Raw genomic sequence first — 56,358 nt, 5'->3', positions numbered from 1 at the left:
CGGATCACCTCGTACCCGTGGCGCGGCGCCTCGTCGAGCAGCTTGAGGAGGTAGAGACGGAGGCGGCCGTGGGCGAAGACGGGGGGCATGTCAGAGCACCTTCTTGGTCGAGCCGGCCGAGCCGGACTGGTCGTCGGCGGGAGAGGACGCGTCCGCAGGGCCCGACCCCTCGGGCGCAGCGCCCTCAGGCGCAGAAGCATCCAGCGCGGAGGCATCCGGCCCCGAGGTGTCGGGTCCCGAGGCATCCGGCCCCGAGGCCCGCGGCCCCGGAGCCGCGTCCTCGAACGGCGGCTCTTCGTCCGCCGGCCTGCGCAGGAGCGCTATCGACCCGGAGACCGTCGTCGCCCTGAGCGTGCCGTTGCCCGCCCCCAGCGTGCCGGTGATCTTCTTCGCGCCCCACTGCCCGCTGATCCGCAGGTCCTCGAAGGCGCTGGAGACGGCCCCGCTCGCGGTGTTCGCCTCGACGTGCGCGTCGGCCGGGTGCGGCAGTCGGATGGCGACCTCGCCGGACACCGTGGTCAGCCGGATGTCGGTGGCCTTCACGCCCGGGTCGAGATCGAGCAGCATGTCGCCGCTGACCGACTCCGCCGCCACACGGCCCCCGGCCCCCTCGATGACCGTCAGATCGCCGGAGACCGACTTGAAGCGGAGCTCGCCGGTGACCGCCTGGGCCTCCAGGTTGCCGGTGACGCTCTCCGCGCGGACCGGCCCCGCGAGCTTGACGAGAGTGGTGTCACCGCTGACGCCGCGCACCTCCGTACGCCCCCGGATCCCGGAGACCACGGAGCCCGCGCCGATCATGCCGACCTCGACGTCCGCGTCGGCCGGTACCGCGAGCGAGACCACCGCGCTGCGGTTCCAGCCCTTGCGGTCGAGCCACTTGAACAAGCCGCGCCAGGGCAGGTCCTCGTAGGCGACGGTGAGCGTGGACCCGTTCCGCGTCACGATCAGCGGTGGCCCATCGACGGACGAGATCTCCAGGCGGGCGGAACTTTCCTCGGTGCCCACGACGTTCACCGTTCCGTTGACGATGCGCACCTGGAGCTTCGTCACCGGCCCGTCGGCCTCGTCGAAGGTGAGCTTCCGCGAGTCTGGGACGGCCCACGTGGACTCGGACATGTGCTGACCTCCTGGGCGCTGCGAGTGGGTCGTGCGAGTGGGTCCTGCGAGTCGGCACTGCCAAAGGTGCCTACCCGCGAAGGGTGCGTATTCCAAGACGCAACATATCGCGTCTCTCGTTAGACACGATATATCGCGGTTGGGGAAAGTCAAGGGGTGGCCCCAGCGGTTCGATATGGCTCCCTGCCGTGCGTATATGGATGGATACGGTGAAATCGGGCCAAGCATGCCCTAGCGTATGGATCATGCGCGTCGCCCCTCCCGCCGCCCCCGGAGCCCTGCTCCTCTGCCGCGCCGAACCCCCGGCGGTCCGCCCGGTCGCCCATCTGCTGCGCGAGCGGATGCTCCTCGCCCCGGCGGGCGACGGCTGGAGCGTGCTCGTCCCCGCGGCCAAACCCTGGCTGACCGGCACCGACCCCGTCGACCAGGTGCTCGCGGGCTGGGCGGGCGCGCTCACGGTCGGCGCGGGCTGGCCCGCGATCGCGCTGTGGTGGGACGACGCCCGGGCGGGATACACCCTGGCCTCGGGCTTCCGCCGTACGGTCGGCTACGTCTGGCTCACCGACGGCACCCCGGTCGGCGAGGGCGAGGCGATGCGCACGTTCGCGGCACGCCTGGGGCTCGACCCCGTACTCGACGTGGAGGCGCTCGACGGTCTGACCCGGCCCGATTCGGCCGCCGACGCCCGGGCCCGGCTCCTCGGCCTGATCGCGATCCTGGCCCGCACGGGCGTTGCCCTGCCCGCCGGACTCACCCCGGGCGAACCGACCGACCGCCTGCGTTCGGTGGCCGCCGCGCAGGGCGCCGAGACGATCGAGTGGTCCGGCTGGCGCGACGCGGTACGCGCCGAACTCGACGCGGTCGAGGAAAGCCCGCTCGGCCCGTGGGTCCGCGGCCCCAAGGCCCGCCTCCTGGGTGCCGCCCAACTCGCCGCCGGCATCCCGCTCACGGTCTGGGGCCTCAAGCGCCACAGCGGCGGGTGGACGACAGCGGGCTCGATCCTCATCGCCCACGGGGTGCTGAGCCTCGCGTACGACCGGATGCGCGCCCGGCCCGGCTGTTGACGCGTATTACGCGTTGCGGCTCATCCGTCGAACTCCGGCGCCGCTCGGCTCACTCGTCCTCGTCCTCGTCGTCCAGCCGCGCCAGCCACGTGGCGAGCCGCTCGACCGGAACCTCGAAGTCCGGGTTCAGGTCGACGAAGGTACGCAACTGCTCGGCGAGCCACTCGAAGGTGACCTCCTCCTCGCCGCGCCGCTTCTCCAGCTCCTCGATGCCGCGGTCGGTGAAGTACACAACTTGCTCCTGGGACGTACCGGATGTTCGCCCTTCAGCGTATCCGGCGGCCGCCGGGCCCTGCTCCCGGTCCTTTGCGACCGCCTTGAAGCCTCATGGGTCGAGCATCGGCTCGCCGCTGGTGGCTTCCGATCGTTTTGCGTTCCAGGGAGGGGGATTCGGTGAAGATTCAGCTGTTCAAAATGCGGCACATGGTGCTGGTCAGTACCGGTGCCGTCGCACTTCTCGGCTGGACCGGCGTCCACGAGTCCGCGAAAGCCGATGACGCAGGCCCGGTCGGCTCCTTTGTGATGTACGCGATTCTCGCGATCGCCGCCGTCTTCGTGGTGCAGCGCTGTCTGCTGCTGCCCTCGAAGGTGTGGGTGCGCTTCGACGACGGCTCGCTGTCGTGGCGGACCCACAAGTCGCTGATCGCGCAGGAGGTCTCGCCGTCCGGGACGGTGGCCCTCGACGACGTCGTATCCGCGGCCGTGATCGTGCAGCACCCCACCTCGCGGGTGCTGTGGAACCGGCGCCAGGTCGAAATGCGGTCGGTCCGGCTGGAGTTGAGGGACGGCGAGCACGTCGTGCTGCCGATCCGGGGACGGCGTCATGCTCCCGGCCCGGGCCACCGCCGCCAACGTGAGCGCCGATTCCCCGCTCCAGCGGCTCGTCGCCGAACTGCGGCGCCAGCACCCCGAGCTTGCGTCCGGGCTCGCCGTGCCGACCATGTGAGCCGCCCCCAGGATTCCCCGGACGGATACGGCAGCCGTGATCGGGATCTGACAGGCGCCGCACAGCGTTGTGTGAGTACGGGACGGCTGACGGAGGAGGCTTCGGATGTTCGGTGGGCTCGACGAGCTCTTTGCGCCCGCGCGACGGCACACGGAAGAGGAGCGCCGACGGCAGGAGATCACGCTCGACGAGGTCGGTGACTCCGACCCCGGGCGCGGTCCGATAGACCTGGCCAGCGGCAGCGTGGTCATACGCGTGCCCCCGACCGGGGGCGCCGATCACGAGGACGAGGGCGAAGAAGAGGATTAGGGGGTGTCCGATGGGTCAGGGCCGCGACCCCGGCCATGACCCATCGGACACCCCCTAGGCGCGCCGAAGGGCCCGGCATCCCCACCAACTCGGGATGCCGGGCCCTTCACATGCGTACGACGAGAGCTGCGTACGGCACGAGGTGCGGGCCGGGCCTCGGAAGGCCTGGCCCGCTCGGAGGCCTAGGCCTCGAAGACCTCGTTCACCAGCTGCTCCTGCTCCTGCTCGTGGCGCTTCTTCGAGCCCACCGCCGGGGACGAGCCGTGCGGGCGCGAGATGCGGCGCAGGCGCTCGCCGTGCGGCACGTCCGCGCCGACGGCCAGGTCCAGGTGGTCGATCAGGTTGAGCGCGATGAACGGCCAGGCACCCTGGTTCGCCGGCTCCTCCTGGGCCCACAGGTACTTTTCGGCGTTCGGGAACTTGGCGATCTCCGCCTGGAGCTCGGCACCCGGCAGCGGGTACAGGCGCTCGATGCGGATGATCGCCGTGTCGTTCGCGCCGCGCTTCTCGCGCTCGGCGGCCAGGTCGTAGTAGACCTTGCCCGCGCAGAAGACGACCTTGCGGACGGCGGCCGGGTCCACGTGCTCGTCGCCGATCACCGGGCGGAAGCCGCCGTTGGTGAACTCCTCGGCCTTCGACGCCGCCGCCTTCAGACGCAGCATCGACTTCGGGGTGAAGACGATGAGCGGCTTGTGGTGCGGGTTGTGGACCTGCCAGCGCAGCAGGTGGAAGTAGTTCGACGGCAGCGTCGGCATGGCGACCGTCATGTTGTTCTGCGCGCACATCTGGAGGAAGCGCTCCGGGCGGGCGGACGAGTGGTCCGGGCCCTGGCCCTCGTAGCCGTGCGGGAGCAGCAGGGTGACGCCGGAGGTCTGGCCCCACTTCTGCTCCGCCGACGAGATGAACTCGTCGACCACCGTCTGGGCGCCGTTGACGAAGTCGCCGAACTGCGCCTCCCACATCACCAGGGACTCGGGACGGGCCAGCGAGTAGCCGTACTCGAAGCCCATCGCCGCGTACTCGGAGAGCAGCGAGTCGTAGACGTTGTAGCGCGCCTGGTCCTCGGAGAGGTACATCAGCGGCGTGTAGTCCTCGCCGGTGACCTGGTCGACCAGGACCGCGTGGCGCTGGCCGAAGGTGCCGCGGCGGGTGTCCTGGCCGGAAAGACGGACCGGGACGCCCTCCATGAGCAGCGAGCCGATGGCCAGGGTCTCGCCCATGCCCCAGTCGATCGTGCCGTCCTCGACGGAGGCGGCGCGGCGCTGCATCTGCGGCATCAGACGCGGGTGGACGGTGATCCGCTCCGGGATGTTCACCTGCGACTCGGCGATGCGCTTGACGATCTCCTGGGAGACCGCCGTGGTGACCGCGACCGGGAACTGGGCCTGCGGGTCGGTCGAGTGGATCTCGCCCGGCGCCGAGGTGGTGGCCTCGCGGACCTCCGCGAACACCTTCTCCAGCTGGCCCTGGAAGTCCTGCAGGGCCTGCTCGGCCTCTTCCAGGGTGATGTCGCCGCGACCGATGAGCGACTCGGTGTAGAGCTTGCGCACCGAGCGCTTCTTGTCGATCAGGTTGTACATCTGCGGGTTGGTGAACTGCGGGTTGTCGCCCTCGTTGTGACCGCGGCGGCGGTAGCAGATGAGGTCGATCACGACGTCCTTGTTGAACGTCTGGCGGAACTCGAAGGCGAGCCGCGCGACGCGGACCACGGCCTCCGGGTCGTCGCCGTTCACGTGGATGATCGGCGCCTCGATCATGCGGGCCACGTCGGTGGCGTACATGGACGAGCGCGACGACTCCGGGGCGGCGGTGAAGCCGACCTGGTTGTTGATCACGATGTGGACCGTGCCGCCGGTGCGGTAGCCGCGCAGCTGCGACATGTTCAGGGTCTCGGCGACGACACCCTGGCCGGCGAAGGCCGCGTCACCGTGCAGGGCGACCGGCAGGACCGTGAAGTCCGTGCCGCCCTTGTTGATGACGTCCTGCTTGGCGCGGGCGACACCTTCGAGGACCGGGTCGACGGCCTCCAGGTGCGAGGGGTTCGCGACGAGCGAGACCTTGATCTGCTCGCCGTCCAGACCGGTGAAGGTGCCCGAGGCGCCCAGGTGGTACTTCACGTCGCCGGAGCCGTGCATCGACTTCGGGTCGAGGTTGCCCTCGAACTCGCGGAAGATCTGCGCGTACGACTTGCCGACGATGTTGGCGAGCACGTTCAGGCGGCCGCGGTGGGCCATGCCGATGACGACCTCGTCCAGGCGCGACTCGGCGGCGCTGTCGATGACGGCGTCGAGCAGCGGGATGACCGATTCGCCGCCCTCGAGGGAGAAGCGCTTCTGGCCGACGTACTTGGTCTGCAGGAACGTCTCGAACGCCTCGGCCGCGTTCAGGCGGCGCAGGATGCGCAGCTGCTCCTCGCGCTCCGGCTTGGAGTGCGAGCGCTCGACGCGGTCCTGGATCCACTTGCGCTGCTTGGGGTCCTGGATGTGCATGAACTCGATGCCGGTGGTGCGGCAGTACGAGTCGCGCAGCACGCCGAGGACGTCGCGCAGCTTCATCAGGGACTTGCCGGCGAACCCGCCGACCGCGAACTCACGCTCCAGGTCCCACAGGGTGAGGCCGTGCTCGGTGATGTCCAGGTCGGGGTGCTTGCGCTGGCGGTACTCCAGCGGGTCGGTGTCGGCCATGACGTGGCCGCGGACCCGGTAGGAGTGGATCAGCTCGAAGACGCGGGCGGCCTTCGTGACGTCGTCGTCGTGCGAGGCGTCGATGTCCTTGAGCCAGCGGACCGGCTCGTAGGGGATGCGCAGCGCCTCGAAGATGTCGTCGTAGAAGCCGCTGTCGCCGAGCAGCAGGTTGGCGACGATGCGCAGGAACTCGCCGGAGGCGGCACCCTGGATGACGCGGTGGTCGTACGTCGAGGTGAGGGTCATCACCTTCGAGATGCCCAGCTTGTTCAGGGTGTCCTGCGAGGTGCCCTGGAACTCGGCCGGGTAGTCCATCGAGCCGACGCCCATGATGACCGACTGACCGGGCATCAGACGCGGCACGGAGTGCACGGTGCCGAGGCCGCCGGGGTTGGTCAGCGAGACGGTGACGCCCGTGAAGTCGTCCATCGTCAGCTTGTTGTTCCGGGCCCGGCGGACGATGTCCTCGTACGCCTGCCAGAACTCGAAGAAGTTGAGCGTCTCGGCCTTCTTGATGCCGGCGACGACGAGCTGGCGGTCGCCGTTGGGCTTCACCAGGTCGATGGCGAGGCCGAAGTTCACGTGCTCCGGCTTGACCAGGGTCGGCTTGCCGTCCTTCTCGACGAACGCGTAGTTCATCGACGGCATGGCCTTGATCGCCTGCACCATCGCGTACCCGATGAGGTGGGTGAAGGAGACCTTCCCGCCCCGGGCGCGCTTGAGGTGGTTGTTGATGACGATGCGGTTGTCGAACAGCAGCTTCACCGGGACGGCGCGGACGGACGTGGCCGTCGGCATCTCCAGCGAGGCGTTCATGTTCTTGGCGACCGCGGCGGCGGGGCCGCGCAGCGTCACGAATTCAGGACCGGCCGGGGCTTCGGTGGCCCCGGCAGGCTGTGCGGCGGGCTTGGCGGGCGCGGCAGCAGCCGCGGGCTTCGCCGGAGCCGGAGCCGGGGCAGCGGCCGGAGCCGCAGCCTTGGCCGGTGCCGGAGCGGCGGCCGGGGTGGCCGGCGCCGCGGGTGCCGGTGCGGCCTGGGCCGGTGCGGCGGGTGCGGCCGGGGCAGCGGCCGCAGGCGCGGCTACCGCAGCCCCCGCGGCTGCGGCAGGGACACCTGCCGCGGGCTTGTCCGCCGTGCCGGTGGCACCCGGCTTGTAGTCGGCGAAGAAGTCCCACCAGGCACGGTCGACCGAATTGGGGTCCTGGAGGTACTGCTGATAGATCTCGTCGACAAGCCACTCATTGGCACCAAAGCCGGCCGCAGGGTTCTTGCCCTGCCCGTCTTGGTCGGTCGAGACGCTCGAATTACTGGGGGACTGAGACGACACGGCGGTAACCGCCCTCTTCCGCTTCACAAGGTGATGGACAGCGGAAATAAAGGCTACGCCTCCCCGGCCGGGACGTGCAGGCCGGGCATGCCACAGTCGTGTAAGTCACACCGGAACCCGGGTTTCGGGGCGTGAAATGGCGGGAAACAAGCGTGGTTCCGCTGCTGCGCGAGCCAGTTCGGGTACGCGACAGTGCGGCTACGGCCTCCTGGCCCGCACCCCTGAACGACCGCTTCTGCTGATGACCACGCAGAACGGCTGCTTCCGGTTCGAACTTTACGTCAACTTTGCTGGCGCGGGGTGCCCGGGAGGGTGACCTGGATCCGGCAGCCGCGTGCGGATTCGGCCACGCCGATCCGGCCACCGTGAAGATCCACCGCCCAGCGCGCGATCGCGAGGCCGAGCCCCGTACCGCCGTCGCTGCCGGGTCCGTGCGGGGAGGGCGCCGCGCCGCGGTTGAACCGCTCGAAGACCCGGTGCCACTCGGACTGCGGGATGCCCGGGCCCTCGTCCAGGACCTCCAGATCCAGCGACTCGGGCTGGGGGCCGCGGCGGGCCCGTACGGTCACGCGGCCGTGCGGCGGGGAGTGCTTGACGGCGTTGTCGATGAGATTTGCCACTACCTGGTGCAGCCGCTCGGCGTCCGCGTGCGCGGTCAGCTCGGGCGGCGAGACGTCCAGGTGGAGGTGGACGTCGGCGCGCTGGTGGTTGCCCGAGCCGGAGGACAGCTTGCGCTGGGCGGCCGCCAGATTGGCTTCCTTGAGGACGCCCGACAGATACGGCCAGACCTCGAAGCGGTGGGCCCGCAGCGTCACCACGCCGTTGTCCAGGCGGGACAGGTCGAGCAGCGTCTCGACCAGGCGGCCCAGGCGCTCGGTCTGCTTCAGGGCCGTACGCATCGTCTCCGGGTCGGCCGCGGAGACGCCGTCCACGACGTTCTCCAGGACCGCGCGCAGTGCCGCGATGGGTGTGCGCAGCTCGTGCGAGACATTTGCCACGAGTTCCTTGCGGTGCCGGTCCACGGCCTCCAGATCGTCCGCCATGCGGTTGATCGTGCCCGCGAGGTCGCCGAGCTCGTCGCGACGGTCGGCGCCGCGCACCCGGCGGGTGTAGTCCCCGTGCGAGATGGCGCGGGCGACGGTGTTCATCTCGTCCAGCGGGGCGGTGAGCCCGTGCGCGACGAACTGGGTGATCAGCAGGGTCGCTATCACCGAGAAGACGGTGATGAAGCGGAGCTCGGTGCGGGTCTGCAGGGCCACCATGAGCAGCCCGGTCGTGATGAAGACGGAGACCACGACCAGCGTGCCGAGTTTGGTCTTGATCGATATGGAGACCGACCGGAGCCCCGCCACGACCTGGCCGAGCAGTACGCGCCTGGCCCTGGCCCATCGGCCGCGCCTGGCCGGCTCGTCCCAGCCGGGCCGCTCGCCGCTGCCGCGCAGCTGCCGGGCCCGGTCTCCGGCCCGGCTCATGGCGCCGGGGTCTCCAGCGCGTAGCCGACGCCGTGGACCGTACGGATGCGCTCGGCCCCGATCTTCCGGCGCAGCGCCTTGATGTGGCTGTCCACGGTGCGGGTGCCGGACGCGTCGGCCCAGTCCCACACCTCGGCGAGCAGCTGCTCGCGGGACAGCACGGCGCGCGGCGTGTTCGCCAGGCAGCTGAGCAGGTCGAACTCGGTCGGCGTCAGGTGGACGTCCTCGCCGCGGACCCGTACCCGGCGCTGCGCGTGATCGATCTCCAGCTCGCCGAGGCGCAGTATGCCCGTGCGCGGCGTGGTCGCGGCGAGCGCGGCCCGCTCCACCCGGCGCAGCAGGACGTGCACCCGGGCCGCCAGCTCGCGCATCGAGAACGGCTTGGTCATGTAGTCGTCCGCGCCGACGCCGAGCCCGACGAGCATGTCCGTCTCGTCGTCGCGGGCCGTCAGCATGAGGACCGGCACGGGCCGCCGGGCCTGGACCCGGCGGCAGACCTCCAGGCCGTCGAAGCCCGGCAGCATGATGTCGAGGACCATCAGGTCCGGCTGCCAGGCCTCGGCCGTGTCGACGGCGGCGGGGCCGTCGACGGCCGTCTGCACCTGGAAGCCCTCGGCCCGCAGACGGGCCGCGATGGCGTCGACGATCGTCGTGTCGTCCTCGACGACCAGCACCCTGCGCTGGGCGCCGGGGGTCGCCGCGACGCCGTTGTTGCCGGTGTGTGTCTGCTCCATCGGTTGCCCCGCCCTGACTGTGCTCGCCCGGGGATCCGTGGGGTGATCCCCTGTGTCGGTCAGAGACTAGAGGCACTTTCCGTGTCTCGGCTACGCAGGGCGAACGCCGAGATGGACCACGTCAGGGACGCCCCGGGCAACTCGGATCTCTTCGGTATGTACCCCGGTGAATCCGGCATTACGGAGAGCCTGTTCAAAGGCGCTGGACGGCTGCGCGGACCACACGGCGAGCACCCCGCCGGGGTTCAACCGCCGTGCGCAGTGGGCGAGTCCGGCCGGTGAGTACAGCCCGCCGTTGCCCTCGGTGACGGTCCAGTCGGGCCCGTTGTCGATGTCCAGGCAGAGCGCGTCGAAGGTGTCCTGTGCCGTACGCACGTAATCGACCAGATCGGCAGGGATGATCCGGGTACGGGAATCGGACAGAGCCGGGCCGGAAATGGCGCCAAGTGGACCTGACCGGTGCCAGTCGATGATGGCCTGTTCCCGCTCCACCACGGCGATTTGGCCCCAGCGGGAGTCCTGCGCCGCATGCGCGAGCGAGAAGCCGACGCCGAGTCCGCCGATGAGAACGGAGGGCCGGGTGGCGGCCGGCAAAAGTGTGTCGTACGCCGCATCGATGAGGAGGCGTTCCGAGCGGCCGTCCGAAGTGTCCATCAGGAAGCACCCGTTGGCGATGATCTCGAAATGCGCCCCGCGCTGCCGCAGCACGACTTCCCCGTGGGGTCCCTGGCGCCGGTCGAGGGTGGCGATGTCGTCCATGCCGCAGAGGATGCCGGGTCCGGCGGTGCGGCGCACGCGAGTTGTGGGCTGCCGGCCCCGGACGCTCGGGAACCGTCAAAGGTTGTCCCGTGTGGCGCACGCCATAGACGCGGCAGGAGTCGTTCACGGAAGGTGAGCCGTTGTAGAGAGGTATCAGCGAGTACGAACCACGGAACACGGCCGAAGAACGCGGGCGTGGCTTGATTCGGGGCGCGCACCTGACGCGCTCCGGGGAAGGGGCCTCACCCGGTGCACCCGCTCGAAACCCGCCGCCCCGCGACGGCGGAAGGCCCCTTGTTGACGGCCCTCGACGCGATACCCGCGCAGCTGGACGCGATACCGGCCCAGTGCCCGAAGCGGGAGCCCGCGACCGCAACGGCCCCCACTGCCTCGGGCATACGGGGCCGGCTCACCCGAGCCGCCCGGCTGCTCCCCTCCCCGGCCTCCACACCGTTCGCCTTCGGCTACGCGGTGCTGCTCCTGGCGACCTCGATCTACACGGAGTACGGCGATCCGGACACGGTGGACACCCTGCTCCAGGCGTCGAGCACGGACGTGGCCCACCTGTCGACGACACCGGTCCTGGCGATCTTCGGAAGCGCCCTGTGGATAGCGGGAGGCCTCGACTCCCCGTACGCGGTGGTCTTCATCTTCGTGCTGGCCGCGCTGGAACGCCGGATCGGCGGCCGGCGCACGGCGGGCGTCTTCCTGCTCGGCCACGTGGTGGCGACCCTGGCCACGGAGGTCCCGGTGGCCCTCTCGGTCCTGGCCGGCCACCTCCCCGAGAGCTCCCTGCACCGCCTCGACTACGGCATCAGCTTCGGCCTGATGGCCACGGTGGGCGCCCTGTCGGGCCTGCTGACCCCCCTCTTCCGCTGGACGACCCTGGCGGTGGTGGGCGCGCTGCTGCTGGAAGACCTGCTGGACATGACAGAACCCCTGGCGGCCTGGGGCCACCCGGTGGCCCTCCTGGTGGGGGTGGCCTGCTGGCCGGCGGTACGGCGGGTACGGAATGCGGGGGCGGCAGGCTGAGGAGCCTCAGCCTCGCCCGTCGGCCTTGTCGGCCTCGGCGAGGGCCGCGAGAACGGATGCGAAGGCGTCCGCGGTCCCCACGTCCTTCGGCCCGAGATGGCTGTCGCCGTGGCGGAAAGTGGCCCTCTGGATCACCGGTGGTCGCCCGTGCGGCGGCACGGAAGTGGGCGAGCGCGGCGGCCTGGGCGCGGGTGAGGCTCATGCCCGCCGAATCCAGGCAAGGCAGTCAGGCACTCTCCTGGGGTTTTCCGGGGCCGCCCTCCCCCCTCCGTTTCATCCCTCCGTCGGCTTCTCCGGCGGATTGAAATACAGACTCGCCATCGGTGAGCGCGTCTCCCAGCCCAGGGCCGAGTACAGGGACCGGCCCTCTGGGGTGCCGACCAGGATTCCTGTCCTTGCGCCTGCTTCGTATGCCGTGTTCTGCAGGGTGCGCATCACCAGGCTGCCCAGGCCCCGGCGCTGGTGGGTGGGGGCGGTTTCTATCTGGTCGGCGACTGCTGTCGGGCCCGTCGGGGCGATCTGGCCGCGGGCCGCGAAGTGGCCCTGCGTGGTGCGGATCAGGACGCGGGTGACGCCGCCCCGGGTCCAGGCCGTGAGGGTGTAGCCGGCCGGGACCTCGGGGCGCTCCGCGGTCAGCGGGATCGTCATCAGGTAGCCGGGCTGGTCGAACTGCCAGCCCTCGGTGAGCCACGGCCGCACGGTGTCGTCCTCGGCGAACAGCTTCAGCCACGTGCCGGGCGCGCTCGTGGCGGCCACCAGTGCGCGGACATCCGCCTCGGCGGGGGCGGGGAGCACATGGCGCGACACGTGGGTGGCCTGTCCCACGTCGATCGTCCAGCCCCACGGCCGGCCGATCGGGTCGGAGGTTCCGCGCGACACGATCCAGCCGTCGATCCAGGCTCGTACCGCCGTGCCGATCGTGGCTTGATTCGGTGTCGTCGTTGCCGTTGCCGTCGTCATGGCCGCCCCCTGGTCAGTTGGTAATAGGTGAAAATGTAAAGAGGACCTTACCGATACTGCTCGGCCTTGTCTCGTCCCCAGGGGCTCGCTATTTGATGTCGGTGTCGCCGAGGGCCTCCAGTACCTTGCGCAGGCTGTCGGAGGCCTTCTCGATCAGCTCGCGGTCCACGTCGGCGAGCAGGCGTGCGTGGCTCGCCAAGTGGTCGTCGAAGGCGGCCCGGGTGACCTCGTGCCCGTGGTCGGTGAGGCGGATCTTGACGGTGCGCCGGTCCTCGCCGTCGCGCACCCGCTCCACCAGGCCCTTGGCCTCCATCTTGTCGACGCGGTTGGTGATCGTGCCGGACGACACCATGGACGCCTTGAGGAACGTCCCGGCGGTGAGGGCGTAGGGCGGCCCGGAGCGCTTCAGTGTGGTGAGGATGTCGAACTCGCCGATGTCCAGGCCGTGTTGGGCCGCTGTCGCTTTGATCGACCGCTCGGTGGCCAGGGCCAGGCGCTGCACGCGCCCGACGAACTGCACCGACCAGAGGTCGTCCACCACCTCGGGGCGCTCCTCGCTCCACTGCTCGACGATCTTGTCCACGATGTCGCTCACGGCCGCCACTCCTCTCGATTCCGACTCTTTCGGTCAAAACCATATCAGTGCTGGTTCTCTTAGTTTCGAGATACTTGATTCTGAGAGTGTCAGATGCTTTTATCTCACTACCGAGATTGCCGAGTCCGAACGACTGGAGCGCCCGATGGCCGAGCTGCCCCTCCACCCCGCCGCGCAGGACCTCCTCTTCCGCGAGGCGCGCACCGCCAACACCTTCACCGCCGAGCCGGTGACCGAAGAGCAGGTCCAGGCGGTGTACGACCTGGTCAAGTACGCCCCCACCGCGTACAACCAGTCGCCGCTGCGGGTGGTCCTGGTCCGGTCCGCCGAGGCCCGCGGGCGGCTCGTGGACCTCATGGACGCGGGCAACCGGCCGAAGACCGAGGCCGCCCCGCTGGTCGCGATCCTCGCCGCCGACAACGAGTTCCACGAGGAACTCCCGTCACTGCTCCCGCACTTCCCGCAGGCCAAGGACCTCTTGTTCGCCGACCGCACGGTCCGGGAGGAGTCCGCGCTGCTCAACGCGACGCTCCAGGCGGCGTACTTCATCCTCGGCGTGCGGGCCGCGGGCCTTGCCGCGGGGCCGATGACCGGGTTCGACTTCCCCGCGGTCCAGAAGGAGTTCCTCGACGACGACCACACCCCGCTGATGGTCGTGAACATGGGCCGCCCGGGCCCGGACGCCTGGTATCCGCGCTCGCCCCGGCTCGCCTACGACCAGGTCGTCACCACGGTCTGAACCCGTCCGACCGGCCCTGGTCGCACCCCGGCCCGCATCGCTCGGGCCGCCCCCAGGTCCCACCGCCCCCGCCGCGCCACGTTCTGGAGCCGTCCGCCATGTCTGTTGTGCACACCCCGGCCCGCCCCCGCACCACCACCCCGGCGACGCCGTCCACGGCGCCCGCCCCGCGCCAAGTCCCTGCCCTGTGGCTGGCGTTGCTGGCCACTCCGGCCGCCGCGAGCGCCAACGGACCCGTCCTGATCCTCCCCGCCATGGCCCGCTCGCTGGGCGTCTCCCCGGCCGGCGCCACCTGGCTCGTCACCGTCTTCGCCTGGGCCATGGCGGTGGGCACCCCGCTGATGGCGGGTCTGCTGCGGCGCCGCGGCCTCGGCGCCATGCTCAAGCTGAGCGCCGCCCTGATCGCGGCCGGCACGGCAGTCCTCGCGGTGGCGCCCTGGCTGCCGCTGGCCATGGCGGGCCGGGCGGCCCAGGCCGCGGGCGCCGCGGGCCTCATCGCCGCGGCCATGAGCCTGGCGGGCTCGGTCCGCCGGATGGGCGTGATCGCGGCGGGTTTCGGCGCCCTCGGTGCGATCGGCCCGCTGCTCGGCTCCGTGCTCGCGGACGCCGCTTCCTGGCGGCTCTCCCTGGCCGTCGGCGCGGTCGCACTGCTCGCCCTGCCCGCGGTCATGCGCCGCGCCGACCTGTCCGCGCCGCCGAACAGCACCCCCTTCGACGGCCGGGGCGCCGCCCTGCTCGTCCTGACGGTGACGGCCCTCGTGCTCGTGCCGCGCTACCCGCTCCCGGCGGTGGCCGCCTCGCTGGCGACGGCCGCGCTGCTCGCCCTGCACATCCGGTCCCACCCCACTGGCTTCGTGCCCCTGGCCCTGCTGCGCACCCGCGCCTTCGTCCTCTCCGCCGTCCTCGCCTGCACGCTTGCGACCTCGTACTTCGCGCTGCTCTTCACCGTCCCGCAGCTGCTGCGCGACCGCACCGACTGGTCGGCCGCCACCATCGGGACCGGCCAGCTGGTCGCCCTCCTCGCCGGCTCCGCACTTTCCATGGCGCTCGCCGCGGCCTCGGCCGGCATGAACCGCCCCCGGGTCCTGACGATCCTGCTCGCCGTCGGCGCGCTCGCCCCGCTCACCGCGGTCCTGACCCCCTGGGCGCCGCTGCTCCTGCTGGTCGCGACGCTGGCCCTGCTCGCCACCGGCACCGGCCAGGCCACCCTCTCGGTGTACGCCACCACGGCCGCGCCCGCCGCCCAGCGCTCCACCGCGATCGGCCTGTTCAACCTCTGCTACCAGCTCGGCGGCGCCTTCGGCCCGGCGATCGCGGCCGCCATCGCCCTGGGCGGCTGAAGGGTTTCGGGCCTGGTCACAGGGGCCGTCCCACCTGATCGCTCAGAGCGAACACGCCCCGGGGAACATTCCCAGACTCACATGCATTGAGTCGGCATAGCTCAACTTGAATGCCGAAGGGGAGATCATGGCTACCGAGTCCACGGCGTACACACCGACCGACCTGCCCGTGCTGCCGCTCGACGACGAGGTCGTGCTGCCCGGCATGGTGGTTCCGCTGGACCTGTCCGATGCCGAGGTGCGGGCCGCCGTCGAGGCCGCGCAGGCCGCCGCGCGGTCCGGCCAGGGAAAGCCGCAGGTGCTGCTCGTGCCGCGGATCGACGGAACGTACGCCGGGACCGGTGTGCTCGGGACCGTCGAGCAGGTCGGCCGGCTCTCCGACGGCGACCCGGGCGCCCTCATCCGGGGCCGGCACCGCGTGCGGATCGGGGCCGGCACCACCGGGCCCGGCGCCGCTCTGTGGGTGGAGGGCAACCGGGTCGAGGAGACCGTGCCCGAACCGCTGCCCGGCCAGGTGACCGAGCTGGTCAAGGAGTACAAGGCGCTTGCCACCGACTGGCTGAAGAAGCGCGGGGCCTGGCAGGTCGTCGACCGCGTCCAGCAGATCGAGGGCGTCTCCGCGCTCGCCGACAACTCCGGGTACTCGCCGTTCCTCACGACCTCTCAGAAGGTCGAGCTCCTGGAGACCAGCGACCCGGTCGCCCGCCTCAAGCTCGCCACCGAGCAGCTCCGCGAGCACCTCGCCGAGCAGGACGTCGCCGAGTCCATCGCCAAGGACGTACAGGAAGGCGTGGACAAGCAGCAGCGCGAGTTCCTGCTGCGCCGCCAGCTCGATGCCGTACGCAAGGAGCTGCGCGAGCTCAACGGAAAGGGCGGCGAGGAGGACGAGAGCGACGACTACCGCGCCCGCGTCGAGGCCGCCGACCTGCCCGAGAAGGTCCGCGAGGCCGCCCTCAAGGAAGTCGACAAGCTGGAGCGTTCCAGCGACCAGTCGCCCGAGGGCTCCTGGATCCGCACCTGGCTCGACACCGTCCTCGAACTGCCCTGGAACGAGACCACCGAGGACGTCTACGACATCCGCGGCGCCCGCGCGATCCTCGACGCCGAGCACGCCGGCCTCAAGGACGTGAAGGAGCGCATCACCGAATACCTGGCCGTGCGCAAGCGGCGCGCCGACCGGGGCCTGGGCGTGGTCGGCGGGCGGCGCGGGGGCGCGGTTCTGGCGCTCGTCGGCCCTCCCGGCGTCGGCAAGACCTCGCTCGGCGAGTCCGTGGCCCACGCCATGGGCCGCAAGTTCGTCCGCGTCGCACTCGGCGGCGTACGCGACGAGGCCGAGATCCGCGGCCACCGGCGCACCTACGTCGGCGCCCTGCCCGGCCGGATCGTCCGGGCCATCAAGGAGGCCGGGTCCATGAACCCGGTCGTGCTGCTCGACGAGATCGACAAGGTGGGCTCCGATTTCCGGGGCGACCCGGCGGCGGCCCTGCTCGAAGTTCTCGACCCGGCGCAGAACCACACCTTCCGCGACCACTACCTGGAGGTCGAGCTCGACCTGAGCGACGTGGTGTTCCTCGCCACCGCCAACGTCCTCGAAGCCATCCCCGAGGCGCTGCTCGACCGCATGGAACTGGTCCGGCTCGACGGCTACACCGAGGACGAGAAGGTCGTCATCGCCCGGGACCACCTGCTGCCGCGTCAGCTGGAGCGGGCCGGTCTGGAGCCCGGCGAGGTCGTCCTCGAAGACGCCTCGCTGCGCAAGCTCGCGGGGGAGTACACCCGGGAGGCGGGCGTACGGAACCTGGAGCGGTCGATCGCCCGGCTGCTCCGCAAGGTGGCCGCCCAGCACGAACTGGACCAGCAGGAGCTCCCGTTCACCATCACCCCGGACGGGCTGCGGAGCCTGATCGGGCGCCCGCACCACGTGCCCGAGTCCGCCCAGGACCCGGCCGAGCGGCGCACCGCGGTGCCGGGCGTGGCCACCGGCCTCGCCGTCACCGGGGCCGGCGGCGACGTCCTGTTCGTCGAGGCCTCCCTCGCCGATGCGGAGACGGGGGCCGCGGGCCTGACCCTCACCGGTCAGCTCGGCGACGTGATGAAGGAGTCCGCGCAGATCGCGCTGAGCTTCCTGCGCTCGCACGGGGCCGAACTAGAGCTTCCGGTAGGGGACTTGAAGGACCGGGGCGTGCACGTCCACTTCCCGGCGGGCGCGGTCCCCAAGGACGGCCCGAGCGCCGGCATCACCCTGGTCACCGCGCTGTCCTCGCTGCTTTCGGGGCGGCAGGTGCGTACCGACGTGGCGATGACCGGTGAGGTGTCGCTGACCGGACGGGTGCTGCCGATCGGCGGCCTCAAGCAGAAGCTGCTCGCCGCGCACCGGGCCGGGATCACGACCGTGGTGATCCCCAAGCGGAACGAGGCGGACCTGGACGACGTCCCGGCCGAGGTCCTGGAGAAGCTGGAGGTCCACCCCGTGACGGACGTCCGCCAGGTCCTGGAGATCGCCCTGTCCCCGGCGGAGGTGGCGGTAGCCGCAGCCGCGTGAGTGACGGCTAAGCCGTGGTGGCCCGCTCGTACACCGAGCGGGCCTTCGCGTCGAACAGGGCCGCCGTCGACTCGACGTCCGTGTCCCCGCCGCTCAACACGCCGATGATCCGGCCCAGCCGGTCCGGCCCCCGGTAGCCGGCCAGCCAGGGGCTGCCGCTCGTGCCGACCCAGAAGCCGCCGCACTGCATGCGGATCATCGCGGGCTCGTCGCGGTCCCGGTGGGCGTCGGTGGTGCACATGACTGGCCGGTTGTCGGGGTTGTGGTCCTCCTCCGGGTATCCGACGACGGTGACCCGCTGGTCGGGGCCCGCGCCCCACTCGGGCGTCGAGGCGCCGACGACGCTCTGCACGCTGCGGCCCTGCGCGTCCGGTGCGACCGTGAGGAAGGCGTAGTCCACCGCGTCGCTCTGCTCCGCGGTCCACTCGTCGGCGACCTGGATCGCCCGCACCTTCCACTTCCCGTACGGATACGTCCCCTTGGCCGCCCCCGAGAAGCCCGGCGCGAACTCCAGGGTGTCGAGCGGCTCGCCGGCCGTGCAGTGCGCGGCGGTGGCGATGACGTTGCCGCGCGGGCTGTCCACGACGCTGGCCGTGCAGTAGTGGCCGTCCCCGTTGACCAGCACGCCGACCGACGCCACCTTCGCGGCCGGGACGGCGCTGGTCTGGGTGCCGGGCTGCGCGGCCTGCGGGGCGGCGCTCGGGGAACTCTCCGACTGCGGTTCCGAGGCCGCGGGCCCGCCGCACCCCGTACCGGCGGCCGCGACGACCGCGGCCAGGGCCACCGCCCGGAACACCACTCCCAACCTGCGCATGCCCCCCATCCTTGCGCATGCCGCGCGCGAGATGGGGTCAGATGTGCGAGTCGTGCTCCGTGCGGGCACGCCGAAGGGCCCCCGGCTACGCAGCGCCGGGGGCCCCGCTCGTGCGACGCGGACCGGGTCAGCCGTTGGCGAGCGCCTGCAGCCGGTCGTACGCCCCGTTGAACTTGGAGTGGTCGCCGACCGTTGGGCCGGAGGAGGTGTACTGCCACATCGTGTAGTAGCCCCAGCCGGCCGGCAGGGTGCCCGGGTCGGTGTTGTAGCGGGCGATCCAGAGCGGATTGGTGGAGCCGAAGGCGGCGGAGTTGCCGGTGCACTCGCTCCACCAGCTGGCCGCGGTGTAGATCACCGCGTCGCGTCCGGTACGGGCCTTGTACCGGTTGACGAAGTCACGGATCCAGCCGACCATCCCGGCCTCCGACTTGTCGTAACAGGCGTCGCCGTACGGATTCCACTCGATGTCGAGCGCGCCCGGCAGCGTCCTGCCGTCGCGGGACCAGCCGCCGCCGTGGTCCACGAAGTAGTCCGCCTGGGCCGCGCCGCCCGTCGTGTCCGGGGTCGCGAAGTGGTAGGAGCCGCGGATCATGCCGGAGTTGTACGAGCCGTTGTACTGCTGGGCGAAGTAGGGGTTGGTGTAGTAGGTGCCCTCGGTGGCCTTGACGTAGGCCCATTTCACGCCGCCGCTCCACAGGGTGGGCCAGGCGACGTTGCCGTTGTGGCTGCTGGTGTCCACACCCTCGGTCTGCACCGCCTGCACGACGTCGCGGGTGTCACCGGCCAGAGGGCCCACCCCGTCGTGCTTCGCGACGCCCATGCCCATGGTCGCGGAGCCGCGGGCCGGGGTGTCGGCGGCACCCGAGGTTCCCGTGGAGCCGAGGACGAGGGCGAGGGAGGAGAGGAGGATCCCGGCCGCGGCAATGGGTCCGCGGCGGGCCGTTCCGGATCTGTGCACGGGCATTGCGTGCCTCCGAAAGGCTCGGTGGGGCTTGGGACTTGACGGCCTGGGTCGACATGCCGACGTATCGCTGTGGACATGTCAGAGTCGACGCTACGCACGTAGACCGCTGGCGCGAAAGAGGCTCCAGGTTATGCCGTTGGTTCAGACCTTTGATGGTGGCGACACGCTGCGGGAACGGCGTGGCCTGGAAGAAACTTTCATCCGCCGTTGGCCCCGGCGTCACGGCCGCTCCCGGCCGGGACGGCCCCCTCGGCGTGCAGGGCGCACAGCATGCTGGGAAATACTGAGTCCTCACGACACACCTACGGCATGGGAGCCGATGTGCACGGTCCGGACCAGGAGTTCCTCGCGCTCGAACGCGAGCTGGCCGTCTTCCTGCGACGGGCCAGGGCCTCGTCCGGCGAGATGGCCCGCGAGGTCCACCCCGATCTCGAACCGGCGGCGTACGGACTGCTGGTGCGCCTGGACGAGGCCGGCCCGCAGCGGGCCACCGAACTCGCCGGGTTCTTCGGCGTGGGCAAGGCGACGATGAGCCGCCAGCTGCACGCTCTGGAGGACCTGGGCCTGGTGGCCCGGGAGCCCGACCCGGCAGACGGCCGCGCCTCCCTGGTCCGCATCACGGCCGAGGGCACGACAAGGTTCGGCCGCGTGCGCGACGCCCGCCGCGAGAGCTACGTCCGCAAACTGGCGGGCTGGGACCGCGCGGAAATCTCGGAACTGGCCAGGCTGCTGCATCAGCTGAACGCGGCGGCGGAGGGGTAATCGCCCCACGTGGGGCGGCAGCACGCGAAAACCTCACGGAATGCAGCGACAAGCAGGCCCCGCCCAGCCATCAGGGACCAGCCCTGAACGGCGGCCCGGCGCAAGCCCGGAGCGGGGGGTCCGGAGCGAGCCTCGAACGGGGGGTCCAGAGCGAGCCCCGTGCAGAGGGTCCGGGGGCAGAGCCCCCGCAAGGGGTGCAGGGGGCGAAGCCCCCACCGGGGTCGAGGGGCGGAGCCCCTGGGGGGTCTGGGGCGGAGCCCCAGGAAATGAGCCCTCCCTTTCCCTACTAGCCCCCGCCGGGGTCGAGAGGCGGAGCCCCTCGGGGGTCTGGGGCGGAGCCCCAGGGAATGAACCCTCCCTTTCCCTCACCCACCCCCGGAGGGTCTCGGGAAGGGGCGGGGTGGGGGAATTACCACTCCACCGCCACCACCGTCGCATCGTCATGCCGCTTGCTCCCCCCCAAGAACACCCGCCCCACATCCCCCGCCTCCAGCTCCCGCACCCGCTCCACCAGCCCCTCCGGCCCCGCCTTCCGGACCAGCGCGACGCAGTCCCCCCACGAGCCCTCGCCGAACTTCTCGACCCACCGGGTCGCCCCGTCCGTCAGGGCGAGGGCGGAGCGCAGAGGGGCGAGCGGCTCGCGGCCGGTCACGGCGCGCGCTGCCGCCGAAGGATCCGCTGCCGCCGTGAAGAAGCCGCCCTCCTTGTTGCGGACGAGGGAGTCGGCCACCGCGTCGCTGACCAGGGCGGAGCGCGGCACCCGGTCGAGCCGGTCGTCCAGGACCGCCCGCACCGTGCCGTCGCACGATTCGAGAAGCAGCACCGAGTCCGACAGGACGAGGTACTCCAGCTCCGCCGAGTCCCAACGCGCCAGGACCACCGTCGCCTGAGGCGTACGCGGGTGAGAAAGGTCACACGTGTCGCGGTGGGCGTCGGCGGTGCGCCGAATGGATTCGGCCAGGATCTCGGTCAGCGTCATATCCCGCCGTGAAGCCGACAGTTCGGTCAGCGCGCCTCCGAGCCGCGCGGTGAACCAGGGAACGTCGTGCACACAGTCTCCGTTGCCGGGCAGCGGCGTGACGCCGTCGAGGACGACGAGCAGGCCGCCCAGGCCCGAAGCGGGCATCGCGGTCGCGGCCCAGTCCTCGTTGGGGCGGGCGGGATCTCCGGGAACGGTGGCCAGCTGGATGCGCATACCCGCCAGTCTGCACGACGCCTTCACGCCACCTTCATGCCCTCCGCAGGGCCGCCGGACAGCCCGTCAATTGGCCTGTACCAGCGGGCGAACCACACGATCCCGGGAGGAATTCTCCGCTCCGCCGAGCTGTGGGCGGGCATCCTGCCAAAGGCCGCGCGGAAGTTCCAACCGGGGCCCGCCACGAGCGGGGGCGGGCATTCCGTGGGAGTTGATGGTCAACTCCGAAGTGATGTTCACTCGTTCAGGTGGCCGAGCAGTGACTACTCGTCATGACCAGTCGTCACCTTGGCTTCCTTGGTGGACTGACTGGCAATACGAGTGAAGATTGAGAGCACCGGTGCAGAACAAGCGGCCTCGGGGCAACGACGGCACACGCGCAGCACGCACCGTACGGGTGCGCAGCCGCCTGGTCGTCTCCGTCGCCGTTGTCTCCCTCATCGTGCTCGGAGCCGGTGCGCCCACCCTGTTCGCGGCCTCCGCGGACCTCACGGACTCCCAGCACCTGGTCACCCTCGCCGAGCTCGACCAGCAGACGGTCAGCCTCGCCCACGCGCTGGGTGACGAGCGCGACGGCGTCACGCAGTACGTCGCGGCCGGCCGGCCCAGCGGCAAGGACGCGGCGCTCAAGGAGCCTGCCGCCCGCGTCGACCGCCAGATCGACGAGCTCCGCGCCACCGCCCCCGCGGGCCTCGCGCGCGACCTCGCCACCGTGCCCGCCCTGCGCCGCACCGCGCTCACCGGCAAGGGCACGGCCCTGGAGGCGCAGAAGGCGTACTCCGACGTGATCGCCACGCTGCTCGCCGTCGCCGACGAGCTCGCCGACCGCACGCCGCCGCGCGCCGCCGAGGCCGTGCGGGCGCCGGGCGCGCTCGGACGGGCCGTCGAGCAGGCCTCGGCCACCCGGGGGCTGCTGCTCGGCGCGCTCTCGGTGCCGCCCGGCCAGACCTCCAAGGTGCTCGACCCGGCCACCGGCAGGTACGTACAGAAGGACGACGGTGACGCGGGCCGGGTGCGGGACGCGCTCAGCGCGGCAGCCCAGCAGGCGCACGTGCGCGAGCAGTCCGCGCTCGCCGACTTCGACCAGGCCGCGGGCGCCGACGCCCGTGACAAGGTCGCCACCACCGTCACGGGTCCCGAGGTGGAGGCCGCCGACGGCTTCCTCACCCGCCTCACCGACCAGCCCCAGCTGAGCACCGCCGAGCGCAAGACCGACCCGAACGCGCTGAACGCCGCGCTCTCCGCCAGGATCGACCGGATGCGCGGCGCCGAGGCCGCGCTCGCCACCTCGCAGGTCAAGCGGTTCGAGCAGCTGCGGGACGACGACGTCACCGCCCTGGAGATCCGCGTCGGCCTGATCGGCGCGCTGCTGCTGCTCGCCATCGGCGTCTCCTCCGCCACCGCCCGCAGCCTGACCCGCCCGCTGTCCGTGCTGAGCCGGGGCTCGGCCCGCCTTGCGGAGGCGCCCGAGGCCGCGGAGCCGGTGCGCTTCACCGGCCGCAACGACGAGTTCGCCCAGGTCGTGCGGAACCTGAATGAGCTGCACGGCAAGTTCGCCGAGCAGTCCACGCGGGCCGTCGGGCTCGACGAGGACCTCGCCAAGCAGCGCGGCCGGCTCGCCCGGCTCGCCGCCGAGAAGGACGAACTCCGCGCCCAGGTAAGGGAGTTGGCCGAACAGCTTGAGCGGACCGAGGGCACGGTCAAGCACGCTTTCGTCAACCTCGGCCTGCGCAGCCTCGGTCTGATCGAGCGGCAGCTCGCCGTCATCGAGAGCCTGGAGGAGCGCGAGCACGACCCGGACCAGCTGGCCGTCCTCTTCAAGCTCGACCACCTGGCCACCGTCATCCGGCGCCACGGCGAGAACCTCCTGGTCCTGGCCGGCGCCGAGCACCACCACAACCACCCGGGCCCGGTTCCGCTCGTCGACGTCATGCGGGCGGCGGTCAGCGAGATCGAGCGGTACGAGCGCGTCGTCATCCAGGCGCTGCCGCCGCACGCCCAGGTCGCCGGATTCGCCGCCGACGACCTGAGCCACCTGGTCGCCGAGCTCCTGGAGAACGCCACCTCCTTCTCCCCGCCCGACGTCCAAGTACAGCTCTCCGGCTGGCAGTTGGAGGGCGGCGAGATCATGCTCTCGGTCCAGGACGAGGGCATCGGCGTACCCCCGGAGCGGCGCGCCGAGCTGAACCGGCGGCTCGACGACCCCGCGTCGTACGAACCCGGCGAGCCCGGCACCGATGCGGGCGGGCTCGGCCTGCACGTCTCGGCGCTGCTCGCGCACCGGCACGGCGTGCGCATCGAGTTGCGCGAGCAGAAGCAGGGCGGCGTCGCGGCGGTCGTGGTGCTGCCCGAGGCGATCCTGCCGGCCACCGCGCCGGTGGAGGCGCCGCACCTGGTGCCGGGCGGCGCCCCGCGCTTCACCCTGCCGGGCGCGCTGGCCGAGGCCAACTCCAATGTGCTGCCGGAGCGTACGGAGCGCTCGGGCGAGGTGGTCAGGCCCGCCACGCCGGAGACCGCCGAGCCGGTCGAGCCCACGGAGCCCGACGAGCTCCCGCTCGACGAGCCGACCTTCGAGATGCGGCTCCCCGAGCCGCGGGCCGCCGAGCCCGCGCTCCGGGCCGAGCCCGAGGCCGAGCCGGAGCCGGGGCCCGATCCGGAGCCCGCGCAGAAGGTCACCGACAAGGGCCTCCCCAAGCGCACCCCCAAGGTCGTGCAGGCCGGACCGGGCAAGACCCGGGAACGCAGGGGCGGCACCGACGCCGCCGAGGCGCTGCGGCGCAGGCTCGGCGGCTTCCAGCAGGGCGCGAACGAAGGCCGCCGCGACGTGGCGGCGGAGCTCGAAGAGACCGAACAGCAGGCAGACACGGACACGGGGGAGACAGTCGAGGAGGTACGCAGATGAATGCGACCGGCACCGGGGCCGGCAGGCCCGGCAGCGGCGGGTCCGCAACCGGCGGCGCGTCCGGAACCGGCACCATCAGCACGAGCACCGAGGCCCGCAATCTCCAGTGGCTGCTCGGCAACCTGGTCGAGGAGGTGCCGGGGCTCATCTCCGTCGCGGTCGTCTCCTCGGACGGGCTGCTGCTGCTCTCGTCCGACCCGGAGCAGCGCCAGGCCACCGTCGTCCGGCAGGGCCCGCGCGGCTCCAGCGCCGACCTCGCCACCATCGTCTCCGGCATCGGCAGCCTCACCGTCGGCGCCGCCCGCCTCATGGACGGCGGCAACGTCAAGCAGACGATGGTCGCCATGGAGGAGGGCAGCGTCTTCGTGATGGCCATCAGCGACGGCTCGCTGCTCGGCGTGCACGCCACCCCGGACTGCGACATGAGCGTGGTGGCGTACCACATGGCGCTCTTCGTGGGCCGCGCCGGACACGTCCTGACCCCTGAAGTCCGCAGCGAGCTGCGCCAGTCGATGGAGGCCGCCCAGTGACCCCGCCAGCCCCGAAGCTGCCGATACGCGGTGCCGACCGGAAACCGGCCCGGGTGCGCCCGTACTCGCTCACCGGCGGCCGCACCCGGTTCGGGCACGTCCTGCTCGTCGAGACGTTCGTCGCGGCGATCGAGGCGCCCGCGGAGCGCAAGGAGCTCGGCGGCAGCGGTCATCGAGTGATGCCGGAGATGCTGGCCATCGTCGAGATCTGCCGCGCGATGCGTACGGTCGCCGAGATCTCCGCACTCCTGAAGATGCCGCTCGGCGTGGTCCGGGTGCTGCTCAGCGACCTGGCCGACCAGGGAAGGATCCGTGTGTACGGGACCGGGCACGGCCCGGGTCAGCCGAACCGCGCACTGCTCGAAAGGGTGCTGAGTGGACTCCGTCGTCGCCTCTGAACTCCTCGTCGCCGACGAGGAGTTGCTTCCTTGGCAGCAGGACCGCAGCCGGGCCCCCATCGCGACGAAGGTCGTGGTCGCGGGCGGCTTCGGCGTGGGCAAGACCACCTTCGTATCCGCGGTCTCCGAGATCACCCCGCTCCAGACCGAGGCGGTGATGACGCAGGCCAGCGAGGCCACCGACGACCTGTCGGCGACCCCGGACAAGGTGACCACCACCGTCGCCATGGACTTCGGCCGCATCACCCTGGACGACGACCTCGTCCTGTACGTGTTCGGCACGCCCGGGCAGCAGCGGTTCTGGTTCATGTGGGACGACATCGTGCGCGGCGCGATCGGCGCGGTCGTGCTCGCCGACACCCGGCGCCTGTCGGACTGCTTCACCGCGCTCGACTACTTCGAGAGCTGCGGGCTCCCGTACGTCGTGGCCGTGAACCACTTCGAGGGCACCGAGTCCTTCGAGGCCGAGGACGTGCGCGAGGCGCTCACCGTGCCGCCGCACATCCCGGTCGTGATCATGGACGCGCGCAGCCGGGTCTCGGTGACCGAGACCCTGCTCGGCCTGGTGTCCCACGCGCTGGACGCCTGCCCCGAATAGACCCCGCCCCCCACGGCTCGCTACGCACTCAACGGAGAACGGTCCCGCATGCGGAGAATACTCATAGTCGGAGCCGGCCAGTCCGGTCTTCAGCTGGCCCTCGGACTGCAGGCGCAGGGGTACGAGGTCACCTTGATGTCGAACCGCACGGCGGACGAGATCCGGTCCGGCCGGGTCATGTCCACGCAGTGCATGTTCCACACCGCGCTCCAGCACGAGCGCGACCTCGCGCTGAACTTCTGGGAGTCCCAGGCCCCGCGCATCGAGGGCGTGGGCGTCTCGGTCGCCGCCCCCGACGCCGGTCGCGCCATCGACTGGGTGGGCAAGCTGGACGGCTACGCGCAGTCCGTGGACCAGCGGGTCAAGATGGCCGGCTGGATGGAGACCTTCGCGCAGCGCGGCGGCCAGCTGGTCATCCACGGCGCGGCCGTCTCCGACCTCGACTTCTTCGCGCGCACCTATGACCTGGTCCTGGTCTCTGCGGGCAAGGGCGAGCTCGTCTCGATGTTCGGCCGCGACGCGTCGCGCTCCCCCTACGCCGAGCCGCAGCGCGCGCTCGCGGTCTCCTACGTGCACGGGCTCGGCCCGCGCCCGGAGCACCCCGAGTTCGACGCCGTGCGGTGCAACCTGGTGCCGGGGGTGGGCGAGCTGTTCGTGATGCCGACCCTGACCACCTCGGGCCGCGCGGACATCCTGTTCTGGGAGGGCGTCCCCGGCGGCCCGCTGGATGTGTTCAGCGGCGTGAAGGACCCCTCCGAGCACCTCGCGCTCACCCTGGAGCTGATGGAGAAGTTCCTGCCCTGGGAGTACGCGCGGGCCACCAAGGTCGATCTGACCGACGCGGGCGCCACGCTGGCGGGCCGCTATGCGCCGACCGTCCGCAACCCAATCGGCCGGCTGCCCGGCGGCGGGCTGGTGCTCGGCGTCGCCGACGTGGTCGTGGCGAACGACCCGATCACCGGCCAGGGCTCCAACTCGGCCTCCAAGTGCGCGGCTTCCTACCTCGCCTCGATCGTCGAGCACGGTGAGGCGGAGTTCGACGAGGCGTGGATGCAGGCCACCTTCGACCGGTACTGGGACACCGCCCAGCACGTGACGAAGTGGACCAACGCCATGCTCGGGGTGCCGCCGGAGCACGTCCTGAACCTGATCGGCGCGGCCGGTCAGCTCCAGGCGGCCGCCGACCGCTTCGCGAACGGCTTCAACGACCCGGCCGACTTCGAGAACTTCTTCTACGAGCCGGACAAGACCGCCGCCTATCTCGCCGAAGTGGCAGGCGCCCAGCGCTAGTTGGACTCCTCCGAGTATCCCGTGTCCACCCCCTCCGTCGCTCCCTCGGGGAGCTTCGGGGGGTGGTACGAGGACATGGGGGCCGCCGCCGGGTCCGGGCGGACCGCGCCGAGCAGCGGGTTCGCGGCGATGGGGGAGACCTTGACGCGGGCGCCGGGCCGGGGCGCCTGCACCACCAGGCCGTCACCCAGGTACATCGCCACATGGGTGGCCGTGGGGAAGTAGACGACCAGGTCGCCTGGGCGCAGCGAGGTCAGCGGGACGCGCGGCAGCTGTGCCCACTGCTCCTGGCTGGTGCGGGGAATCTCGCGGCCCGCGTGCGCCCACGCCTGCGAGGTGAGTCCCGAGCAGTCGTAGGACTCCGGGCCCTCCGCGCCCCACACGTACGGCTTGCCGATCTGGTCGACGGCGTACGCGAGCGCCCGGTCGCCCTCGGACGACGGTGCGCGCGTGCCGCTCAGGGCACCCGAGGCGAGCAGGTTCTGCTGGGCCCTGTCCGCGCCGAGCCGCTCCAGGCGGGTGAGCTCGGCGAGCTGCTCGGGAGAAAGGCCGGCCAGAAGCTTCTCCACCTCTTTGAGGCGGAACTCCACGTCGTCCTTCGCCTGCTGTTGCCGCCGGGCGAGGGCCTGCTGCTCGTCGAGGGCACGGCGCGCGGCCCGCGCGAGGCCGGCCGCCTGCTGTTCGCCGCGGGCGAGCCGCGCCATCGCGGCCTGCCGCTCGCGCGCCGCGCGGTCCAGGACGTGTCGCTGATCGAGTGCGCTCTGCGGGTCCCGGGCGAGCAACAGCCTTACGTACGTGGAGAGTTCACTGCGGCCCTGATACTGCTCGCGGGCCAGCCTTCCCGCGTCGCGGCGGCTTCGGTCGAGCGCGGTGCGGGCCTTGGACAGTGAGGCGGCGAGGTTCTGCTCCTCGGCCTCGCGGCGCTTCAGCTCGACGTCGGTGAGCTTGTACGCCTCGGTCGCCTCCTCCGTCTGCCGGTACAGCGTCTGGAGCTGGGCCAGCAGGGCCGGGGCCGAACTCTCGGGGGGCTCGGGCGGCTGCGCGGGCTGGACCGCCGAGGACTCGCCGGGCGGCGGCTGGGGCGCGGCCACCGCCAGCGGGCCCACCACCGCCGTCGCCAGCGTCACGGCGACGGCCACCGCGCACACCGAGCGCACGCGAGCTGACATGTGCTCACCTCCGGTCCGGAACCGGTCCGTCCGGCTCTACCGGATCGGATCGTGGCACGCACCGGCGCGGCAGTCCCGGTGGGAGAAGTGAACGGGGGTTTCGCCTCACTCGTGCGGCGGCAGCCCGGTGCGGGGGCTTGCGCCGCCGCCCTTCTTCGTCCACGGCCAGCGGCGCGGCTCGCGGCCCTCGGGCACGTAGGTGTACTTCCAGCCGCGCGGCAGGCCGAGCCGCTTGGAGTGGGCGGCCGGCTCCAGGCGGTAGGCGTACACCGTCGCCGGGCCGCCGTCGGGATCCGGTACGGGCACCTCGTACCACTGCGGCGGCTTGCCGGTATGGCCGGTCAGTACCGGCAGGACGCGCCCGTCGAGGGGGCCGCCCACAAAGAGGGTGTTCTCGCTTCGCACCCCCCAAGTCTCACAGCAGGTGGGCCGCCTCGCTCACCACGGGTATCACCCGGCGGGCCAGGACGCCGACCGGGCCCTCGGCCGCCTCGTGGGCCAGCGCCTTGCGCACCACGGCGGCGGTCTGCCCGTCGGTGGCGGCCGTGGCGGTGAGCAGCGCCACCAGGTGGTCCACCAGCCAGTCGCGCAGTTCGGGCAGCGGGGGCTGCTTGTCCTCGTCCAGCCAGATGAGGGAAGCCGCCTCGACCGCCGCGATCCAGGTGCGCACCATCATCCGAAGGCGCGGGCCCGGATTCTCCACCCCGAGGTGTACCAGGATCTGCTCGGCCGCGGCCCGCCGCACCTCGTCGACGATCGCCGTCGTACGGGACGTCTCGGCCATGCTGCCGCCCTGGAGCAGCGCCGAGAACCCGGCGTCGTGCTCGTCGACGAAGGCGAGGTAGCGGTCCAGGGCGTGGGTGAGGCGCTGGGTGAGCGGCCCGGTCTGCGCCTCGGCGAAGCACAGCTCCAGCTCGTCGGCGGCCGACCGGAGGGCCGCCTCGTACAACTGCTGCTTGCCGCCCGGGAAGTAGCGGTAGACCAGCGGCCGCGAGACGCCGGCGGCCTCGGCCACGTCGTCGAGGGACACGTCCTCCGGCGCCCGGTGCGCGAACAGCGAGAGGGCCGCGCCGAGAAGCTGGGTGCGGCGCTCCTCGACGCTGAGCCTGCGGTACGCGGGGGTGGCGGCGGGTGAGCTCATACCAGCAGCGTAATCCCCACGATCGGGGTTTACGCCAGGAGTCCGGAGGACTTCCACAGCCGCCGGCTCAGCCCGTTCATGCTGCATCCGATATGCGGCTCCGCCGCGTGGCCATGTCGTCAGGCCAGCAGGCCCGAGCTCCTCCACAGCCGCCGGCTCAGCCCGTTCATGACGCCTATGTCGTCCAGGAATTCGGTCAGGCGGCCCGCGCCGCTCTGCATGACCTCGCGGCGGTGGCCGCTCGCCTTCACCTGGGCGACGGCCTCGCGGCGGTCCAGGCCGACGTTCTCGTACACCTGCGGGTTGACGAAGCAGGTGGCGAAGACGCGGGCCGCCTCGCCGCAGCTGATCCGGGTCAACTCCCGTTCCCAGCGCGGCGCGGACACCATCTGGCGGCGCAACTCCTCACGGGCGTACCGGACATGGCGGGCCTCCTCGACCACGTGGATGCGGGTCACGCCGCGCACAATGGTCTGGACGCGCTCGTCCGGGAAGGTCAGGCGCTGCATCCAGTCCAGGATCTCCTCGCCGAGCAGGGTGGCCGCGAAGGAGCCCGGCGTGGTGGAGACGGTCTTCAGGACGCGGGCCAGGTTGTGGTAGACGCGCGGCATCCGGTACGTCGGCGCCCCGCCCTTTTTGATCATGCGGGCGAACATCATGGAGTGGCGGCACTCGTCGGCGATCTCGGTGAGCGCGTACCGGACGTGGTTGCTGGTGAGCGACTTGTCGTAGATGTGCCGCACGAGCAGTTGCATCAGGATGATCTCGAACCAGATGCCGAGGGACGCGAGCGAGGCGGCCTCGTGGCGGGCCAGGTCCATGCGCTGTTCCTCGGACATCTTCCGCCACAGCGGGGTGTCGTACAGCGAGAGCAGCTCCGGCGGCCAGAACCACTTGCCGTCCTCGACGGGGGCGTCCCAGTCGAGCTCCTTGTCGGGGTCGAAGGAGTGCTTGGCGGACGATTCGAGCAGCCGCTCGGCGACCTGCTCGCGGTCCCTGAGCAGGCCGAGTGCGTCGCGGAGCGCATCGCGTTCGGTCACGGTCGTCATGGCTGGGGGCACCTCGTGGCTGGGTTACCTGCGGTCGCCTCTTATGAGACTGCTTGTCAGCAAGCCCGTCAATCCCTTGCGCGCCACTTGTTGACCGCGCGTCTATCAGCGTGTGAACCTGCCAACTGCACAGCAGTGTGCAGAAGTTCGGCCGATGGACGACGACGTCCGCGAGGCGAAGGAGCCGCACGTGTCGACGCACGACCTCTATGTGACGGGCCCGAGAGAACCCCTGTGGCAGGTGCCGGCCTCCGGCGCCGCCCGCTTCAACTGGGACTACGACGACGGGCGCGACCGTCTGCTCGCCCTCTACCAGAAGGGCAAGGACAAGCAGTGGGACGGCGCCAAGCGCATCGACTGGGACCTGGAGGTCGACCCGTACGACCCGCTCGGCACCCCGGACGAGGCGATGACGCTGTACGGCACGTCGTACTGGGACAAGATGACCGACCGCGACAAGGGTGATCTGCGCCGGCACTACACGTCCTGGCAGTTCAGCCAGTTCCTGCACGGCGAGCAGGGTGCGATGGTGTGCGCCGCCCGCATCGTGGAGTCCGTCCCGGACCTGGACGCCAAGTTCTACTCCGCGACCCAGACCATGGACGAGGCCCGGCACGCCGAGATCTACGCCCGCTTCCTGCACACGAAGCTCGGCATGCTGTACCCGATCAACGACAACCTCCAGTCACTGCTCGGCGACACCCTGCGCGACTCCCGCTGGGACATGCCCTACCTCGGCATGCAGGTCCTGATCGAGGGTCTGGCGCTCGCCGCGTTCGGCATGATCCGCGACACCACGACCAAGCCCCTGCCGAAGCAGATCCTGGCGTACGTCATGCAGGACGAGGCCCGCCACGTGGCCTTCGGCCGCATGGCCCTGCGCGACTACTACACCCAGCTCTCGGACGCGGAGCTGCGCGACCGCGAGGAATTCGTCATCGAGGGCTGCTACTTGATGCGCGACCGGCTGCGCGGGGTCGAGGTCCTGGAGAACTTCGGCATCCCGAAGAAGGAGGCCGAGCAACTGAGCGAGGAAAGCGAATTCCTGCACCTCTTCCGCAAACTCCTCTTCAGCCGCATCGTCCCCTGCGTGAAGGACATCGGCCTCTGGGGCGAACGCCTCCAGAAGGCCTACGTCGACATGGGCGTCTTCGACCTCGGCGACTCCAACCTGGACCTCCTGATGACCCAGGACGAGGAAATCGCCGAGCAACTCGACAGGGAGCGGTTCGAGGCGGAGGAGACGGCGAGGGTCGCCGAGGTGGAGGGAGCGATCGAGGAGGGGGCCTCGTCCTGACCCGGCCGAGGCCGGTCGCGCCTGCTGCCACTGACGCGACCGGCCGCCACTCTTTCGCGCGGCGCTTCCGCCGCCGCTGACCGGCGAGCTCCGAGGTTCGGCCCGGCGCCGTGCTGCTCAAGGGGCGCGGGGAACTGCGCGACCAGCCACAGGCGGCCCGCGGTCGACGAACACCGCGGGAGAGCTCGGCCCGCGCGGCGAGCCCCCTATTCCCCCGGCCCCGCCGGAAAGACGTTTCGCAGGGTGAAGGCATGCGGGGTCGGGCCATGCGCACGCAGGTGCAGGACGCGCTTCTCGGCTTCTGCGACCGTCGGGCGGTGGCCCGCCGGGACCCACCACAGGGCGGTCATGGGTTCGGTCAGCCGCTGGAAGAACTCGAAGCGGCGGGCCAGGAGTTCGCGGTGCAGGCCCTGATACATGAAGGCCGTCAGGGCGTCGGTGTCGCGCCACACCGACATGTTCACCAGCATCGTGTCGTCGCCGAAGAAGCGCAGGTCGGTGGCATTGCCGGACTCCGTCTGCAGGCGCCACACGAACCCGTCGGCCGCGTCCGCCACCGCGTTCACCGGGTCGAGCCCGTCCATGAAGTCCTTCAACTCGGCTGAGTCCAGCGGGTGTTTGAGGCGGCCTATGTTCACCTGGGCGAGTTCGTACCGGGGCGTGTCGTTGGTCATGAGGCGCAGAGTAATCAGGAGGGCCCGACGGGTCGCTCCCTTTTTTCGAGGGGCGAGACGGGCCGGGCCTATGGCGCCAGCGCCGCCTCCATCACCGCCCTCGCGATCGGCGCCGCGTCACCGCCGCCGCTGATGTCGCCCCGCTTCGCCGACGCGTCCTCGACGACGACCGCGACCGCGACGGCCGGGCGGTCCGCGCCGTCCGCCTGGGCCCAGGAGATGAACCAGGCGTACGGGCTGCCGACGTTGCCGACGCCGTTCTGCGCGGTGCCGGTCTTGCCGCCGACCGTGGCCCCCGGGATCGCCGCGACGGTGCCGGTGCCGTTCCTCACCACGTCGATCATCATCTGCTGGAGCTGCTGCGCGGTCGCCGGATACATCGCCTGCTGGTAGGTGCGCGGCCTGGTGGTGGAGACGGTCGTGCCGGCCGCGGTCGTCGTATGGTCCACCAGATAGGGGTATTTGAGCTCCCCGCCATTGGCGACGGCCGCCGAGACCATCGCCATCTGGAGCGGCGTGGCCGTCGTGTCGAACTGGCCGATGGAGGAGAGCGCCAGTTGGTCGGGGCTCATCTCCGTGTCGAAGTTGGATTTCGCGACCCTCGACGGGATGCGCAGCGACGCGTCGTTGAAGCCGAACCTCCGCGCCGTGTCCACCATGGTGGCCAGCCCCACCTTCAGCCCGACCCTCGCCATCACCGTGTTGCAGGAGACGGTCACCGCGTACGCCAGCGAGGCCCCGCCGCAGCCGCTCGGCTCATTGGGGAGCGTGGTGACCGAGTTGGGCAGGACGTACGGATCCGGCGTGTCGGTCGGCGCTTCGACGTCCGTGATCAATCCCGAGTCGAGCGCGGCCGCCGCCGTCACGATCTTGAAGGCGGAGCCGGGCGGATACGTCTGCCGGATCGCCCGGTTGAGCATGGGCTGGTTCGTGTCCGAGGTCAGCCGCCGCCAGGCGTTCGCCACCGACCTGCCCGTACCCGAGAGGACACCCGGGTCGTACGACGGGCTGCTGACCAGCGCCAGGATCTTGCCCGTCGACGGTTCGATCGCCGCCACGGCCCCCTTCCTGCCGGCCAGACCGTCGTACGCGGCCCGCTGCATCGACGCCTTGATGGTGGTGACGGCCTGCCCGCCGGGCTGCCGGTCGCCGGTGAGCCCGTTCCACAGCGGGAACGCCGGCAGGAGCGGGGAGGTGCCCGACAGGACGGCGTCCTCCGCGTTCTCGATGAGCGTCGTTCCGTACGTCTGCGAGGCGTACCCGGTGACGCTCGCGTACAGCGGCCCGTACGTGTACGTCCGCTCGTACCGCAGCTGCTGGCCGCTGTCCCGCGACCCGGTGACGCTCTCCCCGTCGACCACGATGGCACCGCGCGGCTGGTGGTAACGGGCGATCATCAGGCGGCGGTTGGCGGGGTGGGAGTCGAGCGCGTCGGCCCCGAAGACCTGGATGCGGGCCGCGTTCACGAGCAGCGCCACCAGGAGGACGAGGCAGAAGGCGGCGGCCCGCCGGATGTACCGGGTCATGTGGGTGTCCCCTTCACCGATGGTTCGGGCCGTGCGATGACGCCGGGTTCGACCGCGGGAAGCGGCCGGTGGGCGGAATCACTGATCCGGATGAGCAGTGCCACGATGATCCAGTTGGCGATCACGGACGAGCCGCCCTGCGCGAGGAAGGGCATCGCCAGGCCGGTGAGCGGGATGAGCCCCATCACGCCGCCCGCGATCACGAACACCTGGAGCGCCACGATCGAGGCGAGTCCGATCGCGAAAAGGCGCCCGAACGGGCTGGTCAGGCAGATCCCGGCCCGGTAGCCCCGGGCCACGAGCAGGGCGTACAGGAGGAAGATCGCGGTCAGTCCGCACAGGCCGAGCTCCTCGCCCGCCGTGGCCAGGATGAAGTCGGACTTCGCGGCGAAGCCGATCAGGGTGGAGTGGCCGAGGCCGAGCCCCGAGCCGAGCGTGCCGCCCGCCCCGAACGCGAACAGGGACTGGGCGAGCTGGCTGGGGCCGCGGCCCGCCTCGATGGTGGCGTACGGGTTCAGCCAGTCGGCGACGCGGCTGTGCACATGGGGTTCGAGCAGCGCGACCACGGCCGCGCCGGCCGAGGCGAGCAGCATTCCCACCGCGATCCACCCGGTGCGCCCGGTCGCCACGTACAGCATGACCACGAACAGGCCGAAGAACAGCAGCGAGGTGCCGAGGTCCCGTTCGAGTACGAGGACGCCGACGCTCATCAGCCAGATCGCCACGATCGGGCCGAGCACCCGGCCGGTGGGCATCTGGAGCCGCCAGATCATGCGGCCGGTGTACGCGAGCGCGTTGCGGTTGGCGGCGAGGTAGGCCGCGAAGAACAGGGCGAGCAGGATCTTGGCGAACTCGGCCGGCTGGAACGAGAAGCCGCCCGCCCTGATCCAGATCTTGGCGCCGTTGACCGCGGGGAACAGGATCGGGACGAGCATCAGGAACAGGCCCGCCGCCATCGAGACATAGGCGTACCGCTGCAGGATGCGGTGCTCACGCAGGACCAGGATCACGGCGAGGAACAGGCAGACCCCGAGCGTCGACCAGACCAGCTGGGTGGGGGCCGCCCGGCTGCCCGGGGTCGCGAGGTCGAGCCGGTAGATCAGCACCAGGCCGAGCCCGTTGAGCAGCACCGCGATCGGCAGCAGCAGGGGGTCGGCGTGCGGCGCTCGGAAGCGGACCACGAGGTGGGTGAGGAGCGCGAGCAGGCCGAGCCCGGCCCCGTAGCTCGCGGCGTCGGGCGGCACCGTGCCGCTCCTGGCGAGGCCGACGTCGACATAGCCGAGCACCACGACGAGAACGGCACCGACGAGCAGGGAGAGCTCGACTCCCCGCGGGTCGGGGTGGCGGAGCTCGGGCGGGGAGGCGTCGGCCGCCAACGGTGCGGTCATGCCAGGCAACGTAGCAAGACACAGGCCTTATGTCCCTGTATGTCATAAAGTGCCGAACGGAATGCATGACGGTACGTCAAAAAGGAGCCGGCGCCATGGGGCCCGTGGAGTTCATCGTCCTCGCCTTTCCCGAGGAGCAGTTGAGGGTCCGGGCGGTCGCCTCGCTCGGCGCGCTGCGCCGGTCCGGCGCCGTCGCCCTGATCGACGCGCTGGTCGTCACCAAGACCGCGGGCGGCGAGGTGCTCGCCGCCGAACTCGACGAGTTCGAGGAGCTCCAGGGGATGCTCGGCGGCCGGGACGCGACCCGGCTCATCGGCCCCGAGGACGTCACCGAGTCGGCCGGGCTCCTGGACCGCGGGAACTGCGCGCTGCTCGTCCTGGTCGAACACCTCTGGGCGGCGGAGGCGGCCGAGGAGGTGCGGGCGGCCGGCGGTCGCATCGCCGGCTCGGTACGGATCCCGCCGGAGCGGCTCGCCGAGGTGAAGGCGGGGCTGGCCGCGCTGGCCGCGTCCGCACCGTCGCCGTCGCCGTCCTCGTCCACCGGAACGGAGGTCTGACCGATGTACGTCCGACCCGCCCGCCCCGAGAGGCACCCCGTCGAGCGCCCGGCCGGCGCGCCCCTGCTGCGCGGTCTGCTCTCCGGCAGCCCGGGCTATGCCGCCGACCGTGCGGCGCACGCCGCGGCGCCGCACGCGCCCGTGCACGCGAGCGGCGCCGATGTCGCGGACCGGCTGACCCGCCTGGGTGACATGGTCAGCGAAGGACTGCTCACGCTCGAAGAGTTCGCATCCGCCAAGTCCAAACTCCTCGGCGGCTGAGCGGCACGCTCAGCACCAGCGCGGTACGGCCCCGATGTTGTCGATGTAATAGGCCGATGCCCACGCCCAGGTGCCGTCGGTGAGCAGGTACCAGTGGTCGTTCCCGTGGACCCGGTCGCCGCCGGTCCTGCAGAAGATGTGCACGATCGAGCCGTACGCCGCCGCGCCGACGATCCTGCTGCTCCGGGTGGGCCGGTCGCGCAGGAGCAGGCCGGACTTGGCGGTGACGCGGCCCGTGTACCCGTTGTGTGCAAACTCCCCGGCGGCGGCGGTCTGCGCCGTGGCCAGGACGGCCACGGCTGCGCCGGCCGCGCAGAGGCCGAGTGCGGCAAGGGGTGAGCGCAGGGACATGGTGCCTCCTGGATGGGGCGGGGCCGCGGGTGAACGACCCTCAATTCGCCTGCCTCACGGTAAATTCGCTCATCGGAGTTCGCAAAGCGTAACGAGGCGTCACTCGGCGTGTGGGCGCTCCCCGGACTCGGGCGCCTCGAAGCTGACGTACTCCGGGAGTTCGAGCCGGGCCACCGCGCCGCCGTCCGCGGCGTTGGCGAAGCGCAGCTCGGCGCCGATCACGGCCGCCTGGCCCGCCGCGATGGTCAGGCCGAGCCCGTGCCCCTTGTTTCCGGCGTCGGTGCGGAAGCGCTGCGGGCCGTGGTCCAGGAGGTAGTCCGGATAGCCCGTGCCGTGGTCCCGGACGGTGACGACCGGCCCGTGCACCGTCAGCTCGACCGGGGCCTTGCCGTGCTTGTGGGCGTTGGCGAGCAGGTTGCCGATCACCCGCTCGAGGCGGCGCTTGTCGGTCTCCACGCAGGCGTCCCGCACCACCGTGAGGGTGGTGTCCGCCTCCGCGGTGCCCGAGGCGACCGAGGCGCGCACCACCCGCTCGACCACCGGGGCGAGCTGCTGCATGTCGAGGTCGACGGTCTCGCTGCCCGCGTCCAGGCGGGAGATCTCCAGGAGGTCCTCGGTGAGCGAGCGCATCGCCTGCACCCGGTCGCGTACGAGCTCGGCCGGGCGGCCCGCCGGCAAAAGCTCGGCGGCCGCGTGCAGACCGGTCAGCGGGGTGCGCAGCTCGTGCGCCACATCGGCGGTGAAGCGCTGCTCGCTGAGCAGCTTGCCCTGGAGCGTGGAGGCCATCGTGTCCAGGGCGCCGGCCACGATGGCCACCTCGTCCTGGGGGCGCGAGGGGTCCTTGGTGCGGGGGTCGTTGACCCGGGCGTCGAGGTCGCCCGCGTCGATCCGGCGGGCCACCGTCGCGGTCTGGTGCAGCCGCCGGGTGATCCGGGTGACGGCGAAGACGCCGACAAGCAGGGTCGCGCCGATCGCGAGGATGGACGAGCCGAGGATGGCCTTGTCCAGGCCGTTGATGGTGCGGGCGCTCTGGGTGTAGTCGATCTCGGCGGCCAGCGCCCTGCCGTCCGCCGGGCCCGCCGCCCACATGGTGGGGCGGCCGTGGTCGTCGTCGACGAGGGTGCCGCGCTTGCCGGAGACGGCGAGCCTGCGCAGCGAGGGCGGCAGTTCGGGCGGGTCGAGGCCGGCTCCGGGCGGCAGCTGCTCGCCCGCCTCGTACATCTGGGTGACGTCGGCGAGCCGGTCGAGCGCCTTGTGGCGGGCCTCGCCCACGGTCTGCCGGGTCACCGAGACGTGCACCAGGACGCCGAGCAGCGACGCGAGCGCGCAGCACATCACGGTGATGAAGACCGCCGACTTCCAGGTCAGCGTCGCCGTCCAGCGGGGCAGCGGCAGGCGGGGCGGCCTCGATATCCGGGGGAGTTTCATGGTGCGTCCGCCGTCGGGGTGGCCGACGGCTTCGCCGTCGGCGGCTTCTTCTTCGGCGACGGCGAGAGCTGCCCGGCGCCGGACGGTGCGGGGTGCTTCCCGCCGGGGGTCTCGCCGCCGGTCTTGCGGCGCACGATCTCGTCCCGGGTGGGGAGCATCGCCTGCTGGTGGTCGTCCCAGGACCACGCGGTGCGGTACTCGTATCCGGGCATGCCCGCAGACACCGACCGCAGGATCACGTCGCGGCCGGCCAGGTCGACGCTGATGATCTGGTCGACGGTGGACATGATGCGGATCAGGCCGCCGTCCTTGGCGGGCATGTAGCAACGCACCGCGAGCTGCTGGTCCGGCATCCGGATGCCGACGATCAGCTCGTCCTTGCCGTCCCCGGTCAGATCCCGGTAGTACGGCTTGAGGACCGGGCAACTGCCCGGCTTCTGCTTGCAGGCGGCGAGCTGGCGGACCGTTTCGTCGTAGAGGCCGTCCTCGCCGCTGTACGTGTTCGGGTGCGCCTTCACCTCGGCCTGCACCACCGCGACCGGGCTCAGCTTGCGGACGTCGCCCCCGCTCACCTTGATCCCGGGCACCTGCTCGGTGTCGGTCTCGCCGTAGTCGTTCGGGGTCGCGGTCGCGGGCGGCAGATCCGGCCACAGGTGTATCGGGCCGATCGCCGTCGGCGTCGCACCGGAGCTCTCCAGGTGCCCCGCTCCGCCGCAGCCGGACAGCAGCAGAGCACCCACTGCGGTCAGCAGGGGTGCCAGGAGGGCTGTGCGAAGGTGGCGGATCAAGGTGCTCCTGTCGTGCGGGAACCCCAGGCTATTTCACCTTCCGCCGGGGCTTCGCCCGAGCCCCGGTGCGTTATTCGGCCTTGACCAGGTCGGCATAGAAGATGATGTTGGCCGAGCGGTGACCGTCCTTGATCGGACCGCCACAGGTGATGAGGCGGAGCTCGGCGCGATGGGTCGTCCCGTAAACCTTATGTGTCGGGAAGTCCTTTTTCTCGACCTGCTGGGTTTCGCGGATCTTGAACACCGCGGTCGAGCCGTCCGCCCGGCCGACCTCGATCACGTCGCCGACCGACATGTTCTTCACGTTCCGCATCAGCGCCGGGCCGTTCGCGGTGTCGTAGTGCGCGACCAGGACCGAGGCCCCCTTCTCGCCCGGTGTGACGCTGCCGGTGTACCAGCCCGCCTGCTCGGCCCGGTCCACCGGCGGCACCTCCAGCTCCTGCGCGGAATCCACCCCGAGCCGCAGCACCGGGCTCGCGTCGACCCCCGCGGAGGGGATGACGACCCGGGTCGGCTCGGAGGCCTTCAGCGGGCCGACCGCCTCCCTGGGCTGCGGGGCGGCGGCGTTCTGCACCCTCACGTCACGGGCCTTGGCCACCGGATCGGGGGTGCAGGCCATGAGCCCGCCGCCGAGGGTGAGGGCGAGCACGGAGGCGGCGGCGATCCTGGGGATCCGGGTCGGGGTGGGCGTGGTCATGTGTACGACGCTAAATGCCCGGTATTGCGGCTTTACCTCGCATACGTAACAGCCGGCCGTAGTTCAGCGGGCGGTGCGGTCACGCGTGGCGGGGTTCGGGGTGAGTTTGCGGCGTTCCTACTGCTGGTACGGGTTCTGGCCCTGCATCTGGCCCGGCTGGGGCTGGCCGTACTGCTGCTGCGGAGCCACCGGCTGGGCCAGCAGACCCTCGGTCTGCTCCTTGGTGATCTGCTGCTCAAGCCCGCAGAACGTGCACTGCGTACGGAACCGCGTGGAGATCGGGAACAGCGGAACGAAGAACAGCGTGAACTTCGTGACGTACTTGCGCAGCCCGTGCGCCGAAGGATTGCCGCAGTTGCCGCACACCAGCGTGAGCATCGCGAGCTGGTAGAGATAGCCGCGGGTGCCGAAGATGATCATTGAGTGGTTCCCCTCCCGGATTCCTGGGTCGTGTCGCGCGTAAGTGTCGTGGTCATGACCGTCCTGCGTCCATCGCGTTGTGACGACGCCCACACGACTTATTGCCCTCACGGGCATCGGGCTGTTCCCATGGTCGTGGTGGGGTGATGGGGCATGCCAGGACTGCGGGTCACACCGGTACACCGGCACGGACAGGCGCGACTGTACGTCAGCCTCCCGGACGGGCGCAGCGTCGCCTGGTACGACCGGGACACCGGGCGTGTGTCCCTGCTGCTCGACGACCGCAGGGACGAGGTGCTCGCCGCGCTGCGCCCGTACGCCGTCGGGGAGCTGATCGTCGGCCCGCCGCCGGTGCCGACCCCCGCCGACCTGGTCCGGCTCTCCCTGCACCCCGACGACGACCTCGCGCCCAACCGGCCCGGCGAGGCGATCCTGACCGAGCTGGAGCGGTACGAGTCCCAGCATCGGTTCAGGGCCGACCCGCGCCGCCGGGAGCTCGCCGCGCAGCAGCTCGCCGGGGCCGCCCTGGAACGCCTCGAAGGCGCGGGCTGGCGGGTTCTGCACTCGGTTCCGCTGCCGGGGGCGGCCAGGATCGACCACCTGCTGGTGGGGCCGGCGGGCGTCCTCACCGTGCGCTCGCTCGCGGCCCAGCGCCACCGGGTGCGGATCGCCGACCCGCTGGTCACGGTGGGCCGGGCCGCCTCCGTGCCGTATCTGCGCCACGCCCGCCACGAGGCCGAGCGCGCCTCCCTCGCCCTCGCGGCGGCGGTGCGGCCCGTCCTCGTCCTGGTCGGCGCGGAACGGGTGGAGCTCGGCCCGCCCGGCATCCGGGGCGTGAGCGTCCTGAAGGACAGCGAGATCCCGGACCTGGCCCGCATGGGCGGCGTCCTGAAACCGGCGGACGTGGAGTCCCTGTACTGGACGGCCCGGGACCGCAGGACGTGGCTGCGGGTCTGAGCCCTGTCACCCCTCGGCGTCCCGCAGCCGCAGCACCACCGCCCCCGCGTGCCGCGTCGTCGCCCACTCCACCTCCGCGAGCAGCCCCTCCGCGACCGCCCGGTACGCCACCTCGCCGAGCCCGGCCGCGACCGCCGTGCCGCTTCCCTCGGCCGCGAGCGGCGCAAGCGCGCGGCCGGCCTCCGCGCGCAGGGCGGCGGACAGCGGGCTCGACATCACCGGCACGTCGTCGCCGGGCAGCACCAGGACGAGCGCGGCGGGCCGGGTCACGCTGCCGGTGTGCCCGATGACGACCGCCTCGCGGGTGTCGGTGTGCCGCAGCTTGCGCCAGGCGCGGTGCCCGGCCCGGTACGGGGCGTCGAGCCGCTTGGCGACCAGGCCCTCGATGCCGCTCGCGGGCAGCGTCTCGTACCAGGTCAGCGCGGTGTCCGCCGACGTCGTCATCGGTACGGCCTGGAGCGGCGGGCCGAGCGGGGCGAGCACTTCCAGGAGCCGGGCACGCCGGCGCCCGTACGGTTCGGCCCGCAGGTCCCGGCCCGCGTCCGCGAGCAGATCGAAGGCGGCGTACGAGGCGGGCAGGCGGCGGGCGAGAAGGGGGGCCCGGGCCGGGGTGGCGGCGGCGCGGCGCTGGACCGCCGCGAAGTCGGTGCGCCCGCCGGACCACACCACGACCTCCCCGTCCAGGACCGTCCCGGGCCTCAACTCCCTTGCCGCGTCGGCCAGATCGGGGAACGCGCCGGTGATGATCCGCCCCGAGCGCGCCTGGAGCACGACCCGCTCCGCCTCCCGGAACACCAGCATCCGGTGACCGTCGAACTTCGGCTCGTACGCCCATCCCGCCCCGCGCGGCAGCGTGGGCACCGCCTGCGCGAGGGCGACGGTGAGCGGGGGCCGCAGTGCCGGGGCACTCACGGGATGCGGCCCGCCCGGTCGGGGTCGGACAGGGGGGCCAGGAGGTCGCCGTCCCGCTCCAGGCGGGGGACGATGTCGCCGATCAGGAACGTCAGGTCGGCCGGGGATCCGCACGACTCGACCTCCGGCCACGAGACCGGCGCCGACACCGTCGGGCGCTCCTTGGCGCGCACGGTGTAGGGCGTCGCGGTGGTCTTGGCGGCGGCGTTCTGGCTGAAGTCGATGAACACCTTGCCGGGTCGCAGGGCCTTCGCCATCTTGTGCGTGACCAGCTCCGGCAGGGCCGCCTCCGCCTCCCTGGCCAGCGTCTTCGCGTACGCCGAGACCTGGTCCGAGGGGGTCGGCTCCAGCGGGGTGAGCAGGTGCAGGCCCTTGGCGCCGGAGGTCTTGGCGTAGGTGTGCAGTCCATCGGCCGCCAGACGGTCCCGCAGCCAGACCGCCACCGCGCAGCACTCCACCACGCTCGCCGGCTCGCCCGGGTCGAGGTCGAGGACCAGGCGGTCCGCCTCGGCGGGGGCATCCGCCCGCCACTGCGGGGTGTGGAACTCCACCACCAGGTTCGCCGCCCACATCAGGGTGGCCAGACCGGCCACCACGACCTGCCGGGCCGCCTTGTCCTCCGAGCGGGGGACCGCGGCCGTCTTCACCCAGGAGGGCGTGCCCGGCGGCGGATTCTTGGTGAAGAAGCGCTGGCCCCCGGGGCCGTCCGGGAACCGCAGGAACGACACGGGGCGGTTGTCCAGCTGGGCCAGGAGCGGGCCCGAGACCGAGGCGCAGTAGTGCAGCAGCTCGCCCTTGGTGGTGCCGGTGGCCGGGTAGAGCACCTTCTCCAGATTCGACAGGGCGATCCGCCGCCCCTCCACCTCCGTGATCGGCGTCATACGATGAGAGTCCCACGAACCACACGAACCACACTCCTCGGGGACGAAGAGGAGAAACCGTGCGATCTATCTGGAACGGTGCGATCTCGTTCGGCCTGGTCAGCATCCCGATCAAGCTCGTGAATGCCACCGAGAACCACTCGATCTCGTTCCGCCAGATCCACACGGCGGACGGCGGCCGGGTCCGCTACCGCAAGGTGTGCGAGCTCGACGGCGAGGAGCTCAGCACCGAGGAGATCGGCAAGGCGTACGAGGACGCCGACGGCTCGATGATCCCGATCACCGACGCCGATCTGGCCGCCCTGCCACTTCCCACCGCCAAGACGATCGAGATCGTGGCCTTCGTTCCGGCCGACACGATCGACCCGCTCCAGATGGACGCCGCGTACTACCTCTCCGCGAACGGGGTGCCCGCCGCGAAGCCGTACACCCTGCTGCGCGAGGCGCTCAAGCGGAGCCAGAAGGTCGCCATCGCCAAGTTCGCGCTGCGCGGGCGTGAGCGGCTCGGCATGCTGCGGGTGGTCGACGACGTCATCGCGATGCACGGGCTGCTCTGGCCGGACGAGATCCGGGCGTCCGAGGACGCCGCCCCCGAGGCCGATGTCAGCGTCCGCGAGGCCGAACTCGACCTGGCCGACGCCCTGATGGACACCCTCGGCGAGGTCGACATGGCGACCCTGCACGACGACTACCGGGCGGCCGTCGAGGAGCTCATCGCCGCGAAGGCGGACGGTGCGCTCCCTCAGGCGCAGGAGGCTCCCGCCGCCAAGGGGGGCAAGGTCATCGACCTGATGGCAGCCCTGGAGAGCAGCGTCAAGGCCGCGAAGGCCGCGCGCGGCGAGGGCGAGGAGGGGGAGGTCGCCGAGGTCACCGAGCTGAGCTCGCGCAAGACCCGCAAGACCGCGCCGGTGAAGAGGACGGCGGCCAAGAAGACGACTCCGGCGAAGAAGACCTCGCAGGCCAAGACGGCACAGGCCAAGAAGAGCACCGCCACCAAGACCACGACGACGGCCGCCGCCAAGAAGTCCGCGGCGTCGAGCCCCAAGTCCACCGGCGCGAAGAAGTCCACCGCCACCACCGCCAAGAAGACCGCGGCGAAGAAGACGGCCCCGAAGAAGCGCGCCAGCGCCTGACCTCCGTACCCCGGTGCGCGGCCTCGATTCGGTAACGGAAGGGTTGCGGCGCGTCCGCGATGGCCAAAAGGATGCCCAGGGATGTGAAAAGGATGCCCAGGGATGTGAAAGGGGTGCGGTCATGGTGCGAAGAACCGGCGACGGCCACACCCGTACCGGGCGGCGGGGCGGCCCGGACCCCGTTGTGCTCGCGGTGCTGCCGTACGCGGTGATGGCGCTGGTCGTCGTGGCCAACCTGATCGCGGGCCCCACGGTCGGGCTGCTGCCGCTGGTCTCGCTCGGGCCCGCCTTCGCGGGGCTGGTCGGGGGCTGGCGGCGCACGGTTGCCGTGGGCCTGATCGCGCTGGCCGCCGGGGTCGGGCTCGGGATCTACAGCGACCTCTTCGAGGAGCGCCGGGGCTTCGCCTCGCTGGCCGCCGTCGCGGGGGTGACCGCGGTGGGCGTGGCCGGCGCCGTGATGCGTCAGCGCCGCGAGGCCGAGCTCGCCGGCATGCGCTCCATCGCCGAGGTCGCCCAGCGGGTGCTGCTGCGGCCGGTGCCGCGCAGCGCGGGGCACCTGCGCGCGGCGGTCTCGTACACCTCGGCGGTCGCGGAGGCCAGGATCGGCGGGGACCTGTACGAGGTGGTGGCGGCGCCCGAGGGGGTGCGCGTGATCATCGGGGACGTCCAGGGCAAGGGGCTCGAATCGGTGGAGACGGCGGCCGTGGTGCTCGGGGCGTTCCGGGAGGCCGCGCACGACGAGCCGGACCTGAAGGGGGTGGGCGCGCGGGTGGAGCGGGCGGCCGGGCGGGCCCTTCAGGGCGAGAAGTTCGTCACCGCGATCATCGCCGAGCTCGACCCCGCGAACGGGGCGGTGTTCCTCAACTACGGCCATCCGCCGCCCCTGTTGGTACGGGCCGACGGCTCGGTGTCCTTCCCGGAACCCGCGTCGTACGCGTTGCCGCTCGGCCTGGGGCTCGGCTCGGGGGAGGGCCCGCAGCCCTTCCGGGTCGCCTTCGCCCCCGGCGACCAGCTCCTGCTCTACACGGACGGGGTCACCGAGGCCCGCGACAGATCGGGCGCGTTCTACCCCCTGGGCGCCCGCACCCCGCTCCTGAAGGACCCCGACCCCGAGGCGGCCCTGGAGGCCCTGCGGCGTGACCTCATCCTCCACACGGAGGGGCCGCTGCACGACGACGCGGCGATGCTGCTGCTCCGCCATCGCGAATAGACCCGGGCGGGCCCGGGGCTCGCTCCCCCCCCGCCCAGCGGGCAGCGCTTCAGCCGAGTGGAGCCCCGGGGCCCTCCAAATGCGCCGTCAGCTTCTCCAGCATCGGCCACGTGGCCGCATCCGTGCCGTCTCCCAGCGGGTAGTACAGCGCGGGCCCCGCGGCCGGGCCGAGTCGGACGGGGCGCACTGCCAGGGGTGGCCGGCCGGCGTGGGCCAGGCCGGCCGACCGCACGCCCTCCGCTCCCAGCGTGTACGACACCGGGATCGGAGGCGCCTCGAAATGGGCCGGGACGGCCAGGTCCCGGCGGCCCCGGCGCAGGGTGACCAGCATGTGGGTCAGGCCGTGCGAGCCGGCCAGAACGCGAGCCAGCGGCTCGATCGCGTCCAGCGGGGGTGCCTCGTCCGCCCCGTACCCAAGCGTGAGCGTCGCGTCCGCCGCCACTCCCCGCTCGACCCGCGAAACCCGCAGCCCCGCCAGAGCGGGCCGCGCCGGGTCGCCGACGGCGAGCAGCTGGGTCGGCTCGGGCGCCCGCTCGCGGGCGAGGTCGGTCAACTGGCGGGCGGACCAAGGGAGGTTGATGGGCTCGGCCGTGCCCCAGCCGGCCGGGGCCGCGCCGGTCAGCGCTTCCCAGGCGGCCGACAGGGCGTGCCCGAGCACCAGGTTCTCGTCCGCGTTGTGCACCGTGCGGAACGCGACGATCAGCTGCCGCTCGGAGGTGAGCGCGGGCGCGGTGAACGCCTCGGACACCACCGCCTCGCCCGAAGCGTCCCGGGCCGGCGCGAACGTACCGTCCTGCCAGCGAAGGACCGCGCCGGAAAGCCCGTCGTAGTACCCGCAGTCGGGGTCCTTGACCACCCAGCGGTTGGGCGCGCCGGTCAGCGCCGTACGCAGCGGAAGGCTGAGCCGCACGCCGGGCGGGGTCACGATCTGGAGCGCGCGGCGGCTCTCGACCGCGGCGCGCAGGATGTGCGAGAGCCAGGCGGTCAGCGCGATGACCGGCCGGTCGCACATGACGACGGCGGTCGACTCGGTCAGCACGTCCACCGTGGGGTGCGCCCCGCCGGCCGCGGGCCGCGCGCTCACCCCCGCGTCCGAGGCGTCCTCGGCGACCGGCACGACCTCCGTGCTCGCGGCGCCGGGCGGCCAGGCGGTGCCGCCGAGCAGGGTGGTGAGCCGCCCGGCCACCGACCCCGCGAGCCGCTCGGCCTCGGGCGCCGCCGTGGAGGCCCGCGCCTCCGTCCACCAGAACGGGCCATCGGGGGGCGTCACTTGACCACCGAGGAGACGTTCCGCCTCACCCGGCACCTGCACGAGCAGCGGTGCTTCCAGGGAGACCAGCGGACGGCCGTCCGCCGCGCAGAGCTGGACCACCGCCCCGTCGTGGCCGGTGTCGACGGAGAGCCCGGGTCCGCCCGCGTACAGGCCGGCGAGCAGGGCCCAGGTGTCCGGCATCTTCGGGGTGAGGGCGATGACGTCCTTGGTCACGAGTGCTCTGCTTCTTCCGGCTGGTGGGCGAGGGCGGTCTGGACGAGCTGGTGGCGGCGGCCGCGGCGCACCAGGAAGCCACGGCCCGGCGGCTGCGCGGACGCGTACAGGCCCGGGAACAACTGGCCCTCCGTGCGGTCGCCGGTCATCACGAGCGCGGTGGTCCCCGTCTCGCGCAGGGTGGTCAGGAACGGTTCGTACAGCGCCCGCGAGGAGCCCGCGACACGGCGGGCCACCACGAAGTGCAGCCCGATGTCCTGCGCCGAGGAGATGTACGGCAGGAACGGCGCGAGCGGCTGCTGGCCCGCGGTGGTCAGGATGTCGTAGTCGTCGACCAGGATGACGATGCGCGGCCCGCTGAACGAGGGCCCGTCCGGCAGCGCGTCGTGGTCGACGGTCTCGTCCGGCAGCCGCTTCTCCAGCTCGGCGGCGATCCCGGAGGCGAGCCCCACGCTGATCTTCGCGTTGTGCGCGTAGCCCCCGCGGTACGGCTCGGGCACCACGCCGCGCAGCCCGCGGCGCGGGTCGAACACCGCGAAGACCAGCTCCTCGTCGCTGTAGCGGGCGGTGAACTGCTGGGCGATGAGCTTGAGCAGATTGGTCTTGCCGCACTCGTTGTCGCCCAGGATCAGCAGGTGCTGGTCGTGCTCGAACAGGTCGAGGAGTACGGGGTCGAGCGCGTCCTGGTCGACCGCGATCGGGATCCGCTTCGGCTCCGCGGCCGGCGAGGGAAGCCGTTGCGCGGGCAGCCGAGTCGGCAACACCCGTACGGGAGAGGCGAGTTCGCCGTGCCAGGTGGCCCGCACCGTCCGGGCCGCGTCCTCCAGGGCGGGGCCGAGGTCGGCGGGCGAGGCGACCGAGTCGGTACGCGGAAGCGCGGCCTGCGCGAACAGCTTGCTGTTGGTCAGCACGCGCCCGGGGGTGTCCTGGGCGAGCGTCTCGGACAGCTTGCGGTCGATCGACGAGTCGGACGGGTCGTTGAGGCGCAGCTCCAGCTGGGTGCCGAACATCGACTGCGTCGCGATCCGTACGTCGTTCCAGCGCAGCATGCCCGCCACGATGTGGATGCCGTAGCCGCTGCCCCGCTTGAGCAGATCGGCCACGTCGTCGTCCAGCGCGGCGAACTCGTCGCGCAGCGCCCCGTACCCGTCCACGAGCAGCACCACGTCCGTCGAGCCGAGCTCGGGCAGCCGGCCCTGAGCGCGCAGGCTGCGCAGCTCGTCCACCGAGTCGATGCCGTGCTCGCGGAACAGCTCCTCGCGCGCGGCGAGCATGGCCCGCACCTCGGCGACCGTACGCGCGGCCCGCTCGTGGTCGGCCCGCCCGGCGATCCCGCCGACGTGCGGAAGCCCCGCCAGCGCGGCGAGGCCGCCGCCCACCAGGTCGAGCCCGTACAGGGCGACCTGGGCCGGGGTGTGCGTCAGGGCGAGCGAGAGCGCGAGGGTGCGCAGCAGGGTCGTCTTGCCGGACTGGGGGCCGCCGATGACGGCCACATGGCCGCCCGCCACCGTCAGATCGAGGGTCCAGGGGCCCTGCCACTGCCGGCCCGGATCGTCGAGCAGGCCGAGCGGCACCCGCATCGGGCCCGGCCGGTGGGCGAGCTGGAGCCCGTGCTCGGAGACCTGGAGGGGGCCCGCCGCCGCGTCCAGGCTGATCGCCTGCGGCAGCGGGGGCAGCCAGATCCGGCGCACCGGCTCGGCTGCCGTACGCAGCTGATCGACCATCGCCGACATGACGGTCGGCCCGGTCTCCCGCTCGCGCATCTGCGGCTCGGGCGCGGCGTTTGCACTCTCTTCCTTCTCAGGGGAGTTGAAGGTCGGGTACGCCCAGGCGAGCGGGGTGTCGTCCTGCTGTTCCAGAACGGCGGGACCCCGGTAGGCGCCGGAGACGTAGCCCGCCTTGAAGCGCTCGTACGTCGACGTGTCGACCTTCAGATAGCCGAAGCCCGGCAGCGGCGGCAGGTGGAAGGCGTCCGTCGTGTCCAGGACCGTGCGCGACTCGTCGGCGGAGAACGTCCGCAGGCCGAGCCGGTACGAGAGGTAGGTGTCCAGGCCCTTGAGCTTGCCGCCCTCGATGCGCTGGCTGGACAGGAGGAGGTGCACGCCGATGGAGCGGCCGATGCGGCCGATCGACAGGAACAGGTCGATGAAGTCCGGCTTGGCGGTGAGGAGTTCACCGAACTCGTCGATCACCACGAACAGGTGGGGGAGCGGTTCGAGCTCGGGCCGCTCGGCGCGCAGGGCCGCGTAGTGCCCGATGTCGGCGACGTTGCCCGCGTCCTTGAGTACCTGCTGGCGCCGCTTGACCTCGCCCGCGAGGCTGGTGTGCACGCGCTCGACGAGGCCCGCCTGGTTCTCCAGGTTGGTGATCACGCCGGCCACGTGCGGCAGCTCGGCGAACGGCGCGAACGTGGCGCCGCCCTTGTAGTCGACCAGGACCAGCGCCAGGTCCTCCGGCGGATGCCCGGCGACAAGGGCGAGCACCAGGGTGCGAAGGAGCTCGGACTTGCCGGAGCCGGTCGCGCCCACGCACAGCCCGTGCGGGCCCATGCCCAGCTCGGAGGACTCCTTCAGGTCGAGCAGCACCGGCTGGTGCCGGTCGTCGAGCCCGATCGGCACCCGCAGGAACGCCCGGTCGCCGCGCGGCGCCCACAGCCGGTCGATGTCCAGGTCCGCCGGATCGTCGATGCCGAGCAGCTGCGGGAAGTCCACGGGGCCGGTCACCGGCGTGCCCTCGGCCACCGACTCGGCCGAGAGCCGCAGCGGTGCCAGCATGCGCGCGAGCCCCTCGGCCCCGGCCGTGCTCACCTCGTCGGACAGGCCGTACGACATCGGGGGTGCCGGGTTCGCCGGATCACGCAGGTCCTCGACCGTGATGCGGTCGCCGTCGACGCTGATCCGGACCGTGACATGGTCCGGCTCGTGCACCTGCTGCTCCAGGAGATGCAGCACGGTCACGCCCATCTCGGTGAGGCCGACCGCCGTGTCGGGACGGGGCAGTTCCTCGGCCGGAGCGCCGTACTCGTCGCTCACCACGAGCAGCCGGTCGATCATCCGCAGCGCGTTCCGGTCGGACAGCCCCCGGCGCACCTCCGCCGCGTACGACGCCCGCTGGCGCAGCTCCGTCCGCATCAGACGGGCCAGCTGCGGCATGCTCGGCGCGATCCGGCGCGCGGCCACCGGGCCGTCGCTCTCCAGCGCGTCCAGGACATGGGGCAGCCACTTGGCCCACTCCCAGTCGTCGAGACGGTCGCCCGGCACACCGAGCGCGATCGCCAGATCGTCCGGGGCGTGTGTGACGGCCGCCTGCACGAGCAGCGCCCGCGCGACCCGCAGCACGCCCTCACGGTCACCGACCACGCTCACGTTCGCGGCCCGGTCGAGCGGCACCGTCAGCGGCGACTCGGTGGCCGTGGCATACCGGGCCACCAGCGCCCGCGCCTCGTTCAGCATGAACGGGTCCGGCGGGGTCAGCACGCCCTGCGCACTGTTCTGCCCGATCGACAGATCCTGCGTCGGTACGGTGCCGGTGCCCACCCGCACCCTGAGGAAGTCGGCATCGCCGCGCCGCCGCTCCCACAGCCGTGCGGGATCGCGCAGCAGGTCGTACAGCGCCTGCGGCGGCGGGTTGAGGAGGCGGGCCTGAAGCCTCGACTCCCGCTCCACGGCGCCCAGTTCCTCGCGCTGCTCCTCCAGATATTCGAGGTAGCGCTCGCGCTGCGTGCGCCGGGTGCGCTGCGCCTTGCCCCGCTGGGACAGGAACAGCGCGACCGCGCCGAGCAGCGCCACGACCAGGACGATGGCGCCGAGGCCCGCGAACTGGCTGTTGCGGATCACCGTCATCATGATCACGGAGCTCATCACGCCGGCCATCGGGAGCAGCGCGGTCGCGGCCGTGCCGGTCTTGCCCTCGGGCAGGTTCGGCGGCGGCTCGATGGCGCGCGGCGCCGCGGGGGCGACCGGCCGGGTCGAGCGGGCCGGGCGGTGGACCTGGTGCAGCGTCATCGCACCCTCACCGCCCGCTCCATCGCCTCGGCGGCAAGGGCGACGGCGGCCTGCCGCGTGGCCCGGCCGAGCAGTGCGGTCTGGATGGGGCCTCCCTGGGCCAGATGCCGGTCGTAGGGGACCGGGAGCACGGTGACGCCCGCCTCCCGCAGATGTGCGGTGGCGGCCTTCAAGTCCAGTGTCATGTCGGGTGAGTTGGCGGTGAGCGCCACCACGGTGGTGGCCAGCGCCGAGTGCGGAAGATGGGCGAGCCAGTCCAGGACGAGCCGGGTGCCGCCGACGCCCTCCGCGGTCATCGGGGCGACCACGATCCGGGCGTGCGCGGTGTCCATCGCGGTACGAGCCACCTCGCCGGGCAGCGTCTCGCAGTCGACCACGGTCACCGCGAAGTACCGGCGAAGGGCGAGCGTCACGGTGCGGTACGTCCGCATGCTCAGCGGCGCGCCGAGGCGGCCCTGGCTCGCGGGCAGCAGCCAGCCGCCGTCGCTGACCGGTACGAGATAGCCGGTGACGTCGGTCAGCTGCATGGCGGGCGTGAGGATGTCGGCGAGATCGGCACAGGACCAGCGCACCGATTCGACACCGAGCCGGACCGGCAGCGTGCCGAGCGCGCCGTCCGCCTCCAGGGCGAGCACGGGATCGTGCCGGTAGTGATTGAAGCTCCGGGCGAGCAGCGCCGCCACCGTCGTCTTCCCGACCCCGCCCCGGATGGAGGTGACCGCGATGACCCGCCCGGTCGTCACGGGCTGCTGCAACTCCCGCCCGATCCGGCTCTCCTCGGCCACGTCCTGCGCGGCGGACGACCCGAGCTTGCGCACGGACCGCCCGGCCCGCTTGGCCACGGAGTCCCCGTGCACGGGCCGCCCGAGCGCCACGGCGAGCCGGGGATCGACGGTGGGCACGGACTCGGGCGTGGCCATGGGCACGGCGGCGTCCCGCCCACCGGGGATGCGGAGCTCGGGCAGGGTGGCGGGGCGTGAGTCGGCGGGAGGCGGGTCCTGCGGGGTGGGCACGGGCAGCCCTGCGGGCTGGGGGTCCGGGGTGCCGTAGCCGTACTGGGCGGCGGACGCGGCATCCGGGGCGGGGGATCCGTACTGGGCGGCGGCCCGCGCGGCGGCGATGGCGTCTGGGGTTCCGGCGGCGGGGGCGCCAACTCCATTGGCGGAGGCGGGGGTTGAGGCATCCGGGGAGGCGTCGACCGGGCGGGGCGCAAGCGGACGTATCCGGAACGTACCCTCGGCGGGGCCGGCGTAGGGCCGACCGGAGGGCGTCGAGGGGTTCCCCGCACCCGGCTGTGCTGCCGGGCCACCGGGCCCCTGCTGTGGGGGCGAGCCGAAGGAACCTTCCGCCGAGCCGGAACGCGGCTGTGCGGCCGACCCGGCCGGGCCGAAGGCAGCCTCGGCCGGGCGTGCCCCCTGGGGAGCGGCCGATCCCGCCGCGCTGTCGGCACCGCGCTGTGCGGCCGGGCCGAAAGCACCCTCCGCCGGGCCGGAACCCTGGGAAGCAACCGGCGCCGAGCCGAAGGCATCCGCACCCTGCTCTGCGGCCGGCGCTGCCGAAGGGAAGGCACCCTCCGCCGGGCCGGAACCCCGCGGTGCAACTGACGCCGAGTTCCCCCCGCTCAGCTCGCGCAGCACATCGCGCTGCCAGTCCTCGCCCACAGCCATATCCCGACCTCTACGCATACCTACGCGAACGTGCCGAGCAGACGCCCGTACACCCCGAACACCCCGAGCACCAGCGGGAACAGCGCGATTACGCCGATCGATTCCAGCGCGTCGCCGAACCGCCGCAGCCGGACCCGTACATGGTCCGCGGGCTGGATGACGAGCACCGCGACCGGGGCCAGCGCGAGGACCACGAGCAGGGCCAGCGGGCCGACCGCTCCGGTGCGTTCCCACCAGACCCAGGCCAGCCGCCCGGCCACCGCGGCGGCGGCCACGAACAGCCCCACGACCTCGGCGACCAGCGGATAAGCCCGCGCGCGCAGGGCGAGCACCACGGCGAGTACCGAGGCGAGCGGCACCGTCCAGACCGTCGGCGTACACAGCGCCAGGATCCCGGCGACCGCCGCGCAGCCGGCCATGACGACGGTGGCGAGGGCGAGCCCGCGGTGGGTGGCCGCGAGCGCGGTCGACACCTGGTAGCGGCTCACCGACGCGCCGCCGGAGCGCCGGTCGTCGAGGCCCGAGAGCCCGGACGCCATCAGCGCGAGGCGCGGCAGGACCCCGAGCAGCAGCGCGGAGACGACCACCACGATCGCCCCGGCCCGCGCCTGCCCGACGGCCGTACCGGCCCCGGACTGCAGCGCGACCACGGCTTCCCAGCAGACCCCGGCCCCGGCGACCGCCCCGGCCCCGATGAGCCCGCCCCGCCCCAGCGGCGAGAAAAGACCGAGGAGCAGCAGCGCCACCACGAGGGCGGCGGCGACCGCGCCGAGCCGGGCGCCGCCCGGCCAGCCGTACGCGTCGGCCAGCGTCCAGGCGCCGAGCACGGCGAGCACTCCGGCCGTGACGATCAGCGTGGTCGCGGGCCCGCGCTGCCCGGCCCGGCCGAGTACCGGGCCGGCGATCGCGCAGACCCCGGCCACCGCGAGCAGCACCGCGCCGACCGCGGAAAGCGCGAACTCGTCGCGCGCGAGCACCCCGGCCGCCAGCGCCCAGCCGACCGTGGCGAGCCCCGCGACCGCGCGCCGCGACGCGGGCCGCCAGCGCCAGGCCCGTACATCGAGATCGTCCGCGGCCTCGTCGGTGACGTCGTGCACGACGGGCGCCGAAGGCGCGTCCTCGACCCGCACCAGACGCAGCACCGCGCCGTCGGGCACGCCCGCCGACGCCAGCGTCGAGTCCTGGGCGAGCGCCGATCCGTCGGCCGTCGTCAGATGGCGCAGCATCGGGCGGCCGCCCGGACCGTCGCCGAGCAGCCGCATGATTTCGGGCAGCAGCAGCCCAATTGGCTCTTCGGACGGCAGAACGAGATCGACCCGACGCTGTTCACCGACCAGAGTGACCCGGCTCAATGCCGTACGGCTCACCGATCCCGTAGCTATCACGCGTGCGAACCTATCATCGGGCCGAAGACTTCACGGCGGGCGAAGAAGCAGAGGAAGAGGGGGTTGAAGTCGGCTGAACCGACGTTCCGTACGGGGACTTTCCGATGAGCTTGTGCGAAATGAACGACCAGCCCACACAACCCGCGCACAGCACCGCCGCAATCACAATTCCGGCAAACAGCTTGCCGAGCCGTTCATCGACCGACCGCCGCCCGCGCTGCCCCCCGAACAGAAGGGCATCGCGAAGCCGCCGGCGCCGTACCGAAACCGACTCCAGCAATTGGCTGTCATAGTCCTGCGCGGCAGTCATGCCCGGGCAATCTCCTTCGGATCCTGCTCATGCCGTACGGCGGAAATGCCGGTACGGGCGGGAATCAAGGCCGTTCGCGGAGCTTCGCGGTGACCGCCGCGACGAAAGCGTCCGCCTCGGCCCCGGTGATCTCCACATGGTCGACCTCGTTGTGGCCGAGTTCGTAGAGCCGGAGGTATTCGGTCGGCTCCCAGCGCAGATTCCGGGTGAAGGCCTCGTCGTAGGCGACCCCGTCGAGAAAACGCCGCCGGACAATTCCGCGCGGACTGCTCCGCGGATATCCCTCGCCGATCTTCGCGTAGTACGTGATCTCCCGGGATGCGGGGTCGATCACCCGTACATCGGCGCCCCGGCCGTTCAGCCACAATTCCAGCTCGCGGCCGCGGATTTCACGGCGCTGCTCGCCGCTCTCGACGGCCATCGGCCCGAACACCGAGCCCGACAGGCCCTGGACGACGGTGTGTTCGTCGAGCACGACGTTGAACGAGGTCTCGTTCACCGACGCGTCGGTGAGGTCGGCGCCCTGGAGCAGGGTGCCGAGCAGCGCGGCGCCATTGAGTCGGGCGCCCCGCAGCGAGCCGCCCCGCACGTCGGTCTCGGACAGCTCGGCGCTGCCCAGATCCGCGCCGTCCAGCTTGGCGCTCCGCAGGGAGGCCCCGTCCAGTACGGCCTTGACCAGGCCGGCGCCGGTCAGGTCCGCGCCGTCGAGCACCGCGCCTTCCAGGTGGCACCGGTAGAAGTCGGTGCCCACAAGGACGGCGTCCCGGAGCACGGTCCCGGTCAGCATGCCGCCGCCGAGGTCGGCGCCGGACAGATCGGCGGCGGTCAGGTCGAGCCCGTCGACGCCGAGCAGCGAACCCGGCTGCTCGGCCCACTCGCGGAGCGCGGCCGCGGCCTCGGCGTCCTTCGGCATGGCCCGGACGATCCGCCGCTCGCCTTCGTCACGGATACCAGACAACCCGATCACTCCACCCATGGTCTTCGACAATTGCCCTGACATCGTCAATAGCGGCCTGATCGGCATTGCGCATGTCCAGAATGACCACGCGCTTCCTGTTCACGATCTGGTCCTCCAGCTTGCGCACCCAGCTCCCATTGTTCGCGGGGTCGTACGCGCCCTTGAACGGCAGCGACTTGTCGCGAACGTTATTGAGCGGAGGCCAGTCGGAGTGTACGCCCTTGATGTCGTAGAACTCCCCGATGCTCGGCGAGTAGAGGTCACCCTGATTCGCACCCGGCGGACGCTGAATGTCCGAGGGCACCTTCCCGCTCTCGCGCATGTCGAGAGCGATCCGTGCCTCGTCCATCTCCGACGGCTTGACCTTCCCCTTGTGATCGGGGTCCTGCTTCAAGACGTCGAAATCGTCGGCGTACTTCTTCTCGATCGCCTGGAGATGCGAATCGTGCGTAACGCGCTCGGCCGGAGTGAGCTCGGCAGGCGGCCCATTGCCGTGCACGGAGGCAGGCCCGTGCCGGCCGTGGTCGACATGCGGAGCCTCGGGCAATGCCGAACCGTGCGGCTCGTGCCCGAGATCGATATGCAGATCCCCGGCCCCGTGCGGCACCGGCACCTTTCCGAACAAGTCGCTCTGCTCGGCCCGGATGGCCGCGAGGTCCTCGTGGGAAATGCCGGGCAGGCGTTCCTTCTCGTAGAGGACATGGCCGTCCATCTTGGCCGTGAAGCTCTCCGGCGTGTGGAACTGCACCTCGAAGACCTGACCCGAAACGGGGTCGCGCCAGGTCGAGTTGATGCCCTTGTAGCCGGCGCTGTCCCAGGTGTTCTTGAACGTGACGTTCTCGAACCCGCGGCTGCGGAAGTCGTCGACGGCCTGCTGCACACCGTGCGCGTAGTCCTTGGAGGGCAGCTCGACGGTGTAGCGCAGCGAGTCCTTGATGTTCCCGAGGGCGTCCTCGGGCCGCAGCATCGGATCGTCGTGCAGCGCCGTCGCGATCTTGCGCTTGAGCGAGTCCTCGCCCTTGAGGCGGTACTCCAGGCCGTTGAGCTTGCCGTGGTCCACCCGGTCGGCGGCGGACTTCACCGCGTCGGTGATGCCCGGCTCGGCCGACTCGGCCCGGTGCATGAACTGGTCGGCCGCCGCGTTGGCGTGCGGATCGAGGTGCAGCCCCTGCGGCCCCTCCCAGGACCCGTCGGGCAGATTGCCCCGCGGCTCCCCGGGCCCGTCCGGAAGATGCGGCCCGCCACTGCCGGGCGGCCCTCCGGCGTCGCCGCCACCAGTACCGCCGGCCGACCCGGGCTCGCCCGGGTGTGTACCGCCGCCGTGCCCACCGGTGGGGAGGTCGCCGTGCGAACCCGTACCGGGAAGGTCGTGCGACGCCGGTACGGAGTTGTGAGTCGTCGGTCCGGAATTGTGCGACGGGCCGCCCGGGGTTTCGTGGCTGGCGGAGGGCCCGAGGTCGTGGGCGGTGCCGCCGGGTGTGCGCGCCGGGTCGTGGGCCCCGGCCATGGCCGGTTCCTTGAGGTCGGCGCCGACCTTGACCGGCTGCTCGACGTGGGGGAGGGAGCTTTTGAGGCGTGCGATGTCGTCGGCGCTGAGTTCGACCTTGGCGGGTGCGATGGTGCCGTCGGGTTTGT

The 56,358-nt window shown here is 71.7% G+C and carries 53 protein-coding genes and 1 pseudogene (1 of these 54 only partly in view); 19 read left to right on the top strand and 35 right to left on the bottom strand.

Annotated elements, in window-relative coordinates; genetic code table 11:
* Positions 1-89, bottom strand: partial view of a PadR family transcriptional regulator gene (locus IE206_RS15110; RefSeq protein ID WP_189962675.1) — the 5' portion only. The gene continues 943 nt to the left of window position 1, outside the view; the window shows 89 of its 1,032 coding nt (coding positions 1-89); the start codon lies at positions 87-89; its stop codon lies off the left edge, out of view.
* A 1-nt stretch (position 90) separates the two neighbouring features.
* Entirely contained in the window at positions 91-1,119 is a 1,029-nt protein-coding gene (locus tag IE206_RS15105; protein ID WP_189962674.1) for a DUF4097 family beta strand repeat-containing protein, read from the bottom strand.
* Between the two features lie 245 nt (positions 1,120-1,364).
* Between IE206_RS15105 and IE206_RS15100 the strand changes: the two genes are divergently transcribed.
* The gene (locus IE206_RS15100; protein WP_189962673.1) at positions 1,365-2,183 is read left to right on the top strand and encodes a hypothetical protein; all 819 of its coding nucleotides are present in this window, start codon (positions 1,365-1,367) and stop codon (positions 2,181-2,183) included.
* Between the two features lie 49 nt (positions 2,184-2,232).
* On the opposite strand, the gene IE206_RS15095 is transcribed toward IE206_RS15100, so the two are convergent.
* Both IE206_RS15095 and IE206_RS15090 read right to left on the bottom strand, forming a co-directional pair.
* Positions 2,233-2,415 (bottom strand): DUF6104 family protein, encoded by a 183-nt coding sequence (locus tag IE206_RS15095; RefSeq protein ID WP_003961784.1) that lies wholly within the window; start codon positions 2,413-2,415, stop codon positions 2,233-2,235.
* 169 nt (positions 2,416-2,584) lie between these two features.
* Positions 2,585-2,905: a hypothetical protein gene (locus IE206_RS15090; protein ID WP_189962672.1), complete on the bottom strand. Its 321-nt coding sequence runs from the start codon at positions 2,903-2,905 to the stop codon at positions 2,585-2,587.
* Between the two features lie 101 nt (positions 2,906-3,006).
* Here IE206_RS15090 and IE206_RS43165 point away from each other — a divergent pair, with 101 nt between their 5' ends.
* A complete protein-coding gene (locus IE206_RS43165) occupies positions 3,007-3,129 on the top strand; it encodes a hypothetical protein (protein WP_264198747.1) in 123 nt (40 codons plus the stop codon).
* Between the two features lie 105 nt (positions 3,130-3,234).
* Positions 3,235-3,438 carry a DUF6191 domain-containing protein gene (locus IE206_RS15085; RefSeq protein ID WP_189962671.1) on the top strand — a complete coding sequence of 68 codons (204 nt, stop codon included), beginning with the start codon at positions 3,235-3,237 and terminating at the stop codon, positions 3,436-3,438.
* 182 nt (positions 3,439-3,620) lie between these two features.
* Here the strand turns inward: IE206_RS15085 and IE206_RS15080 are convergent, their stop codons facing one another.
* From IE206_RS15080 to IE206_RS15065, 4 genes are all read right to left on the bottom strand, one after another.
* Positions 3,621-7,448, bottom strand: coding sequence for a multifunctional oxoglutarate decarboxylase/oxoglutarate dehydrogenase thiamine pyrophosphate-binding subunit/dihydrolipoyllysine-residue succinyltransferase subunit (locus IE206_RS15080; protein ID WP_189962670.1), 3,828 nt, complete (start codon positions 7,446-7,448; stop codon positions 3,621-3,623).
* Positions 7,449-7,729: 281 nt separating this feature from the next.
* Positions 7,730-8,920 carry a HAMP domain-containing sensor histidine kinase gene (locus IE206_RS15075; protein ID WP_226599869.1) on the bottom strand — a complete coding sequence of 397 codons (1,191 nt, stop codon included), beginning with the start codon at positions 8,918-8,920 and terminating at the stop codon, positions 7,730-7,732.
* A complete protein-coding gene (locus IE206_RS15070; RefSeq protein ID WP_189962669.1) occupies positions 8,917-9,654 on the bottom strand; it encodes a response regulator transcription factor in 738 nt (245 codons plus the stop codon). Before IE206_RS15070 ends, IE206_RS15075 begins: the two co-directional genes overlap by 4 nt.
* A gap of 90 nt (positions 9,655-9,744) precedes the next feature.
* Complete coding sequence (locus tag IE206_RS15065) at positions 9,745-10,413, bottom strand: spermidine synthase family protein (RefSeq protein ID WP_189962668.1); 669 nt, start codon at positions 10,411-10,413, stop codon at positions 9,745-9,747.
* Positions 10,414-10,662: 249 nt separating this feature from the next.
* Here IE206_RS15065 and IE206_RS15060 point away from each other — a divergent pair, with 249 nt between their 5' ends.
* Positions 10,663-11,445: a rhomboid-like protein gene (locus IE206_RS15060; RefSeq protein ID WP_226599867.1), complete on the top strand. Its 783-nt coding sequence runs from the start codon at positions 10,663-10,665 to the stop codon at positions 11,443-11,445.
* 6 nt (positions 11,446-11,451) lie between these two features.
* Here the strand turns inward: IE206_RS15060 and IE206_RS15055 are convergent, their stop codons facing one another.
* The 3 genes from IE206_RS15055 to IE206_RS15045 all read right to left on the bottom strand — a co-directional run bounded on the left by IE206_RS15055 (position 11,452) and on the right by IE206_RS15045 (position 13,000).
* Positions 11,452-11,580 (bottom strand): DUF3626 domain-containing protein, encoded by a 129-nt coding sequence (locus tag IE206_RS15055; protein ID WP_226599864.1) that lies wholly within the window; start codon positions 11,578-11,580, stop codon positions 11,452-11,454.
* A gap of 138 nt (positions 11,581-11,718) precedes the next feature.
* A complete protein-coding gene (locus IE206_RS15050) occupies positions 11,719-12,405 on the bottom strand; it encodes a GNAT family N-acetyltransferase (RefSeq protein ID WP_189962666.1) in 687 nt (228 codons plus the stop codon).
* A gap of 88 nt (positions 12,406-12,493) precedes the next feature.
* Positions 12,494-13,000 (bottom strand): MarR family winged helix-turn-helix transcriptional regulator, encoded by a 507-nt coding sequence (locus IE206_RS15045; protein ID WP_189962665.1) that lies wholly within the window; start codon positions 12,998-13,000, stop codon positions 12,494-12,496.
* A gap of 145 nt (positions 13,001-13,145) precedes the next feature.
* Between IE206_RS15045 and IE206_RS15040 the strand changes: the two genes are divergently transcribed.
* The 3 genes from IE206_RS15040 (at position 13,146) to lon (ending at position 17,621) form a co-directional block, all read left to right on the top strand.
* A complete protein-coding gene (locus tag IE206_RS15040) occupies positions 13,146-13,739 on the top strand; it encodes a malonic semialdehyde reductase (protein ID WP_189962664.1) in 594 nt (197 codons plus the stop codon).
* 98 nt (positions 13,740-13,837) lie between these two features.
* Positions 13,838-15,079 carry an MFS transporter gene (locus tag IE206_RS15035; protein WP_189962663.1) on the top strand — a complete coding sequence of 414 codons (1,242 nt, stop codon included), beginning with the start codon at positions 13,838-13,840 and terminating at the stop codon, positions 15,077-15,079.
* Between the two features lie 127 nt (positions 15,080-15,206).
* Positions 15,207-17,621 (top strand): endopeptidase La, encoded by a 2,415-nt coding sequence (lon, locus tag IE206_RS15030; RefSeq protein WP_189962662.1) that lies wholly within the window; start codon positions 15,207-15,209, stop codon positions 17,619-17,621.
* Between the two features lie 7 nt (positions 17,622-17,628).
* On the opposite strand, the gene IE206_RS15025 is transcribed toward lon, so the two are convergent.
* Both IE206_RS15025 and IE206_RS15020 read right to left on the bottom strand, forming a co-directional pair.
* Entirely contained in the window at positions 17,629-18,435 is an 807-nt protein-coding gene (locus tag IE206_RS15025; RefSeq protein WP_189962661.1) for a trypsin-like serine peptidase, read from the bottom strand.
* A gap of 127 nt (positions 18,436-18,562) precedes the next feature.
* The gene (locus tag IE206_RS15020; RefSeq protein ID WP_189962660.1) at positions 18,563-19,399 is read right to left on the bottom strand and encodes a lysozyme; all 837 of its coding nucleotides are present in this window, start codon (positions 19,397-19,399) and stop codon (positions 18,563-18,565) included.
* 309 nt (positions 19,400-19,708) lie between these two features.
* Between IE206_RS15020 and IE206_RS15015 the strand changes: the two genes are divergently transcribed.
* On the top strand, positions 19,709-20,161 hold the full coding sequence (locus IE206_RS15015; RefSeq protein WP_189962872.1) for a MarR family winged helix-turn-helix transcriptional regulator: 453 nt from the start codon (positions 19,709-19,711) through the stop codon (positions 20,159-20,161).
* A 409-nt stretch (positions 20,162-20,570) separates the two neighbouring features.
* On the opposite strand, the gene IE206_RS15010 is transcribed toward IE206_RS15015, so the two are convergent.
* Positions 20,571-21,356 carry a hypothetical protein gene (locus IE206_RS15010; RefSeq protein ID WP_189962659.1) on the bottom strand — a complete coding sequence of 262 codons (786 nt, stop codon included), beginning with the start codon at positions 21,354-21,356 and terminating at the stop codon, positions 20,571-20,573.
* 340 nt (positions 21,357-21,696) lie between these two features.
* Here IE206_RS15010 and IE206_RS15005 point away from each other — a divergent pair, with 340 nt between their 5' ends.
* The 5 genes from IE206_RS15005 to IE206_RS14985 are packed head-to-tail and all read left to right on the top strand — an operon-like array spanning position 21,697 to position 27,074.
* Entirely contained in the window at positions 21,697-24,258 is a 2,562-nt protein-coding gene (locus tag IE206_RS15005) for a sensor histidine kinase (protein ID WP_226599862.1), read from the top strand.
* Entirely contained in the window at positions 24,255-24,788 is a 534-nt protein-coding gene (locus IE206_RS15000) for a roadblock/LC7 domain-containing protein (protein WP_189962657.1), read from the top strand. Before IE206_RS15005 ends, IE206_RS15000 begins: the two co-directional genes overlap by 4 nt.
* Positions 24,785-25,186, top strand: a complete 402-nt coding sequence (locus tag IE206_RS14995; protein WP_189962656.1) for a DUF742 domain-containing protein — start codon at positions 24,785-24,787, stop codon at positions 25,184-25,186. The genes IE206_RS15000 and IE206_RS14995 overlap by 4 nt, the downstream gene beginning before the upstream one ends.
* Positions 25,164-25,784, top strand: a complete 621-nt coding sequence (locus IE206_RS14990) for a GTP-binding protein (protein WP_189962655.1) — start codon at positions 25,164-25,166, stop codon at positions 25,782-25,784. The genes IE206_RS14995 and IE206_RS14990 overlap by 23 nt, the downstream gene beginning before the upstream one ends.
* A gap of 48 nt (positions 25,785-25,832) precedes the next feature.
* Positions 25,833-27,074, top strand: a complete 1,242-nt coding sequence (locus IE206_RS14985) for a styrene monooxygenase/indole monooxygenase family protein (RefSeq protein WP_189962654.1) — start codon at positions 25,833-25,835, stop codon at positions 27,072-27,074.
* Here IE206_RS14985 and IE206_RS14980 read toward each other — a convergent pair.
* The 4 genes from IE206_RS14980 to IE206_RS14965 form a co-directional block, all read right to left on the bottom strand.
* On the bottom strand, positions 27,071-28,243 hold the full coding sequence (locus IE206_RS14980; protein WP_189962653.1) for a C40 family peptidase: 1,173 nt from the start codon (positions 28,241-28,243) through the stop codon (positions 27,071-27,073). The two genes, IE206_RS14985 and IE206_RS14980, sit on opposite strands and share 4 nt — an antisense overlap.
* A 105-nt stretch (positions 28,244-28,348) precedes the next feature.
* Complete coding sequence (locus IE206_RS14975; protein WP_189962652.1) at positions 28,349-28,648, bottom strand: DUF8847 domain-containing protein; 300 nt, start codon at positions 28,646-28,648, stop codon at positions 28,349-28,351.
* A 10-nt stretch (positions 28,649-28,658) separates the two neighbouring features.
* Positions 28,659-29,384 (bottom strand): TetR/AcrR family transcriptional regulator, encoded by a 726-nt coding sequence (locus IE206_RS14970; RefSeq protein WP_189962651.1) that lies wholly within the window; start codon positions 29,382-29,384, stop codon positions 28,659-28,661.
* Between the two features lie 119 nt (positions 29,385-29,503).
* A complete protein-coding gene (locus IE206_RS14965; RefSeq protein ID WP_189962650.1) occupies positions 29,504-30,433 on the bottom strand; it encodes an AurF N-oxygenase family protein in 930 nt (309 codons plus the stop codon).
* Between the two features lie 190 nt (positions 30,434-30,623).
* On the opposite strand from IE206_RS14965, the gene IE206_RS14960 reads away from it, so the two are divergent.
* On the top strand, positions 30,624-31,730 hold the full coding sequence (locus tag IE206_RS14960) for a ferritin-like domain-containing protein (protein ID WP_189962871.1): 1,107 nt from the start codon (positions 30,624-30,626) through the stop codon (positions 31,728-31,730).
* Between the two features lie 206 nt (positions 31,731-31,936).
* Here the strand turns inward: IE206_RS14960 and IE206_RS14955 are convergent, their stop codons facing one another.
* The 3 genes from IE206_RS14955 to IE206_RS14945 form a co-directional block, all read right to left on the bottom strand.
* Entirely contained in the window at positions 31,937-32,404 is a 468-nt protein-coding gene (locus IE206_RS14955; protein ID WP_189962649.1) for a DUF3291 domain-containing protein, read from the bottom strand.
* A 68-nt stretch (positions 32,405-32,472) separates the two neighbouring features.
* Entirely contained in the window at positions 32,473-33,930 is a 1,458-nt protein-coding gene (locus tag IE206_RS14950) for a penicillin-binding transpeptidase domain-containing protein (RefSeq protein ID WP_189962648.1), read from the bottom strand.
* Complete coding sequence (locus IE206_RS14945; RefSeq protein WP_189962647.1) at positions 33,927-35,318, bottom strand: FtsW/RodA/SpoVE family cell cycle protein; 1,392 nt, start codon at positions 35,316-35,318, stop codon at positions 33,927-33,929. Before IE206_RS14945 ends, IE206_RS14950 begins: the two co-directional genes overlap by 4 nt.
* A gap of 95 nt (positions 35,319-35,413) precedes the next feature.
* On the opposite strand from IE206_RS14945, the gene IE206_RS14940 reads away from it, so the two are divergent.
* Positions 35,414-35,875: a DUF6325 family protein gene (locus IE206_RS14940; RefSeq protein ID WP_226599860.1), complete on the top strand. Its 462-nt coding sequence runs from the start codon at positions 35,414-35,416 to the stop codon at positions 35,873-35,875.
* Positions 35,876-35,878: 3 nt separating this feature from the next.
* A complete protein-coding gene (locus IE206_RS14935) occupies positions 35,879-36,136 on the top strand; it encodes an SHOCT domain-containing protein (protein WP_189962646.1) in 258 nt (85 codons plus the stop codon).
* Positions 36,137-36,145: 9 nt separating this feature from the next.
* Here IE206_RS14935 and IE206_RS14930 read toward each other — a convergent pair.
* From IE206_RS14930 to IE206_RS14910, 5 genes and pseudogenes are all read right to left on the bottom strand, one after another.
* Positions 36,146-36,376, bottom strand: a pseudogene (locus tag IE206_RS14930) (SH3 domain-containing protein); the annotation flags it as partial.
* 210 nt (positions 36,377-36,586) lie between these two features.
* The gene (locus IE206_RS14925; RefSeq protein ID WP_189962644.1) at positions 36,587-37,915 is read right to left on the bottom strand and encodes an ATP-binding protein; all 1,329 of its coding nucleotides are present in this window, start codon (positions 37,913-37,915) and stop codon (positions 36,587-36,589) included.
* A complete protein-coding gene (locus tag IE206_RS14920) occupies positions 37,912-38,700 on the bottom strand; it encodes a hypothetical protein (protein ID WP_226600036.1) in 789 nt (262 codons plus the stop codon). The genes IE206_RS14925 and IE206_RS14920 overlap by 4 nt, the downstream gene beginning before the upstream one ends.
* Before the next feature lie 73 nt (positions 38,701-38,773).
* On the bottom strand, positions 38,774-39,400 hold the full coding sequence (locus IE206_RS14915; RefSeq protein WP_189962642.1) for a class F sortase: 627 nt from the start codon (positions 39,398-39,400) through the stop codon (positions 38,774-38,776).
* A 117-nt stretch (positions 39,401-39,517) separates the two neighbouring features.
* Complete coding sequence (locus IE206_RS14910; protein ID WP_189962641.1) at positions 39,518-39,820, bottom strand: zinc ribbon domain-containing protein; 303 nt, start codon at positions 39,818-39,820, stop codon at positions 39,518-39,520.
* A 153-nt stretch (positions 39,821-39,973) separates the two neighbouring features.
* Here IE206_RS14910 and IE206_RS14905 point away from each other — a divergent pair, with 153 nt between their 5' ends.
* On the top strand, positions 39,974-40,777 hold the full coding sequence (locus IE206_RS14905; RefSeq protein WP_189962640.1) for a nuclease-related domain-containing protein: 804 nt from the start codon (positions 39,974-39,976) through the stop codon (positions 40,775-40,777).
* A 6-nt stretch (positions 40,778-40,783) separates the two neighbouring features.
* Here IE206_RS14905 and IE206_RS14900 read toward each other — a convergent pair whose 3' ends face one another.
* Both IE206_RS14900 and ligD read right to left on the bottom strand, forming a co-directional pair.
* Positions 40,784-41,689 carry an ATP-dependent DNA ligase gene (locus tag IE206_RS14900; RefSeq protein WP_189962639.1) on the bottom strand — a complete coding sequence of 302 codons (906 nt, stop codon included), beginning with the start codon at positions 41,687-41,689 and terminating at the stop codon, positions 40,784-40,786.
* Entirely contained in the window at positions 41,686-42,570 is an 885-nt protein-coding gene (ligD, locus tag IE206_RS14895) for a non-homologous end-joining DNA ligase (protein WP_189962638.1), read from the bottom strand. The genes IE206_RS14900 and ligD overlap by 4 nt, the downstream gene beginning before the upstream one ends.
* Before the next feature lie 59 nt (positions 42,571-42,629).
* On the opposite strand from ligD, the gene ku reads away from it, so the two are divergent.
* A complete protein-coding gene (gene ku / locus IE206_RS14890; RefSeq protein ID WP_189962637.1) occupies positions 42,630-43,703 on the top strand; it encodes a non-homologous end joining protein Ku in 1,074 nt (357 codons plus the stop codon).
* Positions 43,704-43,824: 121 nt separating this feature from the next.
* Positions 43,825-44,913 carry a PP2C family protein-serine/threonine phosphatase gene (locus tag IE206_RS14885; protein ID WP_189962636.1) on the top strand — a complete coding sequence of 363 codons (1,089 nt, stop codon included), beginning with the start codon at positions 43,825-43,827 and terminating at the stop codon, positions 44,911-44,913.
* 49 nt (positions 44,914-44,962) lie between these two features.
* Here IE206_RS14885 and IE206_RS14880 read toward each other — a convergent pair whose 3' ends face one another.
* The 7 genes from IE206_RS14880 to IE206_RS14850 form a co-directional block, all read right to left on the bottom strand.
* Entirely contained in the window at positions 44,963-46,399 is a 1,437-nt protein-coding gene (locus tag IE206_RS14880) for a DUF6177 family protein (protein ID WP_189962635.1), read from the bottom strand.
* Positions 46,396-50,403 carry a type VII secretion protein EccCa gene (gene eccCa / locus IE206_RS14875; protein ID WP_189962634.1) on the bottom strand — a complete coding sequence of 1,336 codons (4,008 nt, stop codon included), beginning with the start codon at positions 50,401-50,403 and terminating at the stop codon, positions 46,396-46,398. The genes IE206_RS14880 and eccCa overlap by 4 nt, the downstream gene beginning before the upstream one ends.
* The gene (locus IE206_RS42445) at positions 50,400-52,070 is read right to left on the bottom strand and encodes a hypothetical protein (protein ID WP_226599858.1); all 1,671 of its coding nucleotides are present in this window, start codon (positions 52,068-52,070) and stop codon (positions 50,400-50,402) included. The genes eccCa and IE206_RS42445 overlap by 4 nt, the downstream gene beginning before the upstream one ends.
* A 20-nt stretch (positions 52,071-52,090) precedes the next feature.
* Positions 52,091-53,455 carry a type VII secretion integral membrane protein EccD gene (eccD, locus tag IE206_RS14865; protein ID WP_189962633.1) on the bottom strand — a complete coding sequence of 455 codons (1,365 nt, stop codon included), beginning with the start codon at positions 53,453-53,455 and terminating at the stop codon, positions 52,091-52,093.
* 13 nt (positions 53,456-53,468) lie between these two features.
* Positions 53,469-53,765: a hypothetical protein gene (locus IE206_RS14860; RefSeq protein ID WP_189962632.1), complete on the bottom strand. Its 297-nt coding sequence runs from the start codon at positions 53,763-53,765 to the stop codon at positions 53,469-53,471.
* Positions 53,766-53,829: 64 nt separating this feature from the next.
* On the bottom strand, positions 53,830-54,723 hold the full coding sequence (locus tag IE206_RS14855; RefSeq protein WP_189962631.1) for a pentapeptide repeat-containing protein: 894 nt from the start codon (positions 54,721-54,723) through the stop codon (positions 53,830-53,832).
* A partial coding sequence (locus tag IE206_RS14850) for a hypothetical protein (protein ID WP_229853194.1) occupies positions 54,707-56,358 on the bottom strand: 1,652 nt, incomplete at its 5' end. The genes IE206_RS14850 and IE206_RS14855, both read right to left, overlap by 17 nt.

This window comes from Streptomyces violascens (genome assembly GCF_014649955.1).
GTDB classification, from domain to species: domain Bacteria; phylum Actinomycetota; class Actinomycetes; order Streptomycetales; family Streptomycetaceae; genus Streptomyces; species Streptomyces violascens.
Note: the sequence above shows the minus strand (reverse complement) of the source record. Positions and strands in the feature narration are given on the sequence as shown.

Coding starts and splice junctions, on each gene's coding strand:
- IE206_RS15075 (WP_226599869.1), bottom strand. CDS start 8,920: ATGAGCCGGGCCGGAGACCGGGCCCGGCAGCTGCGCGGCAGCGGCGAG.
- IE206_RS14980 (WP_189962653.1), bottom strand. CDS start 28,243: ATGTCAGCTCGCGTGCGCTCGGTGTGCGCGGTGGCCGTCGCCGTGACG.
- IE206_RS14965 (WP_189962650.1), bottom strand. CDS start 30,433: ATGACGACCGTGACCGAACGCGATGCGCTCCGCGACGCACTCGGCCTG.
- IE206_RS15100 (WP_189962673.1), top strand. CDS start 1,365: ATGCGCGTCGCCCCTCCCGCCGCCCCCGGAGCCCTGCTCCTCTGCCGC.
- IE206_RS14935 (WP_189962646.1), top strand. CDS start 35,879: ATGTACGTCCGACCCGCCCGCCCCGAGAGGCACCCCGTCGAGCGCCCG.
- IE206_RS15105 (WP_189962674.1), bottom strand. CDS start 1,119: ATGTCCGAGTCCACGTGGGCCGTCCCAGACTCGCGGAAGCTCACCTTC.
- IE206_RS14985 (WP_189962654.1), top strand. CDS start 25,833: ATGCGGAGAATACTCATAGTCGGAGCCGGCCAGTCCGGTCTTCAGCTG.
- IE206_RS15020 (WP_189962660.1), bottom strand. CDS start 19,399: ATGCCCGTGCACAGATCCGGAACGGCCCGCCGCGGACCCATTGCCGCG.
- IE206_RS15010 (WP_189962659.1), bottom strand. CDS start 21,356: ATGCGCATCCAGCTGGCCACCGTTCCCGGAGATCCCGCCCGCCCCAAC.
- IE206_RS43165 (WP_264198747.1), top strand. CDS start 3,007: ATGCTCCCGGCCCGGGCCACCGCCGCCAACGTGAGCGCCGATTCCCCG.
- IE206_RS15085 (WP_189962671.1), top strand. CDS start 3,235: ATGTTCGGTGGGCTCGACGAGCTCTTTGCGCCCGCGCGACGGCACACG.
- IE206_RS15025 (WP_189962661.1), bottom strand. CDS start 18,435: ATGCGCAGGTTGGGAGTGGTGTTCCGGGCGGTGGCCCTGGCCGCGGTC.
- eccCa (WP_189962634.1), bottom strand. CDS start 50,403: ATGACGCTGCACCAGGTCCACCGCCCGGCCCGCTCGACCCGGCCGGTC.
- IE206_RS14905 (WP_189962640.1), top strand. CDS start 39,974: ATGCCAGGACTGCGGGTCACACCGGTACACCGGCACGGACAGGCGCGA.
- IE206_RS14925 (WP_189962644.1), bottom strand. CDS start 37,915: ATGAAACTCCCCCGGATATCGAGGCCGCCCCGCCTGCCGCTGCCCCGC.
- IE206_RS14945 (WP_189962647.1), bottom strand. CDS start 35,318: ATGACCGCACCGTTGGCGGCCGACGCCTCCCCGCCCGAGCTCCGCCAC.
- IE206_RS14885 (WP_189962636.1), top strand. CDS start 43,825: ATGGTGCGAAGAACCGGCGACGGCCACACCCGTACCGGGCGGCGGGGC.
- IE206_RS14950 (WP_189962648.1), bottom strand. CDS start 33,930: ATGACCCGGTACATCCGGCGGGCCGCCGCCTTCTGCCTCGTCCTCCTG.
- IE206_RS15065 (WP_189962668.1), bottom strand. CDS start 10,413: ATGGACGACATCGCCACCCTCGACCGGCGCCAGGGACCCCACGGGGAA.
- IE206_RS42445 (WP_226599858.1), bottom strand. CDS start 52,070: ATGGCTGTGGGCGAGGACTGGCAGCGCGATGTGCTGCGCGAGCTGAGC.
- IE206_RS14940 (WP_226599860.1), top strand. CDS start 35,414: ATGGGGCCCGTGGAGTTCATCGTCCTCGCCTTTCCCGAGGAGCAGTTG.
- IE206_RS15050 (WP_189962666.1), bottom strand. CDS start 12,405: ATGACGACGGCAACGGCAACGACGACACCGAATCAAGCCACGATCGGC.
- IE206_RS15070 (WP_189962669.1), bottom strand. CDS start 9,654: ATGGAGCAGACACACACCGGCAACAACGGCGTCGCGGCGACCCCCGGC.
- ligD (WP_189962638.1), bottom strand. CDS start 42,570: ATGACGCCGATCACGGAGGTGGAGGGGCGGCGGATCGCCCTGTCGAAT.
- IE206_RS14860 (WP_189962632.1), bottom strand. CDS start 53,765: ATGACTGCCGCGCAGGACTATGACAGCCAATTGCTGGAGTCGGTTTCG.
- IE206_RS14970 (WP_189962651.1), bottom strand. CDS start 29,384: ATGAGCTCACCCGCCGCCACCCCCGCGTACCGCAGGCTCAGCGTCGAG.
- IE206_RS15035 (WP_189962663.1), top strand. CDS start 13,838: ATGTCTGTTGTGCACACCCCGGCCCGCCCCCGCACCACCACCCCGGCG.
- lon (WP_189962662.1), top strand. CDS start 15,207: ATGGCTACCGAGTCCACGGCGTACACACCGACCGACCTGCCCGTGCTG.
- IE206_RS15015 (WP_189962872.1), top strand. CDS start 19,709: ATGGGAGCCGATGTGCACGGTCCGGACCAGGAGTTCCTCGCGCTCGAA.
- IE206_RS15000 (WP_189962657.1), top strand. CDS start 24,255: ATGAATGCGACCGGCACCGGGGCCGGCAGGCCCGGCAGCGGCGGGTCC.
- IE206_RS14915 (WP_189962642.1), bottom strand. CDS start 39,400: ATGACCACGCCCACCCCGACCCGGATCCCCAGGATCGCCGCCGCCTCC.
- IE206_RS14955 (WP_189962649.1), bottom strand. CDS start 32,404: ATGACCAACGACACGCCCCGGTACGAACTCGCCCAGGTGAACATAGGC.
- IE206_RS15040 (WP_189962664.1), top strand. CDS start 13,146: ATGGCCGAGCTGCCCCTCCACCCCGCCGCGCAGGACCTCCTCTTCCGC.
- IE206_RS14910 (WP_189962641.1), bottom strand. CDS start 39,820: ATGATCATCTTCGGCACCCGCGGCTATCTCTACCAGCTCGCGATGCTC.